This window comes from Bradyrhizobium sp. WYCCWR15520, assembly GCF_056174665.1.
Genome location: NZ_JBWBWM010000007.1, coordinates 167,831 through 223,625, shown reverse-complemented (window position 1 = coordinate 223,625; position 55,795 = coordinate 167,831). Strand labels below are relative to the sequence as shown.

Below are 55,795 nucleotides of genomic sequence, written 5' to 3'. Positions count from 1 at the left end.
TGGTGCCGGATGTTCCGGTCGAAGTGCGCTGGCGGCCGTTCTTCCTCAATTCCTGGGTGCCGCGCGAGGGCATCAGCCGTGACGAATATCTCACCGCCAAATTCGGCTCGGTCGAAGCCTACAAGGGCATCGCCGGCCGCGTCGTAGCGGCCGCGGGCGAGGAGGGGCTGACCTATAGGCCGGAGCTCGTGAAGCGCCAGCCCAACACCATCGATTGCCACCGGCTGATCCATTGGGCGGAAGCCGAAGGCAAATCCGCCGAGATGAAGCAGCGCCTGATGGAATTGTATTTCCGCGACGGCGGCGATCTCACCGACGTGAACGTATTGGTGCAAGCCGCAGCCGATATCGGCCTCGATGCCGACGATGTCCGCAAGCGCCTTGCTACCGACGAGGACGTCGCGCTGATTTCCAGCCAGGCGCAGGAAGCGTCCGACAAGGGTATTTCGGGTGTTCCCACCTTCGTCTTCGCGCAGAAATACGCGGTGTCGGGCGCACAGCCCGCCGACCAGCTCGCCCGGGCGATCCGTCAGGTGTCCGCCGAGATCAACGCGCAGGCGGCAGAGTGACTTTCTTCTCCCTCGCCCCGCTCTTGCGGGGAGAGGGGCGGGGTGAGGGGCTTCTCTCCGCAAACGCAGTGTAGCGGTTGACGACGTGCGTTGCCCCATGGAACTAGCAACAACAAGACTTGGGGAGACACCATGATTTACGAACTGCGCACCTACACCGTAAAGCCCGGCACGCTCGGCGACATGATCAAGGCCGCGAGCACGATATCGCGCGAGATCCGCAAGGACGATTACGGCAAGCTCGAAGGCTACTGGTCGACCGAGATCGGGCCGCTCAATCAGGTCCTGCACATGTGGAGCTACACCAGTTTTGACGAGCGCGCGCGGATGCGGGCCGAACTTGCAAAGAATTCGCGCTGGACCGGCGAGTATGTGCCGCTGATCCGCCCCTTGCTCGTACGTCAGGACGTCCGGCTGATGAACGCGGTGAGGCCGCCGGTTGCCCCGGCATCGACGGGCAATGTCTACGAACTGCGCAACTACCGGGCCAAGGCAGCGGGCGGGCTCAAGCAATGGCTGGATGCGTTCACCGGCGTGCTGCCGGAGCGCGAGAAATATTCAAAGATCGTTGGCCTCTGGACGACCGAAGCGGGTCAACCGAACGAAGCCTGCCATATCTGGGCCTATCCCAGCCTCAACGCCCGCGCAGAGGCGCGTGGCAATGCGATGAAGGATCCGGCGTGGCAGGAATTCCTGGGCAAGGGGCCGGGCTTCCTCGAGGAAATGCACTCGACCATCATGCTGCCGGCGCCGCATTCGCCGTTGCAGTGAGGTTTCCCGTAGCCCGGATGAAGCCAACGGGTCGCGCGAATGCGCGCCCGATGACAGGCTCCGCGCAATCCGGGATTCTCGCATCTTGCTGCACCGGCCCCCGGGTTACGCTTCGCTTCACCCGGGCTACGGCTTACGCGCCCTTCAAACAATAATTCGCCCGTTTCCCGAGCGCGATCCGCCGCAGCACGCGGCGCATCGCCATCGAGGCGCGCAGCGGTTTGATCGCCGTCGTCACCGTGCGATAGAACGCGAGCTTCAGCGCATCGAGCACGGGCTGCGCGCCGGGCGGCTGCTGCGGCAGGCCGATGCCGCGCAGCATTGAATTGAAGAAGTGCAGATCGTTCATCCGCCGCACCTCGCGCGTCTTCCAGGTGATCGCCATCGAGATCGAAAACGAACCGGCCGTGCGTACCCAGTGCGGCCATTGATAGGGCACATAGCAGCCGTCGCCGGCGAACAGGTGGAACTCCGTGCCCCGCAACGCAATGCTGTCGTCGTATTTCAGGTTGCGATGCTTGGTCATCGAGCGCTCAATCTCGTCGTCGGAGACGATCGAGCGGTCGCTATTGTCGAAGATCGTGAAGAATTTTTCGCCGTGGATATGCACGAAGAAATTGTCTTCGCTGTCGAGATGGAACGGCGTTGTCGAGTTCGGCGAGGACACGAACAGGAAACCCTCGACCTGCTCGAAGCCGGCGTCGCCTAAGCTGTTGAAGCCGCGGGCGCGGGCGACCGACAGCAGCGTGTCCTCCAGCAACGCCCGATATTCCGGCGAATTCTCCACGCGCTTGAGCACCATCCAGGCGCCGGCGGTCTCGATGCTTTTCACGACTTCGACGGGGTCGAGGTCGACGGCGGGGATCGCATCCGGATCCTGGCTGATCGCGACCTTGCCGGAATTAAATTCGATCAGGTCGCGGGGCAGTTCGGAGGCCAGTTGCGCGATGCGCGGCAGCGTCAGCAGCGGATGGCCGGCGAGCTTGTGACGGATCGCAAACGGTTTCAGCGGAAAGTCGCGGCGGAGCGCGTCGTGATCGGCCGTAATGACGGGCGCGATGGCGGTGAGCGTATTCATTTAGGATTTCTCCTGCCGTGCTCTGACAATATGAACGATGCGGCGTAGCGGTTCGCGGATCGCGCCGCGCAAGCTGAGTGCTGTGCGGATCAGCAGCACGACCGGATCGTTTCGCCGCAGCGGGATCAGGACGTCGCCGATCGCCAGACGCCCGCGCCAGATCGGGTTGATCATGGGATGGTCGGGACTGGCGGTGGAATCCACCGCGGCAATGGCTGGATCGGCGCAGAGATGCTGCGTCAGTTCCAGCGTCAATTGCACACCCGGCGAAAACTTCGCAAAGCGCTCGTCAACGCCGAGCTTGAAGTAGAAGGCACGGTCCTGGTGGCGCAGCACGATCGCGGCCGCCACCGGCGTCTCCCCGGCGCGCAAGGTGACGATCTCGCACTGGCCAGTCTCGGCCAGCGCCGACGTGGCGCGGCGGATGAAGGTGGCGTCGCCGTCGTCCTGGCTGAGCGCGGTGCCGCGCTGGCCTTTCCAGCCGCTGGCTTCCAGCACCAGGAACGTTTCGATGGCGGCAGCGATCTCGGCCGGTGTTCGCGCCACATCGAAATGGACGGCGCCGTGTTCGGCGAGGCGATTGCGCTGGCGGCGCAGTTCCTTCAGTTTTTTCGCGCCAAGCGCCTCGCGCAGCAGCGCATCGGCATCACCGGTGGCGTCGAGGCAGGCGCGGATATGTGATTGCAGCACCAGCGGCTGCATGCCGCCGCGATGCAAGACTTTGGTAAAGGCCTTCATGGCTGCGCCATCGAGCGAGGTGGCGCGGAGGATCAACGCACGCGCGCCGGCACGCCGAGCCCGCCGCAAGATGCCCGCTACCGCTTCCTCCGCCATATCAGCGTCGAGCAGCGGCGTGGAAAGCGTGCCGTAGGGATCGGCGCTGACCAAAGCGGGCAAAGGAATTTTGTAGGCGCGCCACATCGAAATCACGGGCACGAGACCGATCAGGGTGGATGCATCGCGCCACGCGCCGAGCGCGGCGGCATTGCTACGCGCCTGTGCAGAAGCGTTCACCGCCAATTCCCAATCGGGCAGATAATAGCCGTTCGGCTCGGCGGCGCGCATCGAGAGCGCACGCCATTGGGTCGCCGAGACGCCGGCAAGCGGCGTCAGCACCCCGCCGGAGACCGGCGTGCGGGTGTCTGCGTCCTTGCCCGATGCGCGGCGCACCGTCGATGTATCGGTAATATCGGCCACTTTCCCCGAATCCCCGTTCGCGACTTATGCGGCCAGCGACGTCCGGAGGACACCGCGTGGTCATCGCGTTCACAGGGCAAGGCTAGGGGAAAGAAGTGGAAAATCGCGTTGTGGCGAGGGTCGGATTCGAGCGGTCGCGTTAACGGATCGTTCAGCCTGATCAGGCCGCTCAGCCGCTACGCCACCTCGGCGGCGGGAGCGGTGAGGAATTTGGCTTCAAAATCGCGGGCCGGCATCGGCTTGCCGAAGCAATAGCCCTGTCCTTCTTCGCAGCCCATCTTGACCAGGAAGTCGGCCGTGCCGCGGTCCTCGATGCCTTCGGCGATGACGGACAGGCCGAGCTGCTTGCTCAGCCCGATCGTCGAACTCACGATCGCCGCGTCGTCGGGATTGGTCAGCAAGCCCAAGACGAAGGAGCGGTCGATCTTCAGCCCGTCGAGAGGGAATTTTTTCAGATAGCTCAAGCTGGCGAAGCCGGTGCCGAAATCGTCGAAGACGAGGCGAACGCCAAGCTCCTGAATCTCGAGGAACGTATTCAGCGCCTCCTGCTCGTCGTGGAGCAGGATGTCTTCCGTGACCTCGAGCTCCAGGCTGGTCGGACTCAAGCCGGTGCTGGCAAGCACCTGCGCGACCGAGATGGCGAGGCCGCCCGACTCCAGTTGGGACGGTGAAAGATTGACGCCGATGCGGAGCTTGTGTCCCGCGCGTTCCCAGGCGGCGCCCTCGGCGCAGGCGGTTTGAAGAACCCAGTCGGCGATCCGCTCGGAAATCGGCGAGGTATTGACGACCGGCATGAATTCCGCCGGAGAAACCAGGCCCCGCTCGGGATGGCGCCAGCGGATCAGGGCTTCGGCGCCGATCAGGCGGCCGTCGGCCAGATGCAGTTGTGGTTGGTAGAACAACTCGAACTCATTGCGTTCCGCGGCCAGCGCCAGCTCAGCCTCCAGCGTCAGGCGCTTCTCAAGTTCGCGGCGGATCGAGTCCTCGAACAGCACGTAGCCGCCGCGGTTGGTCGCCTTGGCACGACTCAGCGCCAGATGCGCGTTGCTGAGGAGCTCGTCCGCCGTTCGTCCATCGGCCGGGCAAACGGCGGCGCCGATGCTGACCTTGACGCGGAGGTGGCGGTTTCCGGCCAGCAGCGGCGCGTCGAAGCTGTCGCCGATTTGTTCCGCAAAGCGGTTGAGGTTTTCTGCGATGTCGCTCGTCGGAACTGCGATGGCGAATTCGTCTCCGCTCAAACGAGCGACCAGACCCGCCGGCGGAATAGCCGCCGTCAGTCGCTGCGAAATGGCGCGAAGCACGAGATCGCCACAGGTGGTGCCGAGCATGTTGTTGATCTGCTGGAAGCCGTCGATGCCGATCACCAGCAGGGCCACCTTGCCGCCGCTTGCCTCGGTCGCGGAAATTTTCGCGTCGAGTTGGGCGTGAAGGGTGTTTCGGTTGATGAGCCCTGTCAGCGTGTCGTGCTCCGCCAGATACTTGATCCTCTCGGCTTCGCGCTTGCGTACCGAGATGTCGCGCAGGATAGCCCCGAATTGAAAGCCGTCGGCGCCTTGCCAGCCGGAGAAGGAGGCTTCCACCGGAAACACCTCGCCATTGCTGCGGCGCCCGTCGAACTCGACCACCGATCCGGCAGCCAGATGGGCCGCGTCCTCGATCGAAAAGGAAGAAGTGGGGAGGGCTTCATCGCGGGCGCAGATTTCGTCGAAGGGGCGGCCGATCATTTCCTCCGGCCTGTAGCCGAAGATCGCAGTCGCGCCCGGATTCCAGACCGTAATCATGTAACGAGAATCCGTGCAGATCAGGCCGTCGCCAAGCGACATCGCCACGCGCTGGAAGCGGCTCTCCGCGACCCTGCCGAGCAGATCGCGGATGTCGATTTCGTCGAGCGCGATGGCCGCGACATAGACGACGATGGCGATATGAAACAGCGACGTGTCGAAAATGAGCGGGAAGGCCGCCTGCAGGGCAAAGGCCCCGGCCTCGAGGGCGACCGCCGTTGCGCCGAGCATCGCTACGCGCTTGCCGGCGGAAAGGCGGCGCCATGAGAACAGCATGATCAAGGCAAGGAAAGCGAGGCCGGTCAGCGTGATGACGTGCGAAGTCCATTGCAGCGCGCGGTTCTGAAGCAGCGATTCCGCCGCCAGTGTCTGCAGCACGGGGCCGGACAGGATCACGCCATTCGGGACACTGAAGCGGTCACCTAGTTCGAGTGCCGTGCCGCCGACGATGACCTTCTTTCCCTGAAGCTTTTGCAAGGTCGCCGGGTCGCCGCGCAGGACGTCGACAAAGGATACTTTGGGAATGCCGGCCGTTCGGATGCTGTAGTCGATCAGGAATGGCGTTCGCTTTTCGCCGTATTGGCCGGAGAGGACGGAAGCCATCGAGGGCACGAATTTGCCATCCAGCTTCTCGCCGAACGGATAGCGGCGGACGAGGCCGTCGGGGCCGACCTCGACATTGACGAGCGCGGGCCAGGAATGCTCGGCGAACTGCTGCAACGGGCGATTGATGTGAAGCGTCGTCCTGTCGGTGCGCGGCTGCTGGAAGGAGGGCAGCACGATCGATCCGCCAGCAGCCTGCAGGGCTTCGGCAAAGTTTCGGTCCGACGCGGCGTCGGAAGGCGTGGAGAAATCGACATCGAGCGCGATGTCCTGGACGTCCGCGTTCTGAAGCTGCCGGATCAGTTCGGCGTGGAACAGGCGCGGCCACGGCCAGACGCCGATCCTTTCAATCGACGATGCGTCGATCGCGATCACCACGATGTCGCCGCTGGCCTGGCGCGACTGCCACGCGAATCGCAGGTCGGCCAGTACATTGCGAAGCGAGCTATGCCAGTCGCCCGCCAAGACGATCGCCAACGCGATCATCACGAAAAGATGCAACCGATACTGTTTCACGTGGTCACCATTCTGGTGGTCGAATGCGGCGTCGTTGGGCTTGTGGCTTTCAGCTCGTGCTATGCGCGTGGCTCACCGGTTCAGCTTCTGCCCCGGCCGTTGCCATTGCCGTTGCCGTTCCCATGCCCATTCGCGTTACCATTGCCCCTGCCGTTGCCATTGGCCCCGTTCCCATTGCCGTTTCCGTTTCCGGTGCCGTTGCCGTTCCCATTGTTGTTTTTGCCATTGCCGCTTCCGCCGCCTTCCGAGCCGCTGGAGGCAGCTATTGCGGCGCTGACGCTGGAAGCGCTGCTTGCGCCCGCTGTGTTGGTGGCGCCGTTGCCCTGGCTGTTGTTCGCCGTGTCGGACGCGTCCCAGACCGTGTTGCCCCTGGCGGCGTTACGCGATCCGCCATGCACCGCCGACTTCTCGCGGGCGAGGCCGTGGGTAACGCGATGGACGTTGAGGCGGACTTCGCCTATCGACGACGAAATGCGGGTCACGCCTGGCCTGACGAGATGCACGCCCGATTGACGGGACGGTTGGACGCCTTGTCCATTGGCGGCGCTGCGCATCGCCGTAAAGCCTCCGCGTGGCACTGGCGTGCGATCGACCGAAGGCGCACGGGGCCTGCCCTGCTCGATTGGCGCGAGGACGCCGGCTCCGCCCAGTGACAGCCCGGTCTTGCCGCTCGCGAAGGCCGTCGCATGCTGGCCGGCCATCACTTGCGCGATTTGGCCGGTCTTGAAGTCCGAAACTTCAACTTGGCCGCGGATCACGTCGACGCTGGTCTTCCCCGCATTGATGGTGACGCGGAATTGCGTGCCCTTCACCACGGCGGCGAGGTAAGGCGTCTCGACTTCGAAATGCTTGACGTTGCGCTTTTCGACGTCGAGCAGGATCGAGCCCGCCTTCTGCACGATCGTCGTCGACAGCCCTTCCTTCTTCTCGATGGGGACGCCGACCACGGAATTCGGCGCGATCAGGATCGCTTCGTCGCCGCGCGTCAACAGCGCGCGGCCGTTACGGCCGGTGCGAACGGTGTCGCCCGGCTTCAAGACGTCTTCCTGCTGCAGCGATGCCTGCTGAACGCCACTGCCGGCGAGCCAGACTTCGCCGGAGGATTTGCTGACTATCCAGTCGCCACCATCGGCGGCGAACGCGCTGGACGCCGCCGCGAGGAAGAACGCTGCCGCGAGGGCTTTTGAGACGTGAGGAATCGCACGCATGAAACTCTCTTCGATTGCCGCTTTGTCCCGAATGCTATCGGGAATGTTTCAACATTGAGTGAGCAGGAATCGTGTTCTGCGTCGTCGGCATTAACCATTCGTTGACCATAATTTTCTATTAAAAATCAGATGGCTAGCGGTTTCACTAACGTTCGCGGTTCGTTGTCCGTACAAGTACGGAAGTTGAACTCTTCAGCTTTGTCCCGCGCGGTGGTGATTAGCCTCGGGTTGTGTTCGGCCGGCTGTTTTTCGGCGAACGCGCAGCATGCGAACCAGCCCGCGTACGATCCGAAGCAGACCGAGAAACGTTTCGAGGACCAGCAATCGGGGCAGGGCGCGAACGGGCGCCCGAAGCTGCCGTCGCCGCATTTCGCCGGCGCGGAGCGGCAGGGAAACGCGATGCCGCTATTCGTGCTTCGGCGAGTTTCGATTACCGGCGCGGTCGCGATCCCGCAGGACCGGCTGGTGATGGCCTATCAACCCTACATCGGAAAAAAAGTATCCCAAGCCGACCTGGCTGCGATGTCTGCTGCGGTCGGCGATATCTATCGCGCCGCCGGCTTTCATCTCAGCCGGGCGATCGTCCCGCCGCAGGACGTCCAGAGCGGTGTGCTTCGCATTCAAGTCATCGAAGGTAGCATCACGGAACTGACGCTGAAGGGCGACGGCGCCGAGCAATTCGGCGTCCAGCCGATGCTTGCTGCGGTGCTGGCGGAACGGCCGTCGCGGCTTGCAACGCTCGAACGCGCCTTGCTGCTGATCAACGGCCGGCCCGGCGTGCGGATCGAGGACACTGCGATCGAGGAGATCGGCATCGCGACCGGCCATTTCCGCCTGATTCTCTCGTTGAAAACCTGGCACGTCTTCACCTCGTTCGGCGTCGACAATCTCGGATCGTCCTCCGTCGGACCGTGGCAGAGCTACGGGACGGCGGCGTTCAACTCCTATCTCGCGCCCGGCGATTCCTTCGTGGTGAATCTTTCGACGACGCCCGGCGATGTCAGGCAGCTCGCATTCGGCCGCATGTCCTATGAGGTGCCCGTCGGCACCGATGGCGCCCGCGTCGGCGCGTCGGGCTACTACAGCGAGGTCCGGCCCGGCGATTACCGCCGTCTCTATGGCGACACCATCAAGACAGAGTCGTTCGAAATTCGCGGCAGCATCGTTCCCTTGCAATCGCAGAAGTCGGGCCTGACGTTGACCGCGGCAGCCGGCTTCACCAATGCGTCCGAGAAAGACGTGTTCGGCCCGATCTACGCCGATCGCATCCGCACCGCTAGCTTCACGGCCGACTACCGCCTGCAGGACGATTTCGGCGGTACCAACTATCTGACGGCGAACTATCGCCAGGGCCTCGACATCCTCGGCGCCTCGCATCGCGGCGACGACGACCTGTCGCGCTTCGGCGCGTCAGGCAGATTCTCCGCGCTGAATTTCTGGTTCACGCGCTATCAGACGCTTACGGACGCGTGGTCGCTGAAACTGGCCGCGGCCGGCCAGACCGCGTCCGGTCCTCTCTTTACTTCGCAGCAATTCTATCTCGGCGGCATCGCGTTCGGCCGCGGCTATGGCAGCGCCGAGATCAGCGGCGACAACGGTCTTGCCGGCACCGGCGAACTGCGCTTCGACCAGAAAACAAACCTGTCATATCTCAGCGGCTACCAGCTCTACGCCTTTGTCGACAGCGGCGTCGCCTGGAATGACGGCTACCGCCTCAGCGACGGCCTGTCGCTGTCCTCGGCCGGCGGCGGCGTCCGCTTCTTCCTCGCCGACGGCCTGCAAGCCGACATCGGCGCCGCCGCGCCTCTCAGCTATCGCGCCCCCGATAATCCCACCCGCGGCGCACGCGTGCTGTTCTCGCTGACGAGCGCGCTGAAGCTCTGTCCGGTGCGCGCGACGACAAGGTGTTTGTAGCGCTAGACCGGCTCGTAGCTTTCGTTGTTACAGGTATCCTCAGCCTCGACCTTCTGCCGGTCGGCAATCACCCCGTCGGCAATCTCGATCTGGTAGGTCTGCGTGCCCAATGGCTTGCCGGTCACCGAAACGACTTCGGCCTTGACGCAGGCGGTCCAGCCCGGGCCACGGAGGTTGGGGCGTGGCTCGGAGACGCGAACGTGGGTCGGTTGCGAGGCCGCCACGAACACCGAGTCCAGTTTCTGCCGCAGCAGCATCTTGACGTCGGGCGGCGTTCCCAGCGTGGGCGGGTCGGGCGCCTTGCCGCGCATGAAGTCGGGCACCGGCGCGCGGACGTCGGCGAAGCCGCAACCCGCGACCGTCAGCGCCGCGCCCACCACCAGCGCTATATGAACCACGATCCGCCGCATCGGAGGTTGTTTTACCCCGGCGGCGCCATTCCGGACAGGGGATTGCCGCACACAAAACGATCTCGCGACTGTGATTTGGATCACTGCACGGGATTCCGGGCCTGCGACAACATCCGCTTTCAATCGGGTCGCCGTCGCCTCACGTGGCGCGGCCGGCTTGAACCTTTGGCTTCGGGGACGTGACCAATCCGAAGCCTGCATTGTCGGGAGGTGACATCATGTTCCGTCACACGTTGTTTGGGTTGATGGTTCCCGCCGCGTTGCTTTTGGGCGCACCGTCTGCTTTCGCCGAAAACCGGCTCGCGCTGGTGATCGGCCAATCCGCCTATCGCTCGGTGCCGGCGCTGCCCAATCCGGCCAATGACGCCAAGGCGGTCACCCAGTTGCTGACCGATTCCGGCTTCGAGGTTTCGACGGCCTCGGACCTTTCGCAAGGCCAGATGCGGGATAAGGTCAGCGAATTCGCCGGCAAGGTGGCAGCCAAGGGTCCCGACACGGTGGCCCTGGTGTTTTACGCCGGCCATGGCCTGCAGATCGACGGCGAGAATTTTCTGATTCCGGTCGACATCGATGCGAAGCGCGAAGCCGACATTCCGATCCAGGCGGTGCGCCTCAACGACATCCTCAATACGCTGACCTCGGTGCCGAGCAGGATGCGCATCCTGATGCTCGATGCCTGCCGCAACAATCCGTTCCCCGAGCTGAAGACCGCCGGCAGCGGGCTGGCACTGGTCGATGCCAAGGTCGGCGCCCCCGGCACTTTCCTGTCGTTCTCGACCTCGCCCGGCGCGGTGGCGGAAGATGGTTCCGGCAACAACAGCCCCTATACGACCGCGCTGCTCGCCGCCGGCAAGGAGCAGGGGATTCCGATCGAAGAGACCTTCAAGCGTGTCCGGCTGGCGGTGAACAAGGTCACCGAAGGCCGGCAGACGCCGTGGGACAGCTCTTCGCTGACCGAGGATTTCCGCTTTTCCGGCGGCTCCATCGCAGGTCCCAAGCCTGCCGCGCAGCCCAAGAAGAGTGTTGCCGAATGGACGCGCGACCTGAACGGCAAGCCGGTCGGGGCGGCGAACGATTTGATCGTGGCCGACGGCACCGACGAAGCCTATGAGGCCTTTGCCGGCCTCTACCCGCAGACCTCGCTCGGACGGCTGGCGCGCGACTGGCTGGTCCGGCACCGGCGCATGGTGGCGTGGAATAACGCCGTGCTGATCAACACCGCACCCGGCTATCGCTCGTTCCTGACGCGATTCCCCGACAGCGATCTCAGCGCGACCGCGCGCAAGCTGGAGGAGCGGCTGCGTAACCGTCCCGAGTTCGCCCCGGCCGTTGCGGCCGCCAACGCCGCGCTGCCGCAGAATGTTGCGCTCGCCGCGCCGATGTGTCCCTGCAACGTACAGCCGCCGCAGCAGCAACCGATCAAGGTAAATGCGCCGGTCCGGCGCGTCGAGCCGGATCCGCCGAAGAAGCGGGTCGATCGCAAGCCGCCGCGCCGGAGCGAGCCGGATGACGACGTCGTGGTCGTTCGCCGTCCACCCCCGCGCGTGGTGTACGACCCGCCGCCGCGCGAAGTGTACGAGCCATCGAGACCGCCGGTCAGCATCGGCATCGGAATTGGCCTCGGCGGATTTGGCGGCGGCCGCGGCGGCAACTACGGCGATCATGGCGGCCGGGGTAGATACTGACGTGCCAATAGGGTAATCGATCCCGCAAGCGTTGCATTGCGCTTGCGGGGGCAGGATGCGAAATCCGGTTTGTCTGTTCATTTCCTTCGTTGCCATCTTCTGCCTCGGTATCTCGCGTCCGGCTTCCGCCTGGGAGCATTGGGGCGGCGATCGCGGGGGATCGCGGTTTTCGCCGCTCAACCAGATCACATCAGACAATGTCGGCAATCTCGTTCGCGCCTGGGAGTTTCGCACCGGCGATCTGAACGCCCGCGCGCCCGAAGTGATGAGGCGGACCAAGTTTCAGGCTACCCCGCTGCTTGTCGAGGACAGCCTGATCTTCTGCACGCCCTTCAACGAAGTCATCGCGCTCGATCCCGGCAGCGGGGCGCAGAAGTGGCGATACGATCCCAAGATCTCGACCGCGCAGCGCCCTGCCAATCGCTACAACTGCCGGGGCGTCGCCTATTGGGTTGATGGCAACGCGTCCGAGACCGCCGCCTGCCGCGCGCGCATCTTCATGGGTACCAACGACGCGCGCGTGATCGCGCTCGACGCGAGGACCGGCATTCCCTGCGCCGATTTCGGCGCCAATGGCGAGATCAGGCTCGAGACCGGCATGCCGCTGGAATGGCCCGGCGAATTCCAGATCACATCGGCGCCCGTCATTATCAGCGACACCGTCATCGTCGGCTCCGCAATCGCCGACAACCGCCGCGCCGAGGCGCCGGCCGGAACGGTGCGCGCGTTCGATGCACGGACGGGACGGTCGCGCTGGAGTTTTGACCCGCTGCTGCATGATGGCGTCACCGCCGGCCACGCCAATGTCTGGGCGCCGATGTCGGTGGACGAGGAGCGCGGCCTGGTGTTCCTGCCGACATCCTCGCCGAGTCCGGACTTCTGGGGCGGCAAGCGGCCCGGCAACAACGACTATGCCAATTCGGTCGTGGCGCTGCGCGCCAAGACCGGCGAACGGGTCTGGTCGTATCAGATCGTGCATCACGACGTCTGGGACTACGACCTGCCGGCGCAGCCCACGCTGGCACGCATCGATACCGGCGACGGCCAGCGCGACGTCGTGATCCAGCCGACCAAGCAGGGTTTTGTGTTCGTGCTCGATCGCGACACCGGCAAGCCGATATGGCCGGTGGAGGAGCGCGCGGTACCGCAAGGCGACGCCGAAGGCGAGCAGCTCTCGCCGACACAGCCGTTTCCGACCCATGTGCCGGCGCTGGTGCCGCAACGGATTTCGGCCGATGACGTGTTCGGCCTCGTCCCGTTCTGGGACGGCGAGGCCTGCCGCGCGCAGGTCGCATCGGCGCGTAACGACGGAATCTACACGCCGCCATCAACGCAGGGCTCCGTGGTGTATCCGATGACCGGCGGCGGCGTGAACTGGGGTGGGGCGGCATTCGATCCGGTCAACCAGATCCTTTACGTCAACACGACGCGGGCGATCCACATCATCAAGCTGTTGCCGCGCGCGACGATCGCCGATGGATTCAACCCGCCGCCGGGTCACGACTTCGGACGGCAGCAGGGCACGCCGTTTGCTATGACGCGCGCGGTCGCGTTGTCGCCGCTGGGGTTATTGTGCAACAAGCCGCCCTGGGGCGAGATGGTTGCGGTCGATCTCAAGGCGGGGAAGATTGTCTGGCGCTCGCGTGTGGGCACCACGGAGGATCGCGCGCCGCTCGGCATCGCTCTTCCGTTCGGCACGCCGCTCGTCAGCGGCGTCGCGATCACCGCTGGCGGCCTTGTCTTCAGCGGCGCGATGGATGCGTACCTGCGCGCCTTCGACGCGCGATCGGGGCAGGAGCTATGGCAGGGAAGGCTGCCGGTGCCCGGCGTTGCCAATCCCATGACGTATCTTTGGAAGGGCGAGCAATATGTCGCGATCGGCGCCGGCGGTCATTCCGAGTCGGGCACGACCATCGGCGACAGCGTGGTGGCGTTTCGCCTGGCACGGCGGGGCGAGTCGCCTTCGCTGTGGTCGCGCACCATCGACCGGCCCGGCGGGCGCTTCATGAGCGGCGCGATCGTGGCCGGGTTGGTGGTGCTGCTGATGGTGGGACTCGTGTGGCGCCGGCGGCGGAGCAGGGTGAGGGCGTGAGCTGACGCGCCTTTGCCTGGCCTTGCAAGTCCCTACAGCATTGCGAACGCGCTCGAGACCATAGCCACCGGCTTGTTGTCGGCGGCGGAAAGCAGCGTGACGCGGCCAAAACTCATGGTGCGGCCGAGACGGACGACGCGCGCGTCCGCCAGCACGTCGGAGGTGGAGACTGCGCGCATGAAATGCGTCGTCTGGTCGACCGTCGTCATCGGCCGGTAGCCGCGATTGGCGGCGAGGTTGGCGATCACCATCGCAGTGTCGGCGAAGGCCATCAGCGCCTGGCCCGACACGGTGCCGCCATTGCGGCACAGCCGCTCCGAGAACGGCAGGCGCAGCACCGCGCCCGGCTGCCAGTCGGCGGCATTGTCGGGCGGGACAACGTCGAAGCGCTCGATCGACAGATTGAGATCCATCACCCATGGCGCAAAGACCTCTCCGAGCACCCGCCTGGCTTCCGCGATGCCGAATTCCGCCGCTTGTGGCTGTTGTTGCATGAACGTGCGCTTCCTCGTCCGATCTTGATGTCGGCGCATTGTAGTGGTCATTGCGGCGAAGGGAACAGCGGCCGCAGGCGGCAGATGCGGTGCCATTTTGCAGCGATTCCGCGCCATCGCCGCAAACAGTGCGATTCCGGGCATCGGACCAAAGGCGGGGAGCCCGCGCGCTTGGCGGGGCGGTCGGGCCGGTGGTATCTTCCCCGAAACGCCGAAAGCGTCCCAAAGGAGAGCGTCATGAGAATGCTGAGCGCGGCCGTGGTGGTGGTGGTGTTGTTGACGATGCCGGCCTACGCGCAGACCCCAAACATCAACCTGATGCCAGAATTCCAGTCCAAATCGCCGGAGGAAAAGGAGCAGGATGCGATCAAGGACAGGGCCTATAAGGATTCCTTGAGGAAGATCCCTGACGCCAAGGTCTCTTCCGATCCCTGGGGTACGGTGCGGAGCACGGACGCGCCCAAGGCCGCCGCGCCCGCCAAGCAGTCGAAGAGCAAGACTGGCAGCACCAGCCAGTAATGCCTTACGATAAGGGCGAGTAGGATTCGCTCGCCGCGCCCCCTATATTTGACCTGTCGTCATCGTGTCTGGAGTTCCGACATGGTCTTTCGTCCGCGTGATCTCGCGAGTCGGATGGCCGGCCGGCGCAAGCCGGGCGACGGCTATCTGCGCGAGACGTTTACGCTGCCGCGCGACGAAGCGCGGGCGAGGGCGCGCGACTTCCTTACCCGCTATCCCAAGGCGGCCTATATGAGCTCGGTCGAAAGCTGGCGCGAGCTGCCCGGCGGCGAGATCGAATTCACGATGCGCAGGCTTGCCAGCGCCGATTAGGCTTGGGTTGTGCCGGAATTAATATCGACTCCCCGATTTTTGCCGAATTCCGATAACTCGGTATTCAGGTGTTCCGCCTAGTATTTCTACGTACTGGAGAAATCATGGCGAGAGACCGCAAAGACCTGGGGGCCCGCAAGTTCGTTCGGGTCGACCTGCACAAGCAGGGATTCCTGATCCCGGCGCCGGATGCGCCATGGATCCAGTGCTACATCCTCGATATTTCCGACAATGGCGCCTGTCTTGATGTCGGCGACCTCGCGGTGCCGAAGATGTTCGGCCTTTCGCTGACCGCAGGCGGCGAGGTGCGGCGAGTCTGCACGTTGATCTGGCGCAGGGGCGAACTGGTCGGCGTCCGATTTGTATCGGCCAAGGAGCTTCGGGGTGAGGTGGCGCCGCCAGGCGAACCCGAGCCCGCTTCTCGGAAGGCGCCCGCTAACTAGCGTTCGTCGGTATCCTGCAGCGTCTCCGCAACCAGCCGAATCCGGAACACCGGCTTTCTGGATTCATCCAGCAATTCCATTTGCCACTCGGCGTTTTCGGAGAGCTTTCGGGAAATGTCCGCGATCATGTCGCCGCATACCCCGGTCATTTCCTTCCAGGCGGCGTTATGGTCTACAAATTCCGCGCCGTCATTGCTGACGCATGCATCTTCGCCATGTCGAACGCGGAAGAAAAAGACCGGCATGGCAAGCTGACCAAATGCAAATTGGGCCGCCGCCGGCCCCGTGATCCCCAAGCGCCGGGAGTGGATTCCTGGCGTATCGAAAGATCAACTCCGGGTTTTTACGGGCCCAAGCACCTTGCCGGGCATATAAAGCGTTGATCCCTCAGCCTTAACCTGATGTAATTGCTGAAATCTCTTCTATGGAAGACCTGTGGAAGCCTCCAGCCAGCGAGTTATTTCCGTTCGGCTTTTTTTAGCTCCCGATCGATCCGAAGCTGGACCCGCCGGATAGCAAGCAGATTGAGCTTGGCCTCGGTCTTTCCCACGACCACCCGCTCGCCGATACGGAATTGCCATTTCCAGATGCCCGGAGCGACCGCGGTCACGCTGTATTCGACGCCCTTGTGAATCATATAAAAATCCCGTTGCGGGTCCCCACCGCTTCAAAATTCAATCCTCATACTTAAAATTGCAATTGTTATTCAGTACAGCTAGACAGAGAGAGTCTGTCACATGCCGGTTTGAACACCGGCGAATGGAGCGGGAGAGGCTTGGAATTACCTGCGCGGCCCCAATTCAGGGCGTTAGCCTGGCGCGCCGTTGCGCCAGCTCGCGACAATCTTCAACTGGATGCGACGCACGGCAAATACCGAAAGCGTTGCCTCGGTCTTTCCCGACCCCACCAGGTCGTCGATCCAAAATTGCCACTTCCAGAATGCGCCACTTCCAGGACCCGCCGCTCCCAAGGCTTCCCATCGTCGTCAGCGCATATTCTGCGCTTTGTGATTCATGGAAATCGCCCGCACTCCTGCAATAGCGCGAGCGGAATGCAAAGTACCATAGATCGCCCGTTCGATAAATAACGGTTGCCGCGCGGGAGCGCGCGCCGGGAAAATCCTCCTCCGCTGCCAGCGTTCAACCCCGCGGACGCGCCCAAATTCCCGGGCCGCTTTCATGCCCGCAAAAAAGCACTGCGCCGCGCAAGCGGAATATCGTCGCTTGGCGGCGCAGGCCTATTCCCCGAGTATGCAATTGCCCAGGCAAGAATTTTGTCTGCGCGCAACGAAAAAGGTTCAACGCCATTCAGGCGAATTTGCCGGGCGATTTGCCCGCTGAAACGGGCGGCGCGGATCGTGCGCTAGATCCTGGTCATGCCGGCGTAGTGTCTGCCGCTGTAGGGGCCGACGTGAACGCCGGTCTTCATGCACTCCGTCTTGGCCGTGCACATCTGAACGCTGTCGGATTGGTCGGCGGAATCGCGAATGCAGGAAGCTGCGTAGGCGCTGCAGGTGTGCGGGATCGCGCGCCGGTTCATTTGCCTGACGTAAGCGACCAAGCGGCCACCATCGGACGACTGGCAGCACTTGCCGTTCATTCATTTCGGCAATGTGCGAGGATTTGGCTGACCCGGCCGAACCATGGGCAGGATGCAGTTGGGCAGGCGACGCGTTGAAGGGAGAAGGCCGCCGACGGCCGCTGCTCTCAATCCTGACGCGATGGATAAGGTTGCCGCGACGGAATGTGGGTTCGCGACGGCGCGTCCCCGGGCCGGACGGGCGGCGGCACTCGCGCGGGCTCCGGTGAGCGGCTGAGGCTCAGGAGCCGGGTGAAGAGATCGGCGCCATGGCGTTGAAGCATTGGCAGGATGGGCTCGTAGGCGAGGGCGGTCATTTGTATCTGCATACGGTGATGCATAGCGCACGCGCCTTGACGGACGGTGCAGGTAAAGCCGCAAGCACATCTAAAATTGTAAGCGATCTCATCGGCGTCTCCCATGCAGGCCGGCCGATAACGATGAGGCCGCCCCGGTGGCGGCCTCATCGGAGAGCTAGCCTTTCGGCTGCTCTACATCAGGCGGCCGGGGGCTGGCGTCCGGCGCCTTTTCACTCCTGGCCGAAAGGTCGGCGGCCTTGTCGAGAAAGCCCGCGGCGACATCCGGATCCGTGGTGGCCATTGCAAACTTGAGAAAGGTTGCCGCTTGTTCCGTCAGATATTTTTTTCCCGGCACAATCCTGGTTCCCCTTTACTACCCGTTACTACCCTTCGCGCTGCACCCGATCCGATTACGCACTGCGGTCGAATCCGTTCCGGAGAAAAAGTACAAAAGTGAACTTAAGGCGGGCCAAGCTTGGCACGATCGTGCGCTCGGCCCTTTTCCGAGCCCATGGTGCCAATGGAACCGAGGGCCGGTCCGGCCGGCAACAGCCGATCAGTCCTCGCCCAGAAGCTTGCCGGTTTCCTTGTGGATGAAATGAAGCCGGGTGCAGGCCAGACAGAGGACGGAAACATACGAATTGGGCCCGTCCTCCGGGGCGGTCGCCGGAAGCCAATGCTGAACGTTCGTGCCCAGCCGTGGACATTTGAACAGGATATGTCGGCCCATGGGCGGGAAATATGCCGGTCCTCCCGCGCCGGGTCACTTCCGTATGTTTGCGTAGTTGGGGGGCCGGGCGGCCGGAAAGATGCAGCGTTCGCTTGGGTGAGTATGCCGCGAAACGCAACCACGGCGCTCCTAGGGTTCGGGTACGAAAACACCGTGGTGTTACGGAATCCCCAAGGCGCGTCGAAAGCCCTATGGTGGCTGTCGCCGGGGCTGCTTTTCATCCCGAACCAATTTGTACCGGCTGGGGGCCGCCTGCGAGGCGGCCCTTTCATTTTTGCGCGCAGGCGGACCAGGGTTTGCTCAAGAGAGGTCGCCGGCCAATGCGGCCCAGGCAGCTATTTCTTTGCTGGCCGGAGCAGGTCATCACGCCGGTGCTGAGGCGGCCCTTCTGTCCACTTGTATGCACAACGCGAGTTGGGACACCGCTAACTTTAGACTAGGACAGGGCCTCGGAATACGGACGGCAGCCGCAATTGCCGTGCTGCCCTAAACGAAAGAGGCCGCCAACTGAGGCGGCCTTACTTCTTTCTAGGCTGGTTCTGGCGGTTGAAGTCCCGGCGAGGAAAGCCATTCGTTGATGTGGGAGGCAGTTTCTAGCTGTCTGATCTTCTGGAGCAGCCCGTCCCTCTGAGGACCAGGTTTGAGCTGGGCAATTTGGGCTTCCAGCTTCGCCTTCTCGGCTGCGATATTTTCCTCGAACGTGTGGGGAAGAGATCGGCGACGCTGCATGACACAACCTCGTGCTTACGGGTCCTAACCGTAGGGTTTGCACTTCCGATCCTAACATGCAGATGCCCGGCCGTCGGTTCCGAAGTGAACAATCCAAATCAGGCCACGGTGAATTTCAAACTAGGCGACTGGGGTCGGAAACAGGCCAGTGCCTTATGGTGCTGTCCTAATTTGGCCCGTCAGGCGGCCTACGGCCCGTTGTCGCTCAAGTTCAAGCCTCCGCGCTGACGAAAATATCGAACGCCTCGTAAGCCTGTTGCGGCGTCTTTCCGTCCTTGAATGCGTTCGGGAAACTGAAGATCGTATCCGCTAGAAGGAATTCATCCGGCACAGGAAACAGGGTGCGAAGTTCGGCAAGCCAGCTCGCGTATGAGGGAGGGGTGAACTTGCCCAAGGTGTAGCTATCGCTGAATGTGTGCATTTAGCTCGGAGCCTTCAGGCCGGGAGATCGCAGCCACTCGCTCAAGTGCGATCCGGTTTCGGCTTGTCGCGCCTTGCGGATTGTGGCCTCCCGAACCTCGCCGGGCGGGAGCAATCTGGCTTGCTCGCGCAGGCGGCAGGCCTCGTCGGCAAGACGTTGCTCTAGGGTGGTTTCAGGTCGTGTGTAGCGGCGTCGCTGCTGCATAGGGCTGCTCCGTTCCATAGAGGAAGGCGGGAGCGCAATCGGGCATTCTCATCACCGATAGAAGCCGAGGGCTGCGCGGTGATCGGGGCAATCTGGCATGTCCGGCAGCCGATATACTGATCAATACAGCTCACATCGCGAAATCATTAACAGCTCAAATTAGGCCACTGTGATTTTCAACTTAGGCCAGGGTCGAAACAGGCCAGTGTCCCAACACGAAAAAGAACATATTGCGAACATAGAACAAACGTGGTACAAAAATCCCTAGACGAAATCGAATCCAAAAAGCCTCTCGCTGCCGTTTGTCCCGCTCGCGAATCCCCGCCATAAGGAGCACGTATTATGTCCGCCACTGCCCTGCGTATCGTTGAAGGATCCTCCATGGATAAGACCAAGGCCCTGTCCGCCGCGCTCTCCCAGATCGAGCGCCAGTTCGGCAAGGGCTCGGTGATGAAGCTGGGCAAGAACGACCGTTCGATGGACGTCGAGACGGTGTCCTCGGGCTCGCTCGGGCTGGACATCGCGCTCGGCGTCGGCGGCCTGCCGAAGGGGCGGGTGGTCGAAATCTACGGGCCGGAATCGTCAGGCAAGACCACGCTGGCGCTGCACACCGTGGCGGAAGGGCAGAAGAAGGGCGGCATCTGCGCCTTCATCGACGCCGAACACGCGCTCGATCCGGTCTATGCCCGCAAGCTCGGCGTCAACATCGACGAACTCCTGATCTCGCAGCCCGACACTGGTGAGCAGGCGCTGGAAATCTGCGACACGCTGGTGCGCTCGGGCGCGATCGACGTGCTGGTGGTCGATTCGGTGGCGGCGCTGGTGCCGAAGGCCGAGCTCGAGGGCGAGATGGGCGATGCGCTGCCCGGCCTGCAGGCGCGGCTGATGAGCCAGGCTCTGCGCAAGCTCACCGCCTCGATCAACAAGTCCAACACCATGGTGATCTTCATCAACCAGATCCGCATGAAGATCGGTGTGATGTATGGCTCGCCGGAAACCACCACCGGCGGCAACGCCTTGAAATTTTATGCCTCCGTCCGCCTCGACATCCGCCGCATCGGCGCGATCAAGGAGCGCGACGAAGTCGTTGGTAACACCACCCGCGTCAAGGTGGTGAAGAACAAGCTGGCGCCGCCCTTCAAGCAGGTCGAATTCGACATCATGTATGGCGAGGGCGTCTCCAAGATGGGCGAGATCCTCGATCTCGGCGTCAAGGCCGGCATCGTCGAAAAGTCCGGCGCCTGGTTCTCCTATGACAGCCAGAGGCTCGGGCAGGGACGCGAGAACGCCAAAGCCTTCCTCAAGGCCAATCCCGACATGGTCGCCAAGATCGAGCTGGCGATCCGCCAGAACTCCGGCCTGATCGCCGAGCAGATTCTGGCCGGCCCGGCCGAGCGCGACGCCGATGGCGAGGAGCCGGCGGACGACGAATAAGCTTCAGAAACGCTTCAGGGGTTAAGGCCTGAAACGTGACAGACGGGTGCTGTAGACGTTGAGTTGCCGACGTCTTCAGCGCCCGTTTTGTTTGGTGGGTAGGTATCATCGGAGAGTGCAATGAAGCCTCTGGTCCTGACCGGCTGGTTGACGCCGGACTTTATAAAGAATGACTTCGCGGACCTCCTGCTGGATCTAGCCTTTTTCGACTTTGTCTGGGGACCGCAGCCCTCATCGGATGAACTCGCAGCCCATCTTGGTCCGCGTCTCGCAAGCCACGACGAAGGCACACACTGGTCGGACTGGGGCGTCCACCGGAAACAGAGCGAAAACAGGACGCACCCTGATGCGAGCCTGGCCGAATTCTGCGAGCAATACGAAGCCGTCGAATTGTGGTTCGACGTGCGACCGAGCGCGCAGCTGAAACTGATCTGGCTGCTTGATTACTTCCGCTCCTATCCGGAAATCGTTGGCAGGTTGAAGCTGCGTCTCGTCGATCTGGATATGAGGGAGCTTGAGACGTTCGGCCGGTGGGACCCGCCGGCTGTTGACGTCACGGAAAGGGAGTTGGCGACGGCGAGCGCGGCCTGGCAGGCTTGGCGATCGCCCACGCCGGTTGCCTGCTTCGATTTGCTCAGAAGGGATTTGAGCGCGTTGCCGCTGCTCAAACCTGTCCTGATCGATCTGCTCGAAGAACTGCCGTCAGGTTCGACAGGGCTTGGCGCCTCGGAAATGCGGATGCTCGAGTTGATCGCGCGAGGGTACTCGCTCACAAATGCGCTCTTCCATCTCTACCAACTGCGGCAAACGCGCATCTTCGGCGAGTGGGAATACGGCTATTTGCTGGATGGGCTTGCGTTTGGCCCGCGCCCTGCCGTGGCAGGCCTCGACGAGGAACTGCGCACGCTCGACCGCAAGAATTTGCGGGACCGGCATCCTGCTTACCTACGTAGCCGGCTCTCGATCACCGAATTCGGCAAGGCGGTCCTCGCGCACGAGGAAGACTTCAGCCGGCACAACCCGATCGACCGTTGGTGGGGCGGCACGAGACTGACCAACGATACTCTGTGGCGCTGGAATCCGGCGCTGGTCGCGCCCTCCCGCAGGCAAGTCGCACCATGACGCGTCTGGTCCTGACGGCAGATTCCTCAAGTGCGGCCTGCGTTGTATCGGCCGCTCTTGCCGATCTGGCTGTCGCCATCGAGCTTCGGATGGTTTGGGGGGCGCCGCGTTCCGATGCGGAGCTTGCAGCATTTTTGGAGGCAAAGACAACGCAAGGGCCGGACTCGAATTGGCTCTATTCTCTGCCCCGGCAGCGCCGTCAGCAGCTCGGCTTCAAGGATCTCGGGTTGATCGAGGCTTGCGAACGTTGCGAAACGGTCGAACTCTGGATGGAAACCGAGCCGAACGCCCAACTGGTATTGATCTGGCTATTGGATTGTCTCGGCCCGCGGGCGAAAACCTTAAGGATGATTTTGCGACACGTGGATGTCTCTCTCGGTGAGGCAGACCCGGCGCGTCTCGCTAAATCGAAGTTCATGGACGTCGCCATCACCGATGATCATCTCGAGATCGCAAGCCTTGCGTGGCAGGCCTTCCGGGCGCCGACGCCACACGCCTGGTCCAATCTATTGGGGAGGGATTTGAGCATCCTGCCGCAGCTTAGGCGATGTGTGCTGGAAATGCTCGAAGAGTTACCCGGGCGCGCAACCGGGCTTGGCGCGTCCGAGTTGCGAATCCTGGAGTTGATCTCAGCAGGCTACGATCATCCGTTCCACGTGTTTCCCAATTTCAAGCAGTGCTTTCAGCGTCGCGTGTTCGGTTATTGGGAAGTTGGAGCTATCCTGGAAAAGCTTGCACTTGCTCCGGTGCCGGCCGTGTCAGGCCTCACGAAGTGGCCGTTCACGCTTGAGATGCACGATCAGCCTGAACGATACGAGCGGTACAAGGCAAGCCGGCTGTCGCTCACCGCGCTCGGCAAGGCAATCTTGGCAGGCACCGAAGATTTCAGCCGCCACAACCCGATCGATCGCTGGTGGGGCGGCACGCAGCTGACTAACGACCGGCTGTGGCGCTGGGACCCCGTCCTGCTCGTGCCGTAGGGGCGTGGCATGACCCGTAGCGACCGTAGGATGGGTAGAGCGCAGCGAAACCCATCAAATCCCTGTGCGGCACGATCATGGGTATCGCTTCGCTCCACCCATCCTACGAAGCTATTCGGCGGCCTGTGCGTAATCCGCCACCGGCGGGCACGAGCACACCAAATTGCGGTCGCCATAGACGTTGTCGACGCGGCCGACGGGGCACCAGTATTTGTCCGTCCGCGAGGTGCCGGCCGGGAAGCAGCCCTCGGCGCGGCTATAGGCGCGCTGCCATCCGTCGTCGGCGATGTCGTGCACGGTGTGCGGGGCATGGCGCAGCGGCGAGGCCTCGATCTTCCAGCGGCCCTTTTCGACCTCTGATATCTCGTTGCGGATTGCGATCATGGCGTCGCAGAAGCGATCGATTTCAGCCTTCGATTCCGATTCGGTAGGCTCGATCATCAGCGTACCTGCGACCGGAAAACTCATGGTCGGGGCATGGAAGCCGTAGTCGATCAGCCGCTTGGCAATATCGTCGACGGTGACGCCGCTCGTCGTCTTGAGGGCGCGGGGATCGACGATGCATTCATGCGCGACGCGGCCCTTCGCATTCTTGTAGAGCACCGGGAAATGCGGATCGAGCCGGCTTGCGATGTAGTTGGCGTTGAGAATCGCGATCTCGGTGGCGCGCGTCAGGCCTTCGCCCGACATCATCAAAATGTAGATGTAGGAGATGGTCAGGATGGACGCCGAGCCGAACGGCGCCGCCGACACCGGACCGACGGAAGCCGGCGCCGTGCCGTCGGTGGCGGGATGGCCGGGCAGATAGGGCGCCAGATGCGCTTTGACGCCGATCGGGCCCATGCCCGGGCCGCCGCCGCCATGCGGGATGCAGAAGGTCTTGTGCAGATTGAGATGGCTGACGTCCGCGCCGTAATCGCCGGGCCGGGACAGACCGACCTGCGCATTCATGTTGGCGCCGTCGAGATAGACCTGGCCGCCATGGCTATGGACGATGTCGCAGATCTCCGTGATGTGCTCCTCGAACACGCCGTGGGTCGAGGGATAGGTGATCATCACCGCGGCGAGATTCTTCGAATGCTTCTCGGCCTTGGCGCGGAGGTCGTCGACGTCGACGTCGCCGCGCGCATCGCAGGCCGTTACCACCACCTCCATGCCGACCATGCTGGCGGACGCCGGATTGGTGCCGTGCGCGGAGGAGGGGATCAGGCACACCTCGCGGTGCGGCTCGCCGCGCGCCGCGTGATAGGCGCGGATCGCCAGCAGCCCGGCATATTCGCCCTGCGCGCCCGAATTCGGCTGCAGCGAGATCGCGTCATAGCCGGTGATGTCGCACAGCGCTTTCTCGAGCCGTCTGAACAGCACGTGATAGCCGCTGGCCTGCTCGGATGGCGCGAATGGATGAAGCGAGCCGAACTCGGGCCAGGTCAGCGGGATCATTTCCGTGGTCGCGTTCAGCTTCATGGTGCAGGAGCCGAGCGGGATCATGGCGCGGTCGAGCGCGAGGTCGCGATCGCTGAGCTTGCGTATGTAGCGCAACAGCTCGGTCTCGGAACGGTGCGTGTGGAACACGGGATGGGTAAGAAACGCACTGTCGCGTTTCAGGGCGGCGGGCAGCGCCTCGCGCGCGGTGATCTCGAATTCGGCATAGGAAAGCTTGCCGCCAAACGCGCGCCATACCGCCTCGACGGTCGCCGGCGTAGTGGCCTCATCCAGCGCGATGCCGAGCGTGCCGTCACCCAGGCGCAGATTGATTTTCTCAGCGTGTGCCCGGACGACGATCTCGCCCTGTTTGGCCCCGACATCCACCGTCACGGTGTCGAAGAACGCTTCGCTCTTCAATGCAAAACCAAGCTTGCGCAAGCCCGCCGCCAGCACCGCTGTGCGCCGGTGCACGTTGCGCGCGATATGGGTCAGCCCTTCGGGGCCGTGATAGACCGCATACATCGAGGCGATCACCGCCAGCAGCACCTGCGCGGTGCAGATGTTGGAGGTGGCCTTTTCGCGACGGATGTGCTGCTCGCGGGTCTGCAGCGCCAGCCGGTAGGCCGGCGCGCCCCGCGAATCCACAGATAAGCCGACGATGCGGCCGGGCAGCGAGCGCTTCAGCGCGTCGCGCACCGCCATATAGGCCGCATGCGGTCCGCCATAGCCCATGGGCACGCCGAACCGCTGCGCCGAGCCGATGGCGATATCCGCGCCGAGTTCGCCGGGCGAGGCGATCAGCGTCAGCGCCAAAAGATCGGCGGCGACCACTGCGAGCGCGCCCTTGGCGCGCAGCGCCGCGATCGCCGGCTGCAGGTTGCGCACCGTACCTGACGTGCCCGGATACTGCAGCAGGCCGCCGAACACCTCGGCCTTATCGAGATCAGTGAGGGGATCGCCGACGACGAGATTCCAGCCTAGCGGCTCGGCGCGGGTGCGCAGCACCGCGAGCGTCTGCGGATGCACTTCGGCATCGACGAAGAATGACTTTGTCCTGACCTGCGAGGCGCGCTCGGCGAGCGCCATCGCTTCCGCCGCGGCGGTGCCCTCGTCGAGCAGCGAGGCGTTGGCGACGTCGAGCCCGGTGAGATCGCAGATCATGGTCTGGAAATTGAACAGCGCCTCCAGCCGGCCCTGGCTGATCTCGGGCTGATACGGGGTATAGGCGGTGTACCAGGCCGGGTTCTCCAGAATGTTGCGCTGAATCACCGCGGGCAGGATGGTGCCGGAATAGCCCTGGCCGATCAGCGAGGTGAACACCTCGTTCTGCGCGGCCAGCTCGCGCATATGCGACAGCGCCTCGGTTTCGCTCAACGCCGGGCCCAGATCGAGCGGCGCCTTCTGCCTGATGGAGCCGGGCAGCGTCTGGCCCATCAATTCGGCAAGGCTGCTCGCGCCGACGCTATCCAGCATGGACTGGATGTCGCGGGGCGAGGGGCCGATATGCCGGCGCACGAAATCGGTGGCGGCTGCGGCAGTGGTCTTGAGCGGCGCGTTCATGGCTTGCTTTCCTTAAGCCGTATGGGCCTTGTAAGCGGCCTCATCCATCAGGCCGCCGAGTTCGCTTTTGTCCGCGATCTTCAACTTGAAGAACCAGGCCTTGCCGCCGGCGTCGGAATTCACCAGTGCGGGCTCGGCGGCGAGCGCTTCGTTGACTTCGATCACCTCGCCAGAGATCGGCGCGTAGACGTCGGAGGCGGCTTTCACGGATTCGACCACCGCGGCGGCTTCGGCCTTCTTCAGGGCGCGGCCGACCTTGGGCAGTTCGACGAACACGACATCGCCGAGCTGCGACTGCGCATAGTCGGTGACCCCGATGGTGGCGACATCGCCCTCGATGCGGAGCCATTCGTGGTCGGATGTGAACAGCGTGGTCATGAAACTTCCTCTGGCGTTTGAATCAGCGTTTATAGGTGTTGGGAACGAAGGGCATGGAAGCGACCTGCAGCGGCAGGCGTTGACCGCGCACTTCCGCAAAAACCTGCGTGCCGTTCTTGGCGAGCGATGTCGGCAGATAGCCCATCGCGACCGGCGCATTGAGGCTCGGCCCGAAGCCGCCGGAGGTAACCTTGCCGATCGGCTCGGCAGCGGCGCTATCGGCGAACAACAGCGCGCCTTCGCGCACCGGCGCGCGGCCTTGCGCGAGCAAGCCGACGCGGCGGCGCGCTGCGCCGGTTTCGAACTGGGCGAGAATCTTGTCCGCGCCCGGAAATCCTCCGGCGCGGGCGCCGCCGCTGCGGCGGCTCTTCTGCACCGACCATTCCAACGCGCCCTCAACCGGCGTCGTCGTGGTGTCAAGGTCATGGCCGTAGAGGCACAGGCCGGCCTCGAGCCGCAAGCTGTCACGTGCGCCAAGGCCGATCGGCAACACGTCAGGGTTTTGCAGAAGCATCGTCACCAGTGCCTCGGCCTGTGCGGCCGGCACAGAAATCTCAAAGCCGTCCTCGCCGGTGTAGCCGGAACGTGAGACGAAGCAGTCGAAGCCGGCGACCTTGCGCGGGCCGCTATCCATGAACCGCATGGCGGTGACGTCGGCACCAAGTTTCGCCAGTGCCGATTCCGCCTTTGGTCCCTGCAGTGCAATCAGGCCGCGATCGCTCAGAGAATCGATAATGCAGCTCTCGGAGAGATGCGCGCGCAAATGCGCTTCGTCCTCGGCCTTGCAGGCGGCGTTGACCACCAGAAACAGGTGGTCGCCGAAATTCGCCACCATCAGGTCGTCGAGAATCCCGCCGTCATTATTGGTGAACTGGGCGTAGCGCTGCCGTCCCGGCGGCACCGCCACGATGTCCTGCGGTACCAGCCGCTCCAGCGCCAGCGCCGCGTCCTCGATCCGGCCCGATTTCGCCCGCAGCGCGAGCTGGCCCATATGGGAGACGTCGAACAGGCCGGCGGCGCTGCGCGTGTGCAGATGCTCCTTCAGCACGCCGGCCGGGAATTGCACTGGCATCTCATAGCCCGCGAACGGAACCATCTTGCCGCCGCGCGCCACATGGAGCGCGTGCAATGGGGTGCGTTTAAGGGGAGATTCGTCGCGTGCCAGCATCCGTTAGGCCCTCATGGGTTCCGGAGACCAGCCTCCGAAAACCCTAAGAAAGCCCCATCTGTCGCTGTGCCTGAGAGTATTATCCCGTCGGCGGACGCCCTGGGCACATGCCGCCCGGCGTCACTTTCCAGATGCTATTTCGTCACGCGGTCCGTTTGCCTGAGAGTTTCCGGGGCGGTTGCTCCTTCGGCGCCGGCGCTGAAGCCGATCTCTCCCGACGTGACGTCTTACAGATAAGAGGGAAACACAGGCCTGCCAAGCCTGTCAACGCAGCCGCAGCATTATCAACGGGATGTGCGTGCCCATCTTGTGTGCTGCGGCAAGCCTATGATCCGCCTGCACAGTTTCTGGACACCGCAGGCGGCCTTGTCTAAAAGCGTTCCGCCGGAGGGTTAAGGGCTGGTTGCCGCCTGATCCGGCCCTTTGCCCGATTGGATGAACATGAGCAGCGTCAACGACATCAGGTCGACCTTTCTGAACTTCTTCAAGGAGAACGGCCACGAAATCGTGCCGTCGTCGCCGCTGGTGCCGCGCAACGACCCAACGTTGATGTTCACGGCGGCCGGCATGGTGCAGTTCAAGAACGTCTTCACGGGGATCGAGAAGCGTTCCTATCAGCGCGCCACCACCGCGCAGAAGTGCGTGCGTGCCGGCGGCAAGCACAACGACCTCGACAATGTCGGCTACACCGCGCGCCATCTCACCTTCTTCGAGATGCTCGGCAACTTCTCCTTCGGCGACTACTTCAAGGAGCGCGCGATCGAGCTCGCCTGGAACCTGGTCACCAAGGATTTCGGGCTGAAGAAGGATAAGCTGCTCGTCACCATCTACCACGACGACGATGAGGCGGCGGGCTACTGGAAGAAGATCGCCGGCTTCTCGGACGATCGCATCATCCGCATCGCGACCTCGGACAATTTCTGGGCGGCGGGCGATACCGGCCCGTGCGGTCCATGCTCCGAGATCTTCATCGATCGCGGCGAACACATCTGGGGCGGACCTCCCGGCAGCCCGGAGGAGGACGGCGACCGCTTCCTCGAATTCTGGAATCTGGTGTTCATGCAGTTCGACCAGGTGACGAAGGAGGAGCGCGTGCCGCTGCCGCGTCCCTCGATCGACACCGGCATGGGGCTGGAGCGCATGGCCTGCATCCTGCAGGGCGTCGAAAGCGTGTTTGAGACAGATCTGTTCCGTAACCTGATCGACGCGACGGGTTCAGCGCTCGGGCATGGTCCCAAGAAGGATAACATCGCGTCGTTCCGCGTCATTGCCGACCATCTGCGTGCGTCGTCGTTCCTGATTGCCGACGGCGTGCTGCCGTCGAACGAGGGCCGTGGCTATGTGCTGCGCCGGATCATGCGACGCGCCATGCGCCATGCGCAGTTGCTTGGCGCGAAGGAGCCGCTGATGCACCGCCTGGTCTGGGCGCTGGTCCGCGAGATGGGCCAGGCTTATCCGGATCTGGTGCGTGCCGAGAGATTGATCGAGGAGACACTGCGGCTGGAAGAGACCCGCTTCCGCAAGACGCTGGAGCGTGGCCTGTCGATCCTCGACGAGAAGAGCGCCGGCCTGAAGAAAGGCGACATGTTCGACGGCGACACCGCGTTCACGCTGTACGACACCTATGGCTTCCCGCTCGACCTGACGCAGGACGCGCTGAAGTCGCGCGGTATCAGCGTCGATCAAGCGGCGTTTTCGGACGCGATGGAGCGGCAGCGCGTCAAGGCGCGCGCGTCGTGGGCCGGCTCGGGCGATACCGCCAGCGAGGCCATCTGGTTCCCGTTGCGCGAAAAGCTCGGCGCCACCGAATTCCTCGGCTACGACACCGAGAGCGCCGAGGGCGTTGTGACTGCGCTGGTGAAGGACGGCGCGGATGCCGACAGCCTGAAGACGGGTGAGAGCGGCGCGATCGTGCTGAACCAGACGCCGTTCTATGCGGAGTCCGGCGGCCAGGTCGGCGACATCGGCCTGCTAACCGGCGACGGCGTCAAGTTCCGCGTCACGGACACGCAGAAGAAGGCGGGCGATCTGTTCGTACATCTGGGCACGGTGGAGCAGGGCACGCTGAAGGTCGGCAGCGCGCTGCAGCTCGAAGTCGATCATGGGCGCCGGTCTTCGATCCGCGCGCATCACTCGGCGACGCATCTCTTGCACGAGGCGCTGCGCCAGGTGCTCGGCGATCACATCGCCCAGCGCGGCTCGCTGGTGGCGCCGGATCGGCTGCGCTTCGACTTCGTACATCCGAAGCCGATCACGGCGGAAGAACTCGCCCGTGTCGAGGACATCGCCAACGATGTGGTGTTGGAGAATGACGAGGTCACCACCCGCATCATGGCGGTGGATGATGCCCGCGAGGCCGGCGCGCGCGCCCTGTTCGGCGAGAAATATGGCGACGAGGTCCGCGTGGTGTCGATGGGCAAGCAGGATCGCGCGCACGGCCAGAACGCGCTCGGCTGGTCGGTCGAACTGTGCGGCGGCACCCATGTGCGCCGTACCGGCGATATCGGCCTGATCTCGGTCACCAGCGAAAGCGCGGTGTCCTCGGGCGTGCGCCGCATCGAGGCGCTGACCGGGCGTCACGCGCGCAAGCACGCCAACGACACGATGGCGCTCGCCAGGAACGCTGCCGCGGAGCTGCGTACCTCGGTCGACGACATGCCCTCGCGCATCACGGCGCTGATGGAAGAGCGCAAGAAGCTGGAGCGCGATCTGTCGGATGCGCGCAAGAAACTCGCGATGGGCGGCGGCGCCACCAATGGCGGGGGCGCGGCCGGCGGCGTGCGCGAAGCGGGAGGCGTCAAGCTCTTGGCCCGCGCGGTCGAGGGCGTCGAGACCAAGGACCTCAAGAGCCTGGTCGACGACGGCAAGAAGCAGATCGGCTCCGGCGTCGTCGCGATCGTCGGCGTCACCGAGGACGGCAAGGCCGGGATCGTCGTCGGCGTCACCGCCGATCTCACCGCGCGCTTCAACGCGGTCGAACTGGTGCGCAAGGGCTCCGAAGCGCTCGGCGGCAAGGGCGGCGGCGGCCGGCCCGACATGGCGCAGGCCGGCGGCCCCGACGGCGCCAAGGCCAACGCGGCGCTGTCCGCGATCGAACAGGCGATGGGCGGGGCCTGATCTGGCAGGCGCCCGAAAGCGTCATATCGCGCCGCCGTCATTGCCTGCGACAAACCCGAAGCGTTGTGCGCAAGGGAGCGACGACTTGTCCGCGTAGCTCGAAGAGCGAAGGCGGAAGCAATCCTTGTCACCGGATAATAGTGTGCGGTGCACCGTTCTATTGTTCGACCTGTTGCTGGCAATTCGGCCTCGGGGCGAGCATAGTTGCGGGGTCACAAATCCGGATAGGTTCATCGGCGTTGATGACATGGATTCTCGCGGTCAACGCCGGTGATCCCCGGTTCGGATAACCGGAGTCCCGCCATGTCTGTCACGGCTTCCAGCGAAACACATCACCAACACATCTTCAATTCTGCCGAGATGGGCGCCATCGCTCATCTTTACCGGGGCGAGGTCTACCGTTCGACGATCTGGCGAACGCGGCTCGACAACACGACCAACTGGGCGATCGTCACAATGGGCATCGCCCTCTCAACGACATTTTCGAGCCCGGAGGCTTCACCGCTGCCGCTCCTGCTCGTGGGCCTGCTCATTGCCGTGTTTCTCGGCATGGAGGCGCGACGCTATCGCTACTTCAATGTCTGGCGCGCCCGAGCGCGGTGGATGGAGATGAATTTCTACGCGCCAATATTCACCGGCGAAGCCCGCGACGATAGCTGGCAGGTGACGCTCGGGCGCGACTACACCGCGCCCCGCCACCACATCTCGTTTGTTCGCGCGGCGGGGCGGCGACTGCGCCGCAACTACGTCTGGATTCTCGCCGTGCAGGTGATTGCCTATTACGGCAAGATCGCAATCCATCCGGCGCCCGCGTCAACCCTCGCGGAATTTGTCGATCGCGCCGCAGTCGGACCGATTCCCGGCTGGGTCGTTCTGATAATTGGCTTCCTCTACAATTTCGGCTGGCTGGCGTTCGCGCTCGGCACGTTGTGGCTCGACGGACGCGAGCACGGGGACGGCAAGGTGGCGATGGGTTAGCGATAGCGCGAAGCGCGGTCGATGCACCTGGATAGTCGGTCACAATGTGCAGGCTGACGCTGGCGGGGATGTGATGCCGGGCGCGAACGCGTTGGTAGACCGGAATCGCATCCTGGTCCTTGAAGCGCTCGATCACCATGAACAGCATCGGCAACTCCCCGGGTGGCGGCGTAGCGTGATGTCAGCCCTTGCGCAGGAACACGTAGTCCGCGGAGTAGGGAGCGTTGTGGTAACTCCCGGCCTTGTCGCAGGCACCTTCGAATTTTCCGCCCACCGTATTGATCCGCTGCACCGTGGTGACGCCGGAGAGGATGCCGGTGCCGCGCCCGGACGTCACCGTCAGCTTCAACAAGGGAATATCGTTCGCTGTCGCGCCGGGCGCGTTGCCGACGGCCTTGCCGACGACGGCGCTCGAGTCGATGTGTTCCCAGTTCGGCCCGGCATAGTGCCGGCCGACAGTCTTGCCGTCGAGCAGCAGCGTCGCGGTCGGCTCGCGGAACGCCCAGGCCAGCTTGCCGTCGGCGGCAGCCTTGCATTCGTAGACCTGCGCGCCTTCGGCGTGGAGTGTGAGGACGACGGTTTCGCCGGGTGCCGCGACGGCCTCGGGAAGCGGTGTCTGCGCGTTCGCAGCCAGGGCTGAGGCCGACAACAAGAACCCGGCGAGCGCGATATTTCCGAGATACGGCATCATAGATCCCTGATGTTGGCCCCGAAGGACCAACACCATCGCCGGCTCATTATGCCGCCATTGCCCTTGGCGAGATTGTCCGAGCCCTTGTCGGGGAAGCCGGTGGTGGACAGCCGGCGCCGGTTTGGGCGCAGCCTGTCCGCATGCCGATTGGGGGCCGCCGCCGTTGGGCAATGCCGTTTCGACATGGTCAGGGGCGCTACATGACGGAGAAAGCGCTCAGCCCTTGCGCAGGAACACGTAATCGGCCGAGTAGGGGACGCTTTCATAGGTGCCCGCCTTGTAACAGGTGCCGTTGAGCCTTCCACCCGCCGTGTTGATCCGCTGCACCGTCGTCGCCGGACTGAGAACACCGTTGCCGCGCCGGGAAGTCACTGTGAGCTTCAGCAAGGGAATGTCGTTCGCGACCATGCCCGGAGCGGTGCCGGCGACCTGGCCAACCACCGCGCTGCCGTCGCTGAATTCCCAGTTCGGTCCGGCGTAATGCCGGCCGACCGTCTTGCCGTCCTGGAAAAGCGTCGCGATCGGCTCGCGAAACGCCCAGGTGAGTGTGCCGTCACCGCCGCTCTTGCATTCGTAGACCTGCGCGCCTTCGGCATGCAGCGTAAGTATCGGGGTTTCGCCCGGAGCTGCGATGGCCTCGGGAAGCGCTTTCTGGGCGGTCGCGTTGACAAGCGACCCGATCAATAGGAAGGCGGCGAGCGCGATGCTCTTAGTGAACGACACAGTAATGCTCCGTCGTGGATTTTCTATTATTGCGAGCCAGCCGGCCGTGCGAATGCGCGCCCGACGACAGGCGTCGAGCAATCCATCGTGCTCCAAGACGTGGATTGCTTTGTCGCTCTGTCCCCGTGCGCAAACGCTTAGCGTTTGTCGCAGGGAATGATGTGGGGGAGTTGCGAAGGCGGCTTAGGCCGCCATCGCCTTTTCGAGATTGGCGGCGACCTTGTCGAGGAAGCCGGTCGTGGACAGCCAGCGCTGGTCGGCGCCGACCAGGAGCGCGAGGTCCTTGGTCATGTAGCCTTCCTCGACGGTCGCGACGCAGACCTTTTCCAGCGTATCGGCGAATTTCGCGAGCTGCGGGTTGTTGTCGAGCTTGGCGCGGTGGGCGAGGCCGCGCGTCCAGGCGAAGATCGACGCGATCGAGTTGGTCGAGGTCTCCTTGCCCTTCTGGTGCTCGCGATAGTGCCGGGTCACCGTGCCGTGCGCGGCTTCGGCTTCCACGGTCTTGCCGTCGGGCGTCAGCAGCACCGAGGTCATCAGGCCGAGCGAGCCGTAGCCTTGGGCAACCGTATCCGACTGCACGTCGCCGTCGTAGTTCTTGCAGGCCCAGACGTAGCCGCCGGACCATTTCAGCGCTGATGCCACCATGTCGTCGATCAGGCGGTGTTCGTAAGTCAGGCGCTTGGCTTCGAACTCCTTCTTGAACTCGCGGTCGAAGACATCCTGGAAGATGTCCTTGAAGCGGCCGTCATAGACCTTCATGATCGTGTTCTTGGTCGAGAGATAGACCGGATAGCCGCGCAACAGGCCGTAGTTGAAGGAGGCGCGGGCGAAGTCGATGATGGAGTCATCGAGGTTGTACATCTGCATCGCGACGCCGGAGCCCGGGGTCTTGAACACTTCCCTCTCGATGACCGTGCCGTCCTCGCCAACGAACTTCATCGTCAGCGTGCCCTTTCCGGGGAACTTGATGTCGGTGGCGCGGTACTGGTCGCCATAGGCGTGGCGGCCGATGATGATCGGCTTGGTCCAGCCGGGAACCAGGCGCGGCACGTTCTTGCAGATGATCGGCTCGCGGAAGATGACGCCGCCGAGGATGTTGCGGATGGTGCCGTTCGGCGACTTCCACATTTCCTTCAGGTTGAATTCCTTCACCCGGGCCTCGTCCGGGGTGATGGTGGCGCATTTGACGCCGACGCCGACCTTCTTGATGGCGTTGGCGGCATCGATCGTGACCTGGTCGTTGGTCTGGTCGCGGTACTCCATTCCGAGGTCAAAATACAGAAGCTCGACATCCAGGAACGGGGTGATCAGCTTGTCCTTGATGTACTGCCAGATGATCCGGGTCATCTCGTCGCCATCGAGTTCGACGACGGGGTTGGACACCTTGATTTTTGCCATGACGGAAGGGGCCTTTTCTCGGAAAACCGCTGATACGGGCGGGGTGGAGTGATTATACGCGGCCTATAGCACCGCAAACCGGCCGGCGGAAGCCAAGCTGTTATGCAGTTTCAGCCCATCCTTTAGATTAGATTGCTGCCTGGGTCGCCGTCCCCGCTACCACATACCAAGTCACGAACAGGCCACAAATCAGGGCACCGGGCAGGCTGGAGCCGGTCCGCCGCCAGGTGAAGGTTGCGATCACGGCGCAGATCGCCAGAAGCGGAACGAACTGGATGGCGACGATGGTCGAGAGCGGCACGAAGCCGGGGTCGGGCAGCGGGTTGAACAGCTTTCCGGTGAGCCAGAGGATGGCGTATTGCCCGCCCACGAGCACGATGAAGCCCAGCGTCAGTGCTAGAATATTGGTCAGGTAAAGCGCGTCCCGGGGTGCCGCCATGGTCGAAAAATTGCGATGCAGGACATGCAGCGCGATCACGAAAAAGGTCGTGAACGGCACGACGTAGATCAGGAAGATCAGGAACTGCTTGGGGCTCATCAATTTGATCGCGACGATCCAGAACCGGAAGTCGATCTTGAAGGCGAGATCGGCAAGCCAAAGCGCGGCATAGCCGATCGCGACGGACGCGACGGCGATCACGGCCGACTGCAGGACAATGCCGCTTCGGCTGGCGCGCTTGGGCGCGAACCGCATCAAGGCCAGCGTGATCAGGCCGTTGATGACGGCCCAGACCAGGATCTGGTTGGTAATGCCCTGCGGCAGCAAGGCGGAGGGTTTTAGGAATGTCCCGCCCAGCGCGAATGCCGGATAGTACGTCAGCGCCGGAATGAAGGCCGACAGGATGAAGGCGGCGGTCCAACGGCGGCCGCTCGCGGCGACATGTTCCGGCATGGTGCCGTCGGCAATCTCCGGCAGCCGCAGGCGGGAATACATCGGCGCTTCCAATAGCGCATCGAAGGCGCCGATCAAGAGCGCGACGAAGCCGAGCAGGGCGATCAGCGTGCCGATTTCTTTCCGGAACCAGATCTGGTCATCGACCGGGCGGGGCGTGCCGCCCTGCAGGGTTTTGGCGAACCAGTCGAGGCTGTAGCCGATCGCCTCGTGGGAAATGTGCTCCGCCGGGTGGGTGATGGCGGGGGTATACAGCACCCGGGCGGTGCCTTGCGCGATGTCGCCATAGACCTTGCCCGGCTCGACCGGGCCCTGAGTGCCGAACAGGGCCCAGAGTTTCGGGCTCTGGGTCACGTCGCGGGCAAGGTCGACGCCCCACATCAGGGTGGAGAATTCCTCGTATTTGGCGAACACCAGCGCCACGTTGCGTGGCCAGGTGGTCGTGCCCTCGGCCGCAAACGGTTTTCCGGTCGAGGAGCCCTCCAGCACCATCGATTTGTAGTCGTTGGGCGCGGCCGTCGCCGCCGCCAGCACGGTCCAGCCGCCCATCGAGTGGCCCTCAAGCCCGATATTGTTCTTGTCGACGATTTCCAGGCTGCGCAGATAAGCGAGGCCATCGGGGCCGCCGAATCCGTTGGCGAAAGCGGGCGGGTCGCTGTAGCCGTGGCCGGTCTGGTCGAGCGCGAGGACGACATAACCGCGGCGGGCGAACTCGATAGCGAAACCGTCCTGGGTCTCGCGCGAATTGATGTAGCCGTGAACCGCGAGAATGCCGGGGGCGGGAATCTGCGGCGTGGCGTTGGGCGGGATGTAGAGCAACCCACTCATGGTGTTGCCCTTGGCGCCCTTGAACCTGACATCCTCGATCCGGATGCCGCCGGCAGTCTGGGTGAAATGGGCGAGCAGGCCGCCCGCCAGGATCAGGACCACGCCGACAATCGCCAACGACCACCTGCCGCGCATGGACGCCTCCCGTTGATGCCCTTCACCGTTGAACCGGCGCTCGGGATTGTTTGCAGCTTCGCTTCGCTTTGCTTGTGATTGTTAGCCTATCCGAAAGTCTAATGCGCGCAAGCGACGGTGCGGGATCAGGGCCTCCTTGAGGCTTTGAGCGAGCGCGCGGAGAGGTTAGTAAGCCGCGCAGCAGGCTCGCGAATTGGGCCGCCATCCGAAACGAACTGAATCCATCGCGGTGATTCAAAAACCTTCAGAGGTTGAATCAACTTCGGAAATTGAATCAGAAGGTGAAGTCGAGAAATGTCCGGCACCGATAAAACCAAGTCTGATTTCGACTTAGCCGGACCTGTTGTGATCCTCGTCGAGCCGCAGCTCGGCGAGAATATCGGCATGGCCGCGCGTGCGATGGGCAATTTCGCGCTGTCGCGCTTGCGGATCGTCAATCCGCGCGACGGCTGGCCGAACATCGCCGCGCAGCGGGCGGCGGCCGGCGCCGACCAGATTCTGGAACAGGCGCAGTTGTTCGACACCGTCGAACAGGCGGTCGCGGACCTGACGCTGTTGTTTGCCACCACGGCCCGCGCCCATGACCAGGCCAAGCCGGTGGTCGCGCCGGTGGAAGCGGCGGCCGAGATCGTGGCCCATGTCGGCAACGGCGGCGGGGCCGGCATCCTGTTCGGCCGCGAGCGCTATGGCCTGCAGAACGAGGAAGTCGCGCTCGCCAACCGGATCATCACCTTTCCGGTCAACCCGGGTTTTGCCTCGCTGAACCTGGCGCAGGCGGTGCTGCTGATCGGCTATGAGTGGTTCAAGCTGTCGACCGGCGGCGCGCTGCCGTTCGCGATGCCGGAGCGGTCGGAGCCGGCCTCGCAGCACCAAATGCAGGCCTTCTTCGACAACCTAGTCCGGGAACTCGACAAGGTCGAATTCCTCCGCCCGCGGGAGAAGCGGGACACCATGCTGGTGAATCTGCGCAACATCTTCACCCGTATGGACCCGACCAAGCAGGACATGCACACCCTGCACGGCGTGGTGATGGCGATCGCGGAAGGGCGCAAGGGCCCGGCCAAGGGCGGCGTGCTCGACGGCGAGCAGGCGACACGGCTGCGGGCGCTTCTGGCCGAGCATGGGCAGGGGCCGGCGGCGCCCGGCGACAGCTCGACCGTGCGCGGGCTCGCCCGCCTGCTTCGCCGCAACCCGACGGATGCCGAGCGGATCCTGTGGCAGGCGCTGACCCGCGACCGCCGGTTTGCCGGCCAGTTCAAGCGCCAGACGCCGGTCGGCCGCCACATTCCCGATTTCGTCTCCTTTGTGCATCGGCTCGCGATCGAACTGGTCAACCCGAACGAGTCGGAGGCGATCATTGCCGACCGCGCCATGCGGAAGGCCTGGCTGGAGGCGCGCGACTATCGCGTGATCGAGATGAAGGTGGCGGATGTGGAGGGCGATCTGGCGTCTGAGCTGGGCCGGCTGGAAGCGTGCTTGCTGGAACGCGGTTAGCTTGGCGCTTCTGGCCAGCAGGTGTTTCGCCATCCGACACATGGAACCGTCGGCCGGGTCACTGTCGTCCCGCTCACAAACGGAGTAGGCTTGCGGTGCTCGGACAGCAGGCCGCCCGATGCCAACTATCGTGGCATGGCGCCGATGCGTTGACCACGAGCCCGTTCGCATCGACGCGCGTTTGACGCTGGCGAGCATTGCCAGGCGGCTGCAGTCCAATCGACAACGCAACGCGGAGGTCTGTCATGGCTACATCCGACTGGCGTCTCGAAGGCGAATGGATCAAGAACTGCAATTGCGCGTTTGGCTGTCCGTGCGATTTCAATGCCCTGCCGACCGAGGGGTATTGCAAGGGAATGGTCGGCATGCGGATCACCAAAGGGCATTTCGAGAAAACCAAACTCGACGGCCTGGTTTTCGCGGCGACCGTTCATTTTCCCGGAGCGTTGCACGAGGGCAACGGCCAGCTGCAACCAATTGTCGACGAGCGTGCCACACCGGAACAGCGCGAAGCGCTGTTCAACATCATGTCGGGCAAGCATTCCGCCGAAGGCACGCTGTTCCAGATTCTCAGCCTGATCGTGACCAAGATGCATGAGCCGGTGTTTGCGCCGTTCGAGTTCTCGTTCGACAAGAATGGGCGCGTGGCGCGTGTCGTCGTGCCGGGTGTGCTGGAGACCGAGGTTGAGCCGATCAAGAATCCCGTGACCGGAGAGCCTCACCGCGTGCAGGTTGTGATGCCAGAAGGCTTCGAACACAGGGCGGCGGAGGTTGCCTCGGCCAATATTCGTTCGACCGGCGCCATAAAATTCGAAACCAAGGGCACGCATAGTTCGCTCGCCAACGTGGTCCAGACGCCGGACGGCGTCGCGGCCTAGCGCCGCAGCAGAATCCAACTAGGTGCCGTTCCAGCATCGGGAGCGGATTCATGACGGGGACCTGGACGCTCGAGCAGACCCTGCGGCACGATCGCCTGATCGTGGCCATCGGAATAGCCACCGTGGTTGCGTTCTCCTGGGGCTATCTGCTTGCCGGCGCCGGCATCGACATGAGCATGGCCGATATGCCGATGGACCCTGAGCCGTGGTCGCTGGCGCAGGCCGGGCTCATGTTCGCGATGTGGTGGGTGATGATGGTTGCGATGATGGTGCCGAGCGCAGCGCCGACGATCCTGCTGTTCACGGCGATCAAGCGCAGGCAGGCGACGACGGATAGCCCCGTCGTTGCAAGCTGGCTGTTTCTCGCCGGCTATGTCGTGATCTGGGCAGGCTTCAGCCTCGTTGCGGTCTCGCTGCAGTGGGGACTTGATCAGGCCGGATTGCTGTCCGGCATGATGGCGAGCACCAGCACTGTGCTCGCCGGGATCATCCTGCTCACCGCCGGGCTCTATCAGTTCACGCCGCTCAAGCACGCCTGTCTGCATTATTGCCAGAGTCCCATAATGTTCCTGAGCCGGTATTGGAAACCGGGCACACTTGGCGCGTTCCGCATGGGCCTGCTGCACGGCGGCTATTGCGTCGGCTGCTGCTGGTTTCTGATGGCGCTGCTTTTCGTCGCCGGTGTCATGAACCTCGCCTGGGTCGCCGCTGTTGCGATCTATGTCGCCTTCGAGAAATTGCTGCCTCGTAGCCAATGGCTCAGCCGTGCCGCTGGCGTCGCCCTGATCGTGGCCGGCGTTCTCTTTCTGGCTTTCGGTGCCACGGCTTTCGCGTCGTACTAGCGGCCGTCAGACGGCGACCAACTCGGCGGGACTACCGGTCCGCTTCGGCTTCTTTGCTCTCGAAGGCCCGAACAGATTGCTGGCGGCAAGGCCTGCGGTATCGGCGACCGAGGGATCGCGCGAGACCATCGCGGCGACGATGGCGCCGTCGATCAACAGCGCGAGTTGATGCGCGAGCACCTGCGGTTCGGCGGCGCCCATCTCACTGGCGAGCTTCTCGATATGCGCCAGCACCACTTTCTTGTGGCGCAGCGCGATGTTGCGGAATTGCTTGGCGTCCTTGTCGTGCTCGGCCACCGCGTTGATGAAGGGGCAGCCGTAGAAGCGTTCCTCCGCGAACCAGCGCTTCAGCGCCGGAAAAATCCGCTTCAGCTTTGCCTGCGCGTCGCCGCCGCCATCCTCCATGGCGCCGATGAACCATTCGCGCCATGCCTTGCCTTCGCTTTCCAGCACGGCGTTGACGAGGTTGGTCTTCGATCCGAACAGTTTGTAGAGCGTGGTTTTCGCGGTGCCGGCCTCGTCGATGATGGCGTCGATGCCGGTGGCGTTGATGCCGTTCTTGCAGAACAGATGCGTCGCCGCGCTGAGCAGGCGGCCGCGCGCGGTTTCCTCGTCTCCCGCGGCGAACTGCTTCTTCTTCGGAACTGATTTGCCCATGCCAGCCAGTTAATCGAACCGCGCCGCAATCATCAAGCCGCATCTTTGCGCCGAAAATAATCGCAAGCCGCGCGGCAACTGCATCGCGCGTGAGCAGCGCGGCGCTGATCAATTTCCGGGCAGGCATGGCTAAGCAGCGAGAGAAGTTCGGCTTTTGGTTTCGGCCGGTTCTGGCACGCTTAATGCAGGAAACAGAACGTTCGGTATCCTACTCAGGGAGAGAAATGATGACTGCGGTTGCTCAAAAAACAGTGCTGACGGGCTGCCTGGCCCCGATCGACAGAGGCGGGCTCGAGCAGCTCATCGCCAACGGCAAGGCCAATCCGAAGGTCATCAAGACCTTGAAGTGCAAGACGGTGGCGGAGGGCAAGTTTCGCCACGCCAACTACATCCGCAACCTCGCGCCCTATATCGTCGACGAGCCGCCGGGCCTTTTGGGCGACGACACCGCGCCCAATCCTTCCGAAGCATCGCTGGCTGCGCTCGGCTCGTGCCTTGCCGTCGGCCTGCACGCCAACGCCGTTCACCGCGGCTGGATCGTCAACAAGCTCGAACTCGAACTCGAGGGCGACCTCAACATCACGGCGGTGTGGGGCACCGGCGACGTCAGCGAGAAGCCGGTCGGCTTCACCGATGTGCGCGTCAAGGTCGACATGGAATGCGAGGGCGTTTCCAAAGCCGAGATCGACGCGCTGGTCACCCACGTCAAGAAGTGGTCGCCGGTCGCCAACACCTTTACGCGGCCCGTCAATCTCGAGGTCGGCATCTAACGTAACGCGGAACGCGTGCAAGAGGGAGCGGGAGATCATGGGTTCACTAGCTTTGTCGCGGGTCGAAGTTGCAGATCAGCCCGCTCCCACGATTGTTGACGAGGTTGCCAGACTGGCTCGCCGCGACCTGGCGCCGCTGGCGCTGGCCATCGATGCCGGCTCCGCCTATCCCGACGCGTTGCTGCGCGGTTTCGGTGAGATCGGCGCGTGGGGCAGCCATGTCCCGCAGGAGGGACCGGCCGACCTGCGTTGTGCCATCCAGTCGATCGCTGCGATCGGGGAGGTCTGCGGTGCGACGGCGTTCATGGCCTGGTGCCAGAACACGCTGGTCTGGTACGCGGCGAACTCGACCAATCTGAAGCTTGCAAGGCGCTTCGGCGACAGTTTTTCGAGCGGACGGGTGCTCGGCGGCACCGGGCTCTCCAATCCGATGAAGAGTTTTTTCGGCATCGAGAAGCTCAAATTGAAGGGACGCAAAGTCGAGGGCGGCTACGTCGTCAAGGGGGCGCTGCCGTGGGTGTCGAACCTTGGTCCCGATCATTTCTTCGGCACCATCTTCGAGCGCGAGGACGAGGGCGGCGGCATTGTGATGTTCCTCGCCGACTGCTCCGATCCCGCGATCACGCTGCAGCCGTGCAAACCTTTTCTCGCGATGGACGGCACCGGCACCTATGGCGTGCAGTTCCGCGACGCGTTCGTGCCCGATGAATTGATCCTGGCCGAACAGGCCGCGCCGTTCGTGAAAAAGATCCGCGCCGGCTTCATTCTGCTGCAGACCGGCATGGCGCTCGGCCTGATCAAGGATTGCATCGAGATCATGGACGAGGTCGAGGCGCCGCTCGGGCACGTCAACCGCTATCTGCCGCAGCAGCCGACGCAATTCCGCGAACTCCACGCCGAGTTCGAAAAGGAGGCGATGGCGCTGGCGAGCGATCCTTATAACTCCGACGACAGCTATTGGCGGCGCGTCGTCGCACTTCGCTTGCGGCTCGGCGACGCCAGCGTCGCGGCCGCGCATGCGGCGATGCTCCATTGCGGTGCGCGCGGCTACCTCAAGAGCCATCGCGCGCAGCGCCGGCTGCGCGAAGCCTATTTCGTTGCCATCGTTACGCCCGCCACCAAGCAGCTCCGCAAGATGCTGGCAGGCGACGAGCACTGACTTCCGACCGACCCCAACCCGCAACCTTGAAACAGGAGAAGCCTGCCATGACGGACGTTCTGATAACTGCCGGCGAACTCGCGGAATTCCTCAAGCAAGAGCCGTGCGTCGTCATCGACACCCGCAATCCCGAGGCTTACGGCGCGGGGCATCTCCCCGGCGCCGTCAACGTCCATGAAATCTTCACCTATCTGGCGACCTCGACGCCGGAGGGCATTCACGAACTGAAAACGAAATTCGCCGACGCGTTCGGCGCCGCCGGCCTTTCGGGCAAAGAGACCGCGGTCATCTACGAGCAGTCGATGAATTCCGGCTTCGGTCAGTCCTGCCGCGGCTATTATCTCCTGACCATGCTCGGCTATCCCAAGGTCAAGGTGCTGCATGGCGGTTACGATGCCTGGGCGGCTGCGGGCCTGCCGGTGACCAAGGACGTGCCGTCGCCGGTGAAGGCGTCGTTCTCGGTTCTGCCAGAAGCCGGCGACATCCTGATCGACGCCAAGACCATGCTCGCCGCCGTCGGCAAGCCCGGTATCGCACTGCTCGATGTCCGCGACATCGACGAGTGGATCGGCGAAAGCTCTTCTCCGTATGGGAAGGATTTCTGCCCGCGCAAGGGACGCATCCCCGGCGCCGTCTGGCTCGAATGGTACCGCATGATGAAGCCGACCGCGGAAGGGCCACGCTTCAAGTCCAAGAACGAAATCCTGGCGGAATGCGCCACCGTCGGCATCACGCAAAGCACGCCGGTCTATCTCTACTGTTTCAAGGGCGCGCGCGCCTCGAACACGTTTCTCGCCTTGAAGAACGCCGGCGTGAAGGATGTGCGGATGTATTTCGGCTCCTGGAACGAATGGTCGCGCGATCCGTCGCTGCCCATCGAGGAGGGCCTGCCGATGGACGCCAAGCTCACCAAGGCAGCATAACGGCGCGTCGGTGGTTGCCGTCTGATTCTACGGAATTAACGGCAACACGGCGGCCTGCAATGCTTGAAGCGATGGCGCGAACTAATGGAACCGCGCCATCGCCGCGCTGGCGTTCCCGATCTGCGCTGCGTATAATCGCGACGCAATCGGGTGGTCGCGCGGATGTCGATGTTCTCACGCAGATTTGGTCTTGCATTGGTCGTGGCGATGCTGTGGCTGGGCGCGCCGGCGGCCCATGCCCAGGCCTCGCCGGTAAATTACTGGATCCCGGGCTGGCCGATGGGATTCAGCGGCACTGCGGGCGAGAGCCCCGATGCCTACGGCAACTTTCCGAGCTTCGACTTCCGCGACCTCGGTAACGGCTCTTCCTATGCGCGCTACAATTTCTCGAACGGCTTTTTTGTCGGCAGCCAGCGCAGCACCACGGGCTTCAGCAGCCTTGGCCAGAGCACCTTCGGCAGTTTCGGATCAATCTACAGCGAAGGCGCGCAGTTCGGTTACAGCCTGAAGAACGGCGGGCTGCCCGTCACCTTCTATGCCGGTTTCGACACGTTGAAATACAATACCGGCATCGGCGGCCCGTTCGCGCCGTTCGATTCCAAATCCGGCACGCTGCCCGTCAGTAGCGCGTATGCCGGCATCGAATTCCAGGCAACGTCGAATCTCAGCCTGTCGCTCGGGGTCGGCTACGTCCAGCAGTCAGGCCGCCTCGACAGCGAGATCAATTCGCTGCCCGGCGCTTCGTCCTTCGCGGTCGGCGGCCGCCGCTACTAGGGCATTGTCCTGGTAGTTACGTCAGGTCCGCTTTGCTCTCGAAGGCGCATGCGCCTTTGGGCCATTACCGGCCAGTTAATGAGGCCTCCGCATCCCGTGTCGCGCAAGTTTTGTCGTCGATCCGCAGTGGATCGCTGTCAAGCCCGCTCATCGGCACTCGCAAAGTAGAGAAGCGCCGCAACAGAGCTGATCACCAACGCCGCGCCCGTTAAGCTCAGCATCGTAATCCGTTCGCCAAGAATCCATGCTCCAAGCATGAGCGCGACGACTGGATTGACGAAGGTGTAAGTGGCGACAACCGGGGCGGACATGCGATCGAGCAGCCACAGGTAGGCTGTGTTCCCGACGACGCTACCGAGGAGCGCCAGATAGAGCATACCCCCGAGCGACACGATTGAGACCTGGCGAGGCGAGAAGTCGATCCATTCGCCGACCAAATGACTCAGCACCAACAGGCCGACGCTACCACAGATAAGCTGCATGCCAGCAAGATCATGGGGCGGAATATGGGCTGCACGCCTTTGCACGTACACGCTGCCGAGTGCCCAGGACAGAGAGGATACCAGAAGCAAAAGAATCACACCGATCGGCAGCGAATTGTGCGTATTCGACGTTTCATTCCATGCGATTAATGCGACGCCGGCCAAGCCGGGCACAAGCGCCAAGAGCCTTCTCAAAGCTTCGCTTTGACCAGTTGATACGTTGACAAGCACGATCCAGAACGGAATGGTCGCCAAGAAGATGGCCGATAACCCCGAAGGGACATAACGCTGGGCATATGCGAGGGTCCCGTGACATCCGATGAAGAGGAGCGCGCCACTGATTGCAGCGTGCCGCCAATCTTCCCGCGATCGTGGAGTCAATCTCCTCAATTGCGAGAAGCCAAGCAATACAGCGCCACCGAGAATGGAGCGCGCTCCAATCAGCAGCAAAGGAGGGATTGACTGCAAGCCTAGCGCGATCGCTAGATATGTCCCACCCCATAACAGATAAATGGCGCCGAATGCGCCTATTAATTGGGCTCGGCGTGTGCCTATCGACATTGATGGCCTCTTGCTGTTGACAATCAAGACAACAGCATGTCAACGCATCGACAAGCGGCGAGGTTTCCGTTGCTGATAAAGGCTCGCTCGAGGTGAAATTTCCCGAACACCTTGCCGGAGCAGGCCTGAAGCGCGGCAAGAATGTTGGCACCCTCGTGCGCGCGCATTTCCGCTGCGGTCATGACCACGGGACGGGCGTCGGCTTTCACGCGCCGATCCCGGAGTGGGCTGGACGCCTGCGGCATCGGGCAGGTCGATGCGGAGCCGGCCCGGATTAGGCGGCCCGGATATTGCCCCTTGCCGCCTTGGTCTCTCGGATGGGCGGCAAACCGAACATGCGCGCGTATTCCCGGGTGAACTGAGAGACGCTCTCGTAGCCGACCGCGAATGCGGCGCTGCTCGAGGTCACTCCATCCGACAGCATCAGCCGTCTCGCCTCGATCAGACGTAATTGTTTCTGGAACTGCAGCGGAGAAAGAGACGTCACGGTGCGAAAGTGCTGGTGGAAGGCCGATGGGCTCATCCCGGCAATAACCGCGAGGCGCGCGACCCGCAATGGCTGAGCGAATTCGGCTCGAAGCACCGCGACCGCGCGCGCCACGCGTTGCACATGGCCGTCCGGCCAGCCAAGATGTCGGATCGCCGCCCCATGCCGTCCGGCCAGGAGCCAGTAGTGCATCTCACGCACCAACTGTGTGCGCAGAACTGGCACCGATGCCGGGCGCTCAATCAGGCGCATCAGCCGAAGCGCTGCGTCGGTGACTTCGGCGTCGGTCGGCTCGTGGCGCACGGGCGCGCCCTCGGCGATCGGCACCGCCTTCATCTCCACGGCGAGCTCTGCGATCACCACCGGATCCAAGTCCAATACAAGCGAGAAGTAGGGTGCGGCGATGCTCGCCCGTGTGACCTGGCTTACCGTTGGCACGTCAGCCGTGATCAGCAGAGAGTCGCCGGCACTGAACGTGAAAGCCCGATTGCCCATCGTCACTTGCTTGGTTCCCTGCAGCACAAGGCAGGCGAGCGGGCGGGAGATCGCATAGTCCATGCCGCTCGGTGCGGTCGCACGAATGGTCGTCAGGCCAGGAATCGGCGTTCGGGCAACCCCAGCCGGATCGGCATGGACCTCGGCATAGCGGCGAACAGCCTTGAGGAGAGTGTCGGTCATGCAGCGATCCTATCGCGCCTGAACCGATGCGTAAATTCGATCTGTAGGAATAGGCAAAGATCGTCGAGGTTCCGGCAACAAAGGCCAGCTCCCAGGCTGCATATCAGCGTGGCCACGCAAGCAATAGGAACCTAGCATGACCAAGATCGCTCTCATTACCGGAGCAAGCCGCGGGCTTGGCCGGAACACTGCGCTCAACATCGCCCGCGAGGGTAGCGATGTCATCATCACATATCAGAGCCGTGAGGAACGCGCTCGAGCCGTTGTCGCCGAGATCGAGGCGATGGGCTGCACGGCGATCGCACTCCAGCTCGATGTTGGCGATGTCTCCGCGTTCAAGCCTTTCGCCGAGCGCCTGCGGACCGCGCTGCGGAAGACCTGGCAGCGCGATACGTTCGATCACCTTGTCAACAACGCCGGCCATGGCGACATGGCTTCGATCGCGGAGACGACCGAGACGCAGTTCGACAAGCTGGTCAATGTCCATTTCAAGGGCGTGTTTTTCCTCACCCAGGCGCTGTTGCCGCTGATCGCGGACGGCGGGCGGATCGTGAACCTGTCCTCCGGCCTGACCCGCATCTCCTTCCCCGGCTTCTCCGCCTATTCGGCGGTGAAGGGAGCGGTCGAGGTGCTCAGCGTTTACATGGCGAAGGAACTCGGTAGCCGCGGCATTGCGGTCAATACCGTGGCGCCGGGAGCGATCGAGACAGACTTCCTCGGCGGCGCCGTCCGCGACACGCCGGATCTCAACAAGACCTTCGCGGGCATGACAGCCCTTGGTCGTGTCGGTGTGCCTGACGACATCGGCCCGATGATCGCGAAGCTGCTGACCGACGACAATCGCTGGATCAACGCCCAGCGGATCGAAGTCTCCGGCGGCCAAGTCATTTGACCGATAGGCTGGACCGGATCGCAGCCTGACCAGATGAGCCGAGTCAGGCTGACGGCCGCGTCTATCCGCTGAGACCCGCGGCGCCACGCGAGCGTTCGGTAATCCCCAGCGCCTTGATGCGTGAGGCTAGCGTGGTCGGCTTGATGTCGAGCATCTCGGCGGCGCCGCCGGGGCCGAACACCTTGCCGGAGCAAGCCTGAAGCGCGGCGAGGATGTTGGCGCGTTCGTGCGCGCGCATTTCCGCTGATGTCATGACCGCGGGACGGCTATCTGCTTTCACGCGCGGCGCGCCGGGGGAGGGCGGAGCACCGGATGCGTCGGGCAGGTCGATGCGGAGCCGGCCGCTCTGCGCTAGAATCGCCGCGCGCTCGATCACGTTCTGGAGTTCGCGGACATTGCCGGGCCAGTCGTAGCGCGAGAGCCTGCGCGCATCGCCTTCCGACAGACGCAGGTCGGATTTCAGCGCCTTGCTCTCGCGTGTCAAAAAATGCTGCGCTAGCAGCGGGATGTCCTCGCGGCGCTCGCGCAGCGGCACCGACTCCACCGGAAAGACATTGAGGCGGAAGTAGAGATCCTCGCGAAAGCGGCCGCGCTGCACTTCCTGCTTGAGATCGCGGTTGGTTGCGGCGATCAGGCGCACGTCGACGGCGCGGGTGCGCTCTTCGCCGACGCGTTCGAAATTGCCCTCCTGCAGCACCCGGAGCAGCTTGCCTTGCAGCTCCAGCGGGATTTCGCCGACTTCGTCGAGGAACAGCGTGCCACCATCGGCGAGTTCGAACCGGCCGATGCGATCGCGCATCGCGCCGGTGAAGGCGCCTCTGATATGGCCGAAGAACTCGCTTTCAAAGAGTTCGCGCGGGATCGCCGCGCAGTTGACGCGGATCAGCGGGCGGTCGCGGCGGCTGCTCGCCTCGTGGATGGCGCGCGCGATCAATTCCTTGCCGGTGCCGGATTCGCCGGTGATCATGACGGCCGCCGACGTCGGCGCCACCAGCTTGACCTGGCGCAGCGTCTTCTGGATCGCCTCGCTCTGGCCGATGATGCCGCGCGGGTTGGTCTCGATGCGGATTTCTTCCTGCAGATAAGCGTTTTCCAGCTCCAGCCGCTCGCGCAGGCGATCGACTTCGGCGAGCGCGGCGTGCAGCTTCTCGTCGGCCTCGCGGCGCTGGCTAACGTCGCGGAATACGATGACGGCGCCGACCACGACGCCGCGGTCGCGGATCGGAGTCGAGGTGTATTCGACCCAGACCGGCGTGCCGTCCTTGCGCCAGAACACTTCGCCCTCGACCTGGTGCACGGCGCCGTCGCGAAAGGCCGCATAGATCGGGCAGTCGTGATCGGGATAGTGCCGCCCATCATGATGGGTGTGATGGACGATCGGGTGGATTTCCTTGCCGACCAGTTCTTCCGCGCCCCAGCCCAGCATGCGTTCGGCCGCCGGGTTGACGAAGGTGGTCTTGCCCTCGGCGTTGACGCCGTAGATGCCTTCGCCGGCGGCGCGCAGGATCAACTGGTTTTCCCGTTCGATATCCTGGAACACGCGCTCGACGCGCTGCCAGGTCGCGATCCCGCCGCGCATGTGGTCTTCGGCCGCCGCATCGACGTAGCGGCGGCGGCGCGCGTCGAGATCGCTCATGGTGAGCAGCACCAGCGAACGTCCTCCTTCCGGCACCAGCGAGCCGGCATATTCCAGGCGCAGGCTTTGCCCCGTAGCGTGGCGCGGCGTCAGTGCGTTGGTCCAGTACGCGCCCTTGTCGAGCACCGCCTGGGTAAAGACGATCAGCGCCGGCAACTGGCCGCTGTGCAGCGTAGAGACCTTGGTCTGCCGCAGCAGGGCGCGATCGTAGCCGAGCAGGGTGCAGGCGGCCGGATTGGCGTCGACGATCTGGTCGGCATGGGGATCGAGCAGCAGCGTCGGCTCGATCGCGAATTCGAACGTGGCGGCGCGGAGTTCGACGTCCTGCGGCGGGACGGTTGAACCGAGGGCGAGATCCATCCGTTACTCCGAAATCTCGTAATTCAATTACGATATTTCGTGTAACACGAATTTTCGTAATCGCCAATATCAGCAAAATCCCTGTGATGTCAGCGCCATCGCCGCAAAGCGGGGCTGGCATATGCCTTGCTTAATTAGGGGGCAAACGTCGCGCAGGAGGGCTGATGTCTACCTTCGACAACCCATTCGATCCAAACCGTCGTCTTCATGCCGGTGGCTGCTCTTGCGGCCAGCATGTCAGCGAAGCCGATCATCAGGCCGCGCAACTGCAGGCCCAATCCGCCATCGAGAGCGAGCAGAAGCGCTACGAGGGTGTCGTCGCCTCCGCCGTGATGCGGGCGATGTTTCCGCAGGACGTTGCACGACGCGCATTTCTGAAATCGGTGGGCGCGGCAACCGCCGCGGCCGCGCTGTCGCAATTCTTCCCGCTCAAGACCGCGACCGAAGCGTTCGCGCAGGGCGGGCCGCTCGAGAAGAAAGACCTCAAGGTCGGCTTCATCCCGATCACCTGCGCCACGCCGATCATCATGGCGGCGCCGATGGGGTTTTATTCCAAGAACGGCTTGAACGTCGAAGTCATCAAGACCGCCGGCTGGGCGGTCATTCGCGACAAGACTCTCAACAAGGAATACGACGCCGCCCACATGCTGTCCCCGATGCCGCTCGCCATCACCATGGGCGCCGGCTCCAATCCGATCCCCTACACCATGCCGGCGGTCGAGAACATCAACGGGCAGGCGATCACGCTGTCGGTCAAGCACAAGGACAAGCGCGACCCGAAGAGCTGGAAGGGTTTCAAGTTCGCAGTGCCGTTCGACTATTCGATGCACAACTATCTGCTGCGCTACTATCTCGCGGAGCACGGCCTCGATCCCGATACCGACGTGCAGATCCGCGCGGTGCCGCCGCCGGAAATGGTCGCCAATCTGCGCGCCGACAATATCGACGGTTTTCTCGGGCCCGATCCGATGAACCAGCGTGCCGTGTTCGACGGCGCAGGCTTCATCCACATCCTGACCAAGGACATCTGGGAAGGGCACCCGTGCTGCGCCTTCGCCGCGTCGAAGGAATTCGTCACGACGATGCCGAATACCTATGGCGCCTTGCTCAAGTCGATCATCGAGGCGACTGCGTACGCGCACAAGGCGGAGAACCGCAAGGAGATCGCAAACGCGATCGCGCCGGCCAACTATCTGAACCAGCCGCCGATCGTGCTGGAGCAGATCTTGACCGGCACCTTCGCCGACGGTCTCGGCAACATCGTCACCCAGCCGAACCGCGTCGATTTCGATCCGTTCCCGTGGCAATCTTTCGCCGTCTGGATCATGACCCAGATGAAGCGCTGGGGTCAGATCAAGGGCGACATCGACTATGCCGGCATCGCCGCGCAGGTCTATCTCGCCACCGACGCCACAAGGCTGATGAAGGAAGCCGGGCTGACGCCGCCCACCACGACGACCAAGAGTTTTTCGGTGATGGGCAAGAATTTCGATCCCGCCAAGCCCGAGGAATATCTGAACAGCTTCAAGATCAGGAAGGCGTCGTGATGGGAAGCATCGCTCTTTCCTTACCTCGCCCCGCTTGCGGGGAGAGGTCGCCGCGCTCTTGCGCGGCGGGTGAGGGGGTACAGGTCTATCAATTGACACTAGCAGCGCGGAGAGCGCCCCTCATCCCGACTTTCTCCCCGCAAGCGGGGAGAAGGAGAAGATGACCTCATCCCTTCGCTTCCGCGCGGCCGTGGTCTCGATCGTGCTTTTAGCCGCGTTCCTCGGCATCTGGCATCTCGCCACGCGCCCGACGTCGGCCGCCACCAACATGTCGCCGGAATACGCCAAGCTGATGGGGCTGACGGCTACCCAGGGCAAATCGGCGATGCCGGGACCGCTCGATGTCGGCGCCAAATTGTGGGAGCATCTCAGGCAGCCGTTCTACGACAACGGGCCGAACGACAAAGGGCTCGGCATCCAGCTCGGCTATTCCATCGCGCGCGTCGGCCTCGGCTATCTGCTCGCCGTCATGGTCGCGATCCCGCTTGGCTTTCTGATCGGCATGTCGCCACTGATCAGCAAGGCACTCGATCCCTTCATCCAGGTGCTGAAACCGATCTCGCCGCTCGCCTGGATGCCACTCGCGCTCTACACCATCAAGGATTCTTCGATCTCCGCGATCTTCGTAATCTTCATCTGCTCGGTGTGGCCGATGCTGCTCAACACCGCATTCGGTGTCGCCTCGGTGCGGAAGGAATGGATCAACGTCGCGCGTACGCTGGAAGTCGGCACCGTCAGGCGCGCCTTCACCGTGATCCTGCCGGCCGCGGCGCCGACGATCCTCACGGGCATGCGGATCTCGATCGGCATCGCCTGGCTCGTGATCGTCGCGGCCGAGATGCTCGTCGGCGGCACCGGCATCGGTTACTTCGTCTGGAACGAGTGGAACAACCTCTCGATCACCAACGTCATCATCGCCATCCTGATGATCGGCATCGTCGGCATGCTGCTCGACCAGATCCTGGCGCGGTTCACGCGCATGGTCACCTTCCCGGAATAGCTGTCATGACCGACAAATTCATTTCCATCGAGGGCATCGCGCGGCGTTACCCGGCGGCAGGCGGCGGCGAGACCACGATCTTTGAGGATCTCTGGCTCTCGATGAACCGCGGCGAATTCGGCTGCGTGATCGGACATTCCGGCTGCGGCAAGACCACGGTCCTGAACATTCTTGCCGGACTCGACGAGCCGAGCGAAGGCGCCGTCATCGTCGATGGGCAGGCCATCGAAGGCACGAGCCTCGACCGCGCCGTGATCTTCCAGAGCCACGCGCTCTTGCCGTGGCGCACCGTGCTCGGCAACGTCGCCTATGCCGTCACCTCGAAATGGCGCAACTGGGACCGCGCCAAGGTGAAGGCGCATGCGCAGAAGTTCATCGACCTGGTCGGGCTGACCGGCTCCGAGCACAAGCGTCCGTCGGAATTGTCCGGCGGCATGAAGCAGCGCGTAGGCATTGCGCGCGCGCTCTCGATCACGCCAAAGATCATGCTGATGGACGAGCCGTTCTCGGCGCTGGACGCGCTGACACGCGGCACGCTGCAGGACGAGGTGCGGCGCATCTGCCTGGAGACCGGACAGACCGCGTTCATGATCACCCATGACGTGGATGAAGCGATCTATCTCGCCGACAAGATTTTTCTGATGACCAATGGTCCGGGCGCCGTGCTGGCCGAGATCGTGGAAAATCCGCTGCCAAAGGATCGCGGCCGCATCGATCTGCACCGCCATCCGCTGTACTACGCGCTGCGCAACCACATCGTCGATTTCCTGGTCAGCCGCAGCAAGACGTTTGCGTCAACGGTGACCGATCACGATCCCCGCAACGTGCCGGTCGTGCGGCCCGGCAAGCCGGAATTGGTGGTTGCCGCGGAGGCCGAGGATTCAACACAGGCGTCATGGCCGGGCCTGGCCCGGCCATCCACGTCTTCCTAGGCCCGCCAACAAGACGTGGATGCCCGGCACAAGGCCTGGCAAGACGAGTTAGAAGGAGACGGAGCATGAAGCGCGAAGACCTCACCGAAAAGCTGCTCGACATCAAGCGCGAGAAGGGCTGGAGCTGGAAACATATCTGCGAAAAGATCGGCGGCTATTCGGAAGTGCTGATCGTCGGCGCCATCATGGGCCAGATGAAACTGACAAAGCCGCAAGCAGCGAACGCCGGCGAGCTGTTCGGGCTGTCGAAATCGGAAGTCGCGATGCTCAACGAGGTGCCGATGCGCGGCACCGGCACGCCGATGCCGCCGACTGATCCCTTGATCTATCGCTTCTATGAAATGGTGATGGTCAACGGCCCGGCGTGGAAGGCGCTGATCGAGGAGGAATTCGGCGACGGCATCATGTCGGCGATCGATTTCGACATGGCGATCGACCGCGTCGCCAATCCGAAGGGCGACCGGGTCAAGATAACGATGTCCGGCAAATTCCTGCCGTACAAATATTACGGCGCCAGCGGGAATGTGCCGGAATACGGGTTCAAGGAGGAGTGATTCCCTCCGTCATTGCGAGGAGCGAAGCGACGAAGCAATCCATGCCTCCGCTTGTGGAGAGATGGATTGCTTCGCTTCGCTCGCAATGACTGGGAGAGACCGGATCATCCGAACGCCGCCCTGATTTCCCCAATCGGCGCCATCTCCCGCACAAAAGTGAACGCACCTCGCTCCTTCATCTCACGCGCGCATTTTAAGAACGCCGCCAGCGCGTAGCGCTCCATCGCGCCGCCGACGCTGATGCGCTTGACGCCGGCCTCGGAGAGTTGCGGAAGCGTCAGCGTCGGATCAGCAAATCCCATCACCAGGTTGAACGGCTTGCCGACCGACGACACTACGGTGCGGATCGTCTCGAGGTCGTACAGGCCGGGGGAATACAAAACATCCGCGCCGACCGTCTCGAACGCCTGCAGCCGCTTGATGGTGTCGTCGAGATCCTTGCGGCCGTGCAGGAAATTTTCGGCGCGCGCGGTCAGCGTGAACGGAAACGGCAGTTTGCGTGCCGCTTCGACCGCCGCCTGCACGCGTTCGACCGCGAGCGCAAAATCGTAGATGGGGTTGCGTGGATCGCCGGTCGAATCCTCGATCGAGCCGCCGACGCAGCCTACCTCCGCCGCGCGCGCGATCGCCTTTGCCGCGGTGTTCGGATCGTCGGCGCCGCAGTTTTCCAGGTCGGCGCTGACGGGGAGGTCGGTGGCGTCAGCGATCATCCGGCAGTTCTCGATGATGGCGTCGAGGCTGACGGTCCTGCTGCCAAGCGTGTTGGCGAGGCCGAGGCTCGTGGTCGCAAGCGCCTCGAAGCCCGTCGCGGTGAGCAGTTTCGCGGTGCCGGCGTCCCAGGGATTGGGAATGATGAATGCGCCGGGCCGCGCATGCAGCGCGCGAAACGCTTCGGCTTTTTCCATCTGACTTCGCATCGGGTGCTCCGCTTGGTTTTGTCGGTTCTGATGGCCACGAAACTAGCGGGCTATCGCCCATCAGCCAAATTTGTTATTTCTCTGGATATCATCAGCTTTTTGCATGAGGCGGACATGGACAGCGATGCGCTTCTCACCTTCCTGACCGTCCATCGCCGTGGCGGCATTTCGAGCGCGGCAAAGGCGCTGCACCGCTCGCAGCCGGCGATCTCGCGGCGCATTGCGCTGCTGGAACACGAGCTCGGCGTGCCGCTGTTCGAGCGGATTGCGAGCCGCACCATGCTAAGCGATGCGGGTCGGGTGCTGGTGCCCTACGCCGAGCGCGCCGTCGCCGCCGCGCAGGATGCGGAGAACGCAGTTCGCGCGCTGGCGCGGCCGAATTCCGGGCCGGTGGCGCTAGCCGTGGTCGGCACGCTCGCCGGCGGACGGCTGTCGGCGATCCTAAAACGCTTCGCCGCCGAACATCCCGAGGTCGAATTGAGCCTGCGCACGGCGACCAGCGCGGAAGTCAGCGACCTGATCCGGCGCGGAGAGGTGACCATCGGCCTGCGTTACGACCGTGACCGTTCGCGCGATCTCGACTGCGAATTGCTGTGCTCGGAGCGGCTGCAGGCGGTGTGCGCGCTGGATCATCCACGGGCCGGCCGCCGTGTCGCGAAGCTGGCCGATCTGCGCGGCGAGCGCTGGATTGCATTTCCGATCGTGCCGGGCAGGCGCGAGATTACCGCCGCGCATGTGTTTGCGCTATTTCAGACCCATGGATTGGGTGAAATCGAGTGGACGCCGGTCGACAGCCTGACCGCGCAGAAGCGTCTGGTGGAAGCCGGTCTCGGCATCGCCCTTTTGTCTGAGAGCAACGCCGCCGAGGAGCTGCGGCACAAGACGATCGCGACCATCGGCGTTGGCGATCTCAGGGCGAGCCACGATGTGGTGGCAGTAACGCGCCGCGGCGGCTTCTTGAGCGCGGCGGCGCGCCGGTTGCTGGAGGTCGTTCGGAAGGAGTATCGGGAGACGAAGGCGCTTAAACGTTAGCGCCGTCATTCCGGGATGGTCCGAAGGACCAGACCCGGAATCTCGGGATTCCCCGATGCGCAATTGCGCATCTGAGATCGCCGCTTCGCGTCGTCCGGAATGACGCTCAGCGTTAGGTTCCCGCCTTCACCTGGGCGGCGGCGGCCGCCATCAGCTCATCCATCTTGGCGCGCACTTCCGGCGCCGAAATGGCGACGCCCTTGGCGGCAAAATCCTTCACCACCTTGTCCTGGACGTCCCTGTCGCCGGCTTCCTCGAAATCGGCCGCGACCACCTCTTTGGAATAGGCGGTGGCGGCGTCGCCGGTCAGACCGAGCTTTTCGGCTGCCCAAAGACCGAGCAGCTTGTTGCGGCGCGCCTCAGCCTTGAACTTCTGCTCCTCGTCGAGGGCAAATTTCTTCTCAAAACCTTCTTCGCGCTTGTCAAAAGTGCTCATTCTTCGGTTCCAATCCCGGAAATGGTAAGCAAGGCCGCGTTGTCGTGGCCCGATCGCCTACCTAGATAGAGGGAGCGAATCGGTAAAACAACGGGCCGTTAGGCCGCAGGTAACCGGGATAAGTTGGCCTCAATCGGGCCGGGTCGATTGTGCTGGATGGGCCAATCGGATAGGTTGCCGGTAGGCGTGGTTCTCGTTCTGTTTCCGGTCGCTTGAGTTCGGGATCTTGCCTTCACGGCAGCTCCGTCGTGGTCACAAACCCTTGTCATCCGGAGCACACCAATTTCATGGATTTCAACAAAACACGGTACATCCCAATGAGCCGTCGACGCCGTATTTATGAGGGTAAGGCCAAGGTCCTGTATGAAGGCCCGGAGCCGGGAACCCTGATCCAGCACTTCA

52 protein-coding genes and 2 riboswitches (2 of these 54 cut by a window edge) are annotated in these 55,795 nt (G+C 63.3%); of the genes, 27 read left to right on the top strand and 25 right to left on the bottom strand.

The genetic code is table 11. The features are described 5' to 3' along the window. Together AC0QUY_RS10655 and AC0QUY_RS10650 are read left to right on the top strand one after the other, a co-directional pair. Positions 1-569: the 3' portion of a DsbA family oxidoreductase gene (locus AC0QUY_RS10655; protein WP_475386801.1), read on the top strand. The gene continues 97 nt to the left of window position 1, outside the view; only the last 569 of its 666 coding nucleotides appear in the window; its start codon lies off the left edge, out of view; its stop codon occupies positions 567-569. A 132-nt stretch (positions 570-701) separates the two neighbouring features. Continuing rightward, positions 702-1,340 carry an NIPSNAP family protein gene (locus AC0QUY_RS10650; RefSeq protein WP_475386800.1) on the top strand — a complete coding sequence of 213 codons (639 nt, stop codon included), beginning with the start codon at positions 702-704 and terminating at the stop codon, positions 1,338-1,340. Between the two features lie 133 nt (positions 1,341-1,473). Here AC0QUY_RS10650 and AC0QUY_RS10645 read toward each other — a convergent pair whose 3' ends face one another. From AC0QUY_RS10645 to AC0QUY_RS10630, 4 genes are all read right to left on the bottom strand, one after another. After that, a complete protein-coding gene (locus AC0QUY_RS10645) occupies positions 1,474-2,418 on the bottom strand; it encodes a cupin-like domain-containing protein (protein WP_475386799.1) in 945 nt (314 codons plus the stop codon). Next, positions 2,419-3,615 (bottom strand): GNAT family N-acetyltransferase, encoded by a 1,197-nt coding sequence (locus AC0QUY_RS10640; protein ID WP_475386798.1) that lies wholly within the window; start codon positions 3,613-3,615, stop codon positions 2,419-2,421. A 176-nt stretch (positions 3,616-3,791) separates the two neighbouring features. Continuing rightward, positions 3,792-6,515: an EAL domain-containing protein gene (locus AC0QUY_RS10635; protein ID WP_475386797.1), complete on the bottom strand. Its 2,724-nt coding sequence runs from the start codon at positions 6,513-6,515 to the stop codon at positions 3,792-3,794. An 80-nt stretch (positions 6,516-6,595) separates the two neighbouring features. Next, positions 6,596-7,723 carry a FecR domain-containing protein gene (locus AC0QUY_RS10630; protein ID WP_475386796.1) on the bottom strand — a complete coding sequence of 376 codons (1,128 nt, stop codon included), beginning with the start codon at positions 7,721-7,723 and terminating at the stop codon, positions 6,596-6,598. Positions 7,724-7,906: 183 nt separating this feature from the next. Here AC0QUY_RS10630 and AC0QUY_RS10625 point away from each other — a divergent pair, with 183 nt between their 5' ends. Beyond that, the gene (locus AC0QUY_RS10625; RefSeq protein WP_475386795.1) at positions 7,907-9,637 is read left to right on the top strand and encodes a ShlB/FhaC/HecB family hemolysin secretion/activation protein; all 1,731 of its coding nucleotides are present in this window, start codon (positions 7,907-7,909) and stop codon (positions 9,635-9,637) included. 2 nt (positions 9,638-9,639) lie between these two features. Here AC0QUY_RS10625 and AC0QUY_RS10620 read toward each other — a convergent pair whose 3' ends face one another. Then, positions 9,640-10,035, bottom strand: coding sequence for a hypothetical protein (locus AC0QUY_RS10620; protein WP_475386794.1), 396 nt, complete (start codon positions 10,033-10,035; stop codon positions 9,640-9,642). 230 nt (positions 10,036-10,265) lie between these two features. Between AC0QUY_RS10620 and AC0QUY_RS10615 the strand changes: the two genes are divergently transcribed. Together AC0QUY_RS10615 and AC0QUY_RS10610 are read left to right on the top strand one after the other, a co-directional pair. Next, a complete protein-coding gene (locus AC0QUY_RS10615) occupies positions 10,266-11,732 on the top strand; it encodes a caspase family protein (protein WP_475386793.1) in 1,467 nt (488 codons plus the stop codon). Between the two features lie 55 nt (positions 11,733-11,787). Further along, complete coding sequence (locus AC0QUY_RS10610; protein WP_475386792.1) at positions 11,788-13,824, top strand: pyrroloquinoline quinone-dependent dehydrogenase; 2,037 nt, start codon at positions 11,788-11,790, stop codon at positions 13,822-13,824. 32 nt (positions 13,825-13,856) lie between these two features. Here the strand turns inward: AC0QUY_RS10610 and AC0QUY_RS10605 are convergent, their stop codons facing one another. Next, positions 13,857-14,318 (bottom strand): PaaI family thioesterase, encoded by a 462-nt coding sequence (locus AC0QUY_RS10605; protein WP_475386791.1) that lies wholly within the window; start codon positions 14,316-14,318, stop codon positions 13,857-13,859. 237 nt (positions 14,319-14,555) lie between these two features. Here AC0QUY_RS10605 and AC0QUY_RS10600 point away from each other — a divergent pair, with 237 nt between their 5' ends. From AC0QUY_RS10600 to AC0QUY_RS10590, 3 genes are all read left to right on the top strand, one after another. Continuing rightward, on the top strand, positions 14,556-14,837 hold the full coding sequence (locus AC0QUY_RS10600) for a hypothetical protein (protein ID WP_475386789.1): 282 nt from the start codon (positions 14,556-14,558) through the stop codon (positions 14,835-14,837). Between the two features lie 81 nt (positions 14,838-14,918). Continuing rightward, on the top strand, positions 14,919-15,149 hold the full coding sequence (locus AC0QUY_RS10595) for a hypothetical protein (protein WP_057838826.1): 231 nt from the start codon (positions 14,919-14,921) through the stop codon (positions 15,147-15,149). Between the two features lie 104 nt (positions 15,150-15,253). Continuing rightward, entirely contained in the window at positions 15,254-15,592 is a 339-nt protein-coding gene (locus AC0QUY_RS10590; RefSeq protein WP_475386788.1) for a PilZ domain-containing protein, read from the top strand. Here the strand turns inward: AC0QUY_RS10590 and AC0QUY_RS10585 are convergent. From AC0QUY_RS10585 to AC0QUY_RS10565, 5 genes are all read right to left on the bottom strand, one after another. Then, positions 15,589-15,837 (bottom strand): DUF6894 family protein, encoded by a 249-nt coding sequence (locus AC0QUY_RS10585; RefSeq protein ID WP_475386811.1) that lies wholly within the window; start codon positions 15,835-15,837, stop codon positions 15,589-15,591. The genes AC0QUY_RS10590 and AC0QUY_RS10585 overlap by 4 nt on opposite strands. Before the next feature lie 212 nt (positions 15,838-16,049). Then, positions 16,050-16,229, bottom strand: coding sequence for a hypothetical protein (locus tag AC0QUY_RS10580; protein WP_161853648.1), 180 nt, complete (start codon positions 16,227-16,229; stop codon positions 16,050-16,052). Positions 16,230-16,954: 725 nt separating this feature from the next. Then, positions 16,955-17,191, bottom strand: coding sequence for a hypothetical protein (locus AC0QUY_RS10575; RefSeq protein WP_475386787.1), 237 nt, complete (start codon positions 17,189-17,191; stop codon positions 16,955-16,957). Positions 17,192-17,644: 453 nt separating this feature from the next. After that, on the bottom strand, positions 17,645-17,770 hold the full coding sequence (locus tag AC0QUY_RS10570; RefSeq protein WP_256380278.1) for a hypothetical protein: 126 nt from the start codon (positions 17,768-17,770) through the stop codon (positions 17,645-17,647). Positions 17,771-19,139: 1,369 nt separating this feature from the next. Continuing rightward, positions 19,140-19,322, bottom strand: coding sequence for a hypothetical protein (locus AC0QUY_RS10565; protein ID WP_475386786.1), 183 nt, complete (start codon positions 19,320-19,322; stop codon positions 19,140-19,142). A 573-nt stretch (positions 19,323-19,895) separates the two neighbouring features. On the opposite strand from AC0QUY_RS10565, the gene recA reads away from it, so the two are divergent. The 3 genes from recA (at position 19,896) to AC0QUY_RS10550 (ending at position 23,089) form a co-directional block, all read left to right on the top strand. Beyond that, entirely contained in the window at positions 19,896-20,987 is a 1,092-nt protein-coding gene (recA, locus tag AC0QUY_RS10560) for a recombinase RecA (RefSeq protein WP_161853652.1), read from the top strand. 120 nt (positions 20,988-21,107) lie between these two features. After that, positions 21,108-22,109 (top strand): hypothetical protein, encoded by a 1,002-nt coding sequence (locus AC0QUY_RS10555; RefSeq protein ID WP_475386785.1) that lies wholly within the window; start codon positions 21,108-21,110, stop codon positions 22,107-22,109. Then, positions 22,055-23,089 (top strand): hypothetical protein, encoded by a 1,035-nt coding sequence (locus AC0QUY_RS10550; RefSeq protein WP_475386784.1) that lies wholly within the window; start codon positions 22,055-22,057, stop codon positions 23,087-23,089. The genes AC0QUY_RS10555 and AC0QUY_RS10550 overlap by 55 nt, the downstream gene beginning before the upstream one ends. Before the next feature lie 111 nt (positions 23,090-23,200). On the opposite strand, the gene gcvP is transcribed toward AC0QUY_RS10550, so the two are convergent. From gcvP to gcvT, 3 genes are read right to left on the bottom strand one after another with little or no spacing between them, the layout of a single operon-like run. Then, positions 23,201-26,074 (bottom strand): aminomethyl-transferring glycine dehydrogenase, encoded by a 2,874-nt coding sequence (gcvP, locus tag AC0QUY_RS10545; protein ID WP_475386783.1) that lies wholly within the window; start codon positions 26,072-26,074, stop codon positions 23,201-23,203. Positions 26,075-26,086: 12 nt separating this feature from the next. Next, positions 26,087-26,452, bottom strand: a complete 366-nt coding sequence (gene gcvH / locus AC0QUY_RS10540) for a glycine cleavage system protein GcvH (protein ID WP_065728594.1) — start codon at positions 26,450-26,452, stop codon at positions 26,087-26,089. Positions 26,453-26,474: 22 nt separating this feature from the next. After that, complete coding sequence (gcvT, locus tag AC0QUY_RS10535; RefSeq protein ID WP_475386782.1) at positions 26,475-27,620, bottom strand: glycine cleavage system aminomethyltransferase GcvT; 1,146 nt, start codon at positions 27,618-27,620, stop codon at positions 26,475-26,477. A gap of 55 nt (positions 27,621-27,675) precedes the next feature. Continuing rightward, positions 27,676-27,754: riboswitch (glycine riboswitch) on the bottom strand. 3 nt (positions 27,755-27,757) lie between these two features. Continuing rightward, a riboswitch (glycine riboswitch) is annotated at positions 27,758-27,848 on the bottom strand. A gap of 213 nt (positions 27,849-28,061) precedes the next feature. On the opposite strand from gcvT, the gene alaS reads away from it, so the two are divergent. Beyond that, positions 28,062-30,737, top strand: a complete 2,676-nt coding sequence (gene alaS, locus AC0QUY_RS10530; protein WP_475386781.1) for an alanine--tRNA ligase — start codon at positions 28,062-28,064, stop codon at positions 30,735-30,737. A 303-nt stretch (positions 30,738-31,040) separates the two neighbouring features. Continuing rightward, complete coding sequence (locus AC0QUY_RS10525) at positions 31,041-31,715, top strand: DUF2270 domain-containing protein (protein WP_161853656.1); 675 nt, start codon at positions 31,041-31,043, stop codon at positions 31,713-31,715. Positions 31,716-31,896: 181 nt separating this feature from the next. Here AC0QUY_RS10525 and AC0QUY_RS10520 read toward each other — a convergent pair whose 3' ends face one another. The 4 genes from AC0QUY_RS10520 to AC0QUY_RS10505 all read right to left on the bottom strand — a co-directional run bounded on the left by AC0QUY_RS10520 (position 31,897) and on the right by AC0QUY_RS10505 (position 36,382). After that, on the bottom strand, positions 31,897-32,403 hold the full coding sequence (locus AC0QUY_RS10520) for a DUF3455 domain-containing protein (RefSeq protein WP_475386780.1): 507 nt from the start codon (positions 32,401-32,403) through the stop codon (positions 31,897-31,899). Between the two features lie 219 nt (positions 32,404-32,622). Then, positions 32,623-33,129: a DUF3455 domain-containing protein gene (locus tag AC0QUY_RS10515; protein WP_475386779.1), complete on the bottom strand. Its 507-nt coding sequence runs from the start codon at positions 33,127-33,129 to the stop codon at positions 32,623-32,625. Between the two features lie 183 nt (positions 33,130-33,312). Beyond that, positions 33,313-34,527 (bottom strand): NADP-dependent isocitrate dehydrogenase, encoded by a 1,215-nt coding sequence (locus tag AC0QUY_RS10510; RefSeq protein WP_475386778.1) that lies wholly within the window; start codon positions 34,525-34,527, stop codon positions 33,313-33,315. 127 nt (positions 34,528-34,654) lie between these two features. Continuing rightward, the gene (locus AC0QUY_RS10505; RefSeq protein ID WP_475386777.1) at positions 34,655-36,382 is read right to left on the bottom strand and encodes an alpha/beta hydrolase family protein; all 1,728 of its coding nucleotides are present in this window, start codon (positions 36,380-36,382) and stop codon (positions 34,655-34,657) included. A gap of 294 nt (positions 36,383-36,676) precedes the next feature. Here AC0QUY_RS10505 and AC0QUY_RS10500 point away from each other — a divergent pair, with 294 nt between their 5' ends. From AC0QUY_RS10500 to AC0QUY_RS10490, 3 genes are all read left to right on the top strand, one after another. After that, complete coding sequence (locus AC0QUY_RS10500) at positions 36,677-37,876, top strand: TrmJ/YjtD family RNA methyltransferase (protein WP_475386776.1); 1,200 nt, start codon at positions 36,677-36,679, stop codon at positions 37,874-37,876. Between the two features lie 245 nt (positions 37,877-38,121). Continuing rightward, positions 38,122-38,754: a DUF1326 domain-containing protein gene (locus AC0QUY_RS10495; RefSeq protein WP_475386775.1), complete on the top strand. Its 633-nt coding sequence runs from the start codon at positions 38,122-38,124 to the stop codon at positions 38,752-38,754. 50 nt (positions 38,755-38,804) lie between these two features. Then, positions 38,805-39,596: a DUF2182 domain-containing protein gene (locus tag AC0QUY_RS10490; RefSeq protein WP_475386774.1), complete on the top strand. Its 792-nt coding sequence runs from the start codon at positions 38,805-38,807 to the stop codon at positions 39,594-39,596. 6 nt (positions 39,597-39,602) lie between these two features. Here the strand turns inward: AC0QUY_RS10490 and AC0QUY_RS10485 are convergent, their stop codons facing one another. Beyond that, positions 39,603-40,253, bottom strand: coding sequence for a TetR/AcrR family transcriptional regulator (locus AC0QUY_RS10485; protein WP_475386773.1), 651 nt, complete (start codon positions 40,251-40,253; stop codon positions 39,603-39,605). Between the two features lie 227 nt (positions 40,254-40,480). Here AC0QUY_RS10485 and AC0QUY_RS10480 point away from each other — a divergent pair, with 227 nt between their 5' ends. The 4 genes from AC0QUY_RS10480 (at position 40,481) to AC0QUY_RS10465 (ending at position 43,879) form a co-directional block, all read left to right on the top strand. Continuing rightward, positions 40,481-41,023, top strand: coding sequence for an OsmC family protein (locus tag AC0QUY_RS10480; RefSeq protein WP_161853663.1), 543 nt, complete (start codon positions 40,481-40,483; stop codon positions 41,021-41,023). Positions 41,024-41,060: 37 nt separating this feature from the next. After that, positions 41,061-42,182, top strand: a complete 1,122-nt coding sequence (locus AC0QUY_RS10475; RefSeq protein ID WP_475386772.1) for an acyl-CoA dehydrogenase family protein — start codon at positions 41,061-41,063, stop codon at positions 42,180-42,182. Positions 42,183-42,229: 47 nt separating this feature from the next. Continuing rightward, the gene (locus AC0QUY_RS10470) at positions 42,230-43,105 is read left to right on the top strand and encodes a sulfurtransferase (protein WP_475386771.1); all 876 of its coding nucleotides are present in this window, start codon (positions 42,230-42,232) and stop codon (positions 43,103-43,105) included. 162 nt (positions 43,106-43,267) lie between these two features. Beyond that, on the top strand, positions 43,268-43,879 hold the full coding sequence (locus tag AC0QUY_RS10465; protein ID WP_475386770.1) for a hypothetical protein: 612 nt from the start codon (positions 43,268-43,270) through the stop codon (positions 43,877-43,879). 137 nt (positions 43,880-44,016) lie between these two features. Here AC0QUY_RS10465 and AC0QUY_RS10460 read toward each other — a convergent pair whose 3' ends face one another. The 3 genes from AC0QUY_RS10460 to AC0QUY_RS10450 all read right to left on the bottom strand — a co-directional run bounded on the left by AC0QUY_RS10460 (position 44,017) and on the right by AC0QUY_RS10450 (position 46,087). Continuing rightward, the gene (locus tag AC0QUY_RS10460; RefSeq protein ID WP_475386769.1) at positions 44,017-44,922 is read right to left on the bottom strand and encodes an EamA family transporter; all 906 of its coding nucleotides are present in this window, start codon (positions 44,920-44,922) and stop codon (positions 44,017-44,019) included. Between the two features lie 23 nt (positions 44,923-44,945). Continuing rightward, a complete protein-coding gene (locus tag AC0QUY_RS10455; RefSeq protein WP_475386768.1) occupies positions 44,946-45,131 on the bottom strand; it encodes a hypothetical protein in 186 nt (61 codons plus the stop codon). Positions 45,132-45,196: 65 nt separating this feature from the next. Further along, the gene (locus tag AC0QUY_RS10450; protein WP_475386767.1) at positions 45,197-46,087 is read right to left on the bottom strand and encodes an AraC family transcriptional regulator; all 891 of its coding nucleotides are present in this window, start codon (positions 46,085-46,087) and stop codon (positions 45,197-45,199) included. A gap of 136 nt (positions 46,088-46,223) precedes the next feature. Between AC0QUY_RS10450 and AC0QUY_RS10445 the strand changes: the two genes are divergently transcribed. Further along, positions 46,224-46,979: an SDR family NAD(P)-dependent oxidoreductase gene (locus AC0QUY_RS10445; RefSeq protein ID WP_475386766.1), complete on the top strand. Its 756-nt coding sequence runs from the start codon at positions 46,224-46,226 to the stop codon at positions 46,977-46,979. A gap of 61 nt (positions 46,980-47,040) precedes the next feature. Here the strand turns inward: AC0QUY_RS10445 and AC0QUY_RS10440 are convergent, their stop codons facing one another. Then, the gene (locus AC0QUY_RS10440) at positions 47,041-48,975 is read right to left on the bottom strand and encodes a sigma 54-interacting transcriptional regulator (RefSeq protein ID WP_475386765.1); all 1,935 of its coding nucleotides are present in this window, start codon (positions 48,973-48,975) and stop codon (positions 47,041-47,043) included. Between the two features lie 164 nt (positions 48,976-49,139). Between AC0QUY_RS10440 and AC0QUY_RS10435 the strand changes: the two genes are divergently transcribed. The 4 genes from AC0QUY_RS10435 (at position 49,140) to cynS (ending at position 53,008) form a co-directional block, all read left to right on the top strand. Beyond that, the gene (locus tag AC0QUY_RS10435) at positions 49,140-50,522 is read left to right on the top strand and encodes a CmpA/NrtA family ABC transporter substrate-binding protein (protein WP_475386764.1); all 1,383 of its coding nucleotides are present in this window, start codon (positions 49,140-49,142) and stop codon (positions 50,520-50,522) included. Positions 50,523-50,682: 160 nt separating this feature from the next. Then, a complete protein-coding gene (gene ntrB, locus AC0QUY_RS10430) occupies positions 50,683-51,522 on the top strand; it encodes a nitrate ABC transporter permease (RefSeq protein ID WP_161853671.1) in 840 nt (279 codons plus the stop codon). A gap of 5 nt (positions 51,523-51,527) precedes the next feature. Next, positions 51,528-52,454: an ABC transporter ATP-binding protein gene (locus AC0QUY_RS10425; protein WP_161853672.1), complete on the top strand. Its 927-nt coding sequence runs from the start codon at positions 51,528-51,530 to the stop codon at positions 52,452-52,454. Between the two features lie 65 nt (positions 52,455-52,519). Then, positions 52,520-53,008 (top strand): cyanase, encoded by a 489-nt coding sequence (cynS, locus tag AC0QUY_RS10420; RefSeq protein WP_057838855.1) that lies wholly within the window; start codon positions 52,520-52,522, stop codon positions 53,006-53,008. Between the two features lie 104 nt (positions 53,009-53,112). Here the strand turns inward: cynS and AC0QUY_RS10415 are convergent, their stop codons facing one another. Next, the gene (locus AC0QUY_RS10415; RefSeq protein ID WP_161853673.1) at positions 53,113-53,925 is read right to left on the bottom strand and encodes an isocitrate lyase/PEP mutase family protein; all 813 of its coding nucleotides are present in this window, start codon (positions 53,923-53,925) and stop codon (positions 53,113-53,115) included. A gap of 114 nt (positions 53,926-54,039) precedes the next feature. Between AC0QUY_RS10415 and AC0QUY_RS10410 the strand changes: the two genes are divergently transcribed. Continuing rightward, positions 54,040-54,957 (top strand): LysR family transcriptional regulator, encoded by a 918-nt coding sequence (locus tag AC0QUY_RS10410; protein WP_475386763.1) that lies wholly within the window; start codon positions 54,040-54,042, stop codon positions 54,955-54,957. 112 nt (positions 54,958-55,069) lie between these two features. Here AC0QUY_RS10410 and AC0QUY_RS10405 read toward each other — a convergent pair whose 3' ends face one another. Then, positions 55,070-55,393 (bottom strand): DUF1476 domain-containing protein, encoded by a 324-nt coding sequence (locus AC0QUY_RS10405; RefSeq protein WP_161853675.1) that lies wholly within the window; start codon positions 55,391-55,393, stop codon positions 55,070-55,072. A gap of 317 nt (positions 55,394-55,710) precedes the next feature. Between AC0QUY_RS10405 and purC the strand changes: the two genes are divergently transcribed. Next, a protein-coding gene (gene purC, locus AC0QUY_RS10400; protein ID WP_171708996.1) for a phosphoribosylaminoimidazolesuccinocarboxamide synthase crosses the window boundary here: on the top strand, positions 55,711-55,795 show its 5' end (the start). Its footprint extends 683 nt past the window's final position; 85 of the gene's 768 nt are visible here — the first part of the coding sequence; the start codon lies at positions 55,711-55,713; its stop codon lies beyond the right edge, outside the window.

Excerpts from the sequence above, each read along its gene's own strand:
- AC0QUY_RS10650 (WP_475386800.1), top strand. The coding sequence starts at position 702 with ATGATTTACGAACTGCGCACCTACACCGTAAAGCCCGGCACGCTCGGC.
- cynS (WP_057838855.1), top strand. The coding sequence starts at position 52,520 with ATGAAGCGCGAAGACCTCACCGAAAAGCTGCTCGACATCAAGCGCGAG.
- AC0QUY_RS10520 (WP_475386780.1), bottom strand. The coding sequence starts at position 32,403 with ATGCCGTATCTCGGAAATATCGCGCTCGCCGGGTTCTTGTTGTCGGCC.
- AC0QUY_RS10440 (WP_475386765.1), bottom strand. The coding sequence starts at position 48,975 with ATGGATCTCGCCCTCGGTTCAACCGTCCCGCCGCAGGACGTCGAACTC.
- AC0QUY_RS10580 (WP_161853648.1), bottom strand. The coding sequence starts at position 16,229 with ATGATTCACAAGGGCGTCGAATACAGCGTGACCGCGGTCGCTCCGGGC.
- AC0QUY_RS10460 (WP_475386769.1), bottom strand. The coding sequence starts at position 44,922 with ATGTCGATAGGCACACGCCGAGCCCAATTAATAGGCGCATTCGGCGCC.
- AC0QUY_RS10555 (WP_475386785.1), top strand. The coding sequence starts at position 21,108 with ATGAAGCCTCTGGTCCTGACCGGCTGGTTGACGCCGGACTTTATAAAG.
- AC0QUY_RS10525 (WP_161853656.1), top strand. The coding sequence starts at position 31,041 with ATGTCTGTCACGGCTTCCAGCGAAACACATCACCAACACATCTTCAAT.
- AC0QUY_RS10600 (WP_475386789.1), top strand. The coding sequence starts at position 14,556 with ATGAGAATGCTGAGCGCGGCCGTGGTGGTGGTGGTGTTGTTGACGATG.
- recA (WP_161853652.1), top strand. The coding sequence starts at position 19,896 with ATGTCCGCCACTGCCCTGCGTATCGTTGAAGGATCCTCCATGGATAAG.
- AC0QUY_RS10425 (WP_161853672.1), top strand. The coding sequence starts at position 51,528 with ATGACCGACAAATTCATTTCCATCGAGGGCATCGCGCGGCGTTACCCG.
- AC0QUY_RS10510 (WP_475386778.1), bottom strand. The coding sequence starts at position 34,527 with ATGGCAAAAATCAAGGTGTCCAACCCCGTCGTCGAACTCGATGGCGAC.
- alaS (WP_475386781.1), top strand. The coding sequence starts at position 28,062 with ATGAGCAGCGTCAACGACATCAGGTCGACCTTTCTGAACTTCTTCAAG.
- AC0QUY_RS10575 (WP_475386787.1), bottom strand. The coding sequence starts at position 17,191 with ATGAACGGCAAGTGCTGCCAGTCGTCCGATGGTGGCCGCTTGGTCGCT.
- ntrB (WP_161853671.1), top strand. The coding sequence starts at position 50,683 with ATGACCTCATCCCTTCGCTTCCGCGCGGCCGTGGTCTCGATCGTGCTT.
- AC0QUY_RS10450 (WP_475386767.1), bottom strand. The coding sequence starts at position 46,087 with ATGACCGACACTCTCCTCAAGGCTGTTCGCCGCTATGCCGAGGTCCAT.
- AC0QUY_RS10630 (WP_475386796.1), bottom strand. The coding sequence starts at position 7,723 with ATGCGTGCGATTCCTCACGTCTCAAAAGCCCTCGCGGCAGCGTTCTTC.
- AC0QUY_RS10605 (WP_475386791.1), bottom strand. The coding sequence starts at position 14,318 with ATGCAACAACAGCCACAAGCGGCGGAATTCGGCATCGCGGAAGCCAGG.
- AC0QUY_RS10505 (WP_475386777.1), bottom strand. The coding sequence starts at position 36,382 with ATGCGCGGCAGGTGGTCGTTGGCGATTGTCGGCGTGGTCCTGATCCTG.
- AC0QUY_RS10570 (WP_256380278.1), bottom strand. The coding sequence starts at position 17,770 with ATGGCCACCACGGATCCGGATGTCGCCGCGGGCTTTCTCGACAAGGCC.
- AC0QUY_RS10610 (WP_475386792.1), top strand. The coding sequence starts at position 11,788 with ATGCGAAATCCGGTTTGTCTGTTCATTTCCTTCGTTGCCATCTTCTGC.
- AC0QUY_RS10415 (WP_161853673.1), bottom strand. The coding sequence starts at position 53,925 with ATGCGAAGTCAGATGGAAAAAGCCGAAGCGTTTCGCGCGCTGCATGCG.
- AC0QUY_RS10495 (WP_475386775.1), top strand. The coding sequence starts at position 38,122 with ATGGCTACATCCGACTGGCGTCTCGAAGGCGAATGGATCAAGAACTGC.
- AC0QUY_RS10465 (WP_475386770.1), top strand. The coding sequence starts at position 43,268 with ATGTCGATGTTCTCACGCAGATTTGGTCTTGCATTGGTCGTGGCGATG.
- gcvP (WP_475386783.1), bottom strand. The coding sequence starts at position 26,074 with ATGAACGCGCCGCTCAAGACCACTGCCGCAGCCGCCACCGATTTCGTG.
- gcvT (WP_475386782.1), bottom strand. The coding sequence starts at position 27,620 with ATGCTGGCACGCGACGAATCTCCCCTTAAACGCACCCCATTGCACGCG.
- AC0QUY_RS10435 (WP_475386764.1), top strand. The coding sequence starts at position 49,140 with ATGTCTACCTTCGACAACCCATTCGATCCAAACCGTCGTCTTCATGCC.
- AC0QUY_RS10485 (WP_475386773.1), bottom strand. The coding sequence starts at position 40,253 with ATGGGCAAATCAGTTCCGAAGAAGAAGCAGTTCGCCGCGGGAGACGAG.
- AC0QUY_RS10410 (WP_475386763.1), top strand. The coding sequence starts at position 54,040 with ATGGACAGCGATGCGCTTCTCACCTTCCTGACCGTCCATCGCCGTGGC.
- AC0QUY_RS10475 (WP_475386772.1), top strand. The coding sequence starts at position 41,061 with ATGGGTTCACTAGCTTTGTCGCGGGTCGAAGTTGCAGATCAGCCCGCT.
- AC0QUY_RS10490 (WP_475386774.1), top strand. The coding sequence starts at position 38,805 with ATGACGGGGACCTGGACGCTCGAGCAGACCCTGCGGCACGATCGCCTG.
- AC0QUY_RS10585 (WP_475386811.1), bottom strand. The coding sequence starts at position 15,837 with ATGCCGGTCTTTTTCTTCCGCGTTCGACATGGCGAAGATGCATGCGTC.
- AC0QUY_RS10470 (WP_475386771.1), top strand. The coding sequence starts at position 42,230 with ATGACGGACGTTCTGATAACTGCCGGCGAACTCGCGGAATTCCTCAAG.
- AC0QUY_RS10405 (WP_161853675.1), bottom strand. The coding sequence starts at position 55,393 with ATGAGCACTTTTGACAAGCGCGAAGAAGGTTTTGAGAAGAAATTTGCC.
- AC0QUY_RS10615 (WP_475386793.1), top strand. The coding sequence starts at position 10,266 with ATGTTCCGTCACACGTTGTTTGGGTTGATGGTTCCCGCCGCGTTGCTT.
- AC0QUY_RS10480 (WP_161853663.1), top strand. The coding sequence starts at position 40,481 with ATGACTGCGGTTGCTCAAAAAACAGTGCTGACGGGCTGCCTGGCCCCG.
- AC0QUY_RS10590 (WP_475386788.1), top strand. The coding sequence starts at position 15,254 with ATGGCGAGAGACCGCAAAGACCTGGGGGCCCGCAAGTTCGTTCGGGTC.
- AC0QUY_RS10645 (WP_475386799.1), bottom strand. The coding sequence starts at position 2,418 with ATGAATACGCTCACCGCCATCGCGCCCGTCATTACGGCCGATCACGAC.
- AC0QUY_RS10500 (WP_475386776.1), top strand. The coding sequence starts at position 36,677 with ATGTCCGGCACCGATAAAACCAAGTCTGATTTCGACTTAGCCGGACCT.
- AC0QUY_RS10595 (WP_057838826.1), top strand. The coding sequence starts at position 14,919 with ATGGTCTTTCGTCCGCGTGATCTCGCGAGTCGGATGGCCGGCCGGCGC.
- AC0QUY_RS10445 (WP_475386766.1), top strand. The coding sequence starts at position 46,224 with ATGACCAAGATCGCTCTCATTACCGGAGCAAGCCGCGGGCTTGGCCGG.
- gcvH (WP_065728594.1), bottom strand. The coding sequence starts at position 26,452 with ATGACCACGCTGTTCACATCCGACCACGAATGGCTCCGCATCGAGGGC.